At 71.0% G+C, this 56,839-nt stretch carries 55 protein-coding genes, 1 tRNA gene and 1 pseudogene (1 of these 57 cut by a window edge); 27 read left to right on the forward strand and 30 right to left on the reverse strand.

Features of this window, described 5'->3' with window-relative positions; translation table 11 throughout:
* Positions 1–123: 123 nt before the first annotated feature.
* From FH610_RS31850 to FH610_RS31860, 3 genes are read right to left on the reverse strand one after another with little or no spacing between them, the layout of a single operon-like run.
* Positions 124–531, reverse strand: a complete 408-nt coding sequence (locus FH610_RS31850) for an arsenate reductase ArsC (RefSeq protein WP_205826219.1) — start codon at positions 529–531, stop codon at positions 124–126.
* A gap of 31 nt (positions 532–562) precedes the next feature.
* On the reverse strand, positions 563–1,306 hold the full coding sequence (locus FH610_RS31855; protein WP_139578941.1) for an aquaporin: 744 nt from the start codon (positions 1,304–1,306) through the stop codon (positions 563–565).
* Complete coding sequence (locus FH610_RS31860) at positions 1,303–1,692, reverse strand: ArsR/SmtB family transcription factor (protein ID WP_139578942.1); 390 nt, start codon at positions 1,690–1,692, stop codon at positions 1,303–1,305. Before FH610_RS31860 ends, FH610_RS31855 begins: the two co-directional genes overlap by 4 nt.
* Before the next feature lie 122 nt (positions 1,693–1,814).
* Between FH610_RS31860 and FH610_RS31865 the strand changes: the two genes are divergently transcribed.
* Together FH610_RS31865 and cutA are read left to right on the forward strand one after the other, a co-directional pair.
* Positions 1,815–2,270 (forward strand): ArsI/CadI family heavy metal resistance metalloenzyme, encoded by a 456-nt coding sequence (locus FH610_RS31865; RefSeq protein ID WP_139578943.1) that lies wholly within the window; start codon positions 1,815–1,817, stop codon positions 2,268–2,270.
* Between the two features lie 99 nt (positions 2,271–2,369).
* Complete coding sequence (gene cutA, locus FH610_RS31870; RefSeq protein ID WP_139578944.1) at positions 2,370–2,726, forward strand: divalent-cation tolerance protein CutA; 357 nt, start codon at positions 2,370–2,372, stop codon at positions 2,724–2,726.
* Between the two features lie 430 nt (positions 2,727–3,156).
* Here the strand turns inward: cutA and FH610_RS31875 are convergent.
* Positions 3,157–3,241, reverse strand: a tRNA-Tyr gene (locus FH610_RS31875).
* A 149-nt stretch (positions 3,242–3,390) separates the two neighbouring features.
* Between FH610_RS31875 and FH610_RS31880 the strand changes: the two genes are divergently transcribed.
* The 9 genes from FH610_RS31880 (at position 3,391) to FH610_RS31920 (ending at position 11,672) form a co-directional block, all read left to right on the forward strand.
* Positions 3,391–3,870 (forward strand): GNAT family N-acetyltransferase, encoded by a 480-nt coding sequence (locus FH610_RS31880; protein WP_240809323.1) that lies wholly within the window; start codon positions 3,391–3,393, stop codon positions 3,868–3,870.
* A gap of 54 nt (positions 3,871–3,924) precedes the next feature.
* Positions 3,925–4,416: a YajQ family cyclic di-GMP-binding protein gene (locus tag FH610_RS31885; RefSeq protein WP_139578945.1), complete on the forward strand. Its 492-nt coding sequence runs from the start codon at positions 3,925–3,927 to the stop codon at positions 4,414–4,416.
* Between the two features lie 162 nt (positions 4,417–4,578).
* Positions 4,579–7,158: an MFS transporter gene (locus FH610_RS31890; RefSeq protein WP_161628124.1), complete on the forward strand. Its 2,580-nt coding sequence runs from the start codon at positions 4,579–4,581 to the stop codon at positions 7,156–7,158.
* Positions 7,155–7,976, forward strand: coding sequence for a YceI family protein (locus FH610_RS31895; RefSeq protein ID WP_139578946.1), 822 nt, complete (start codon positions 7,155–7,157; stop codon positions 7,974–7,976). The genes FH610_RS31890 and FH610_RS31895 overlap by 4 nt, the downstream gene beginning before the upstream one ends.
* 35 nt (positions 7,977–8,011) lie before the next feature.
* The gene (locus tag FH610_RS31900; RefSeq protein ID WP_139578947.1) at positions 8,012–8,494 is read left to right on the forward strand and encodes a MarR family winged helix-turn-helix transcriptional regulator; all 483 of its coding nucleotides are present in this window, start codon (positions 8,012–8,014) and stop codon (positions 8,492–8,494) included.
* A gap of 110 nt (positions 8,495–8,604) precedes the next feature.
* Complete coding sequence (locus tag FH610_RS31905; RefSeq protein WP_139578948.1) at positions 8,605–9,501, forward strand: ABC transporter substrate-binding protein; 897 nt, start codon at positions 8,605–8,607, stop codon at positions 9,499–9,501.
* The gene (locus FH610_RS31910) at positions 9,498–10,337 is read left to right on the forward strand and encodes an amino acid ABC transporter permease (protein WP_139578949.1); all 840 of its coding nucleotides are present in this window, start codon (positions 9,498–9,500) and stop codon (positions 10,335–10,337) included. The genes FH610_RS31905 and FH610_RS31910 overlap by 4 nt, the downstream gene beginning before the upstream one ends.
* Complete coding sequence (locus FH610_RS31915; protein ID WP_139578950.1) at positions 10,334–11,074, forward strand: amino acid ABC transporter ATP-binding protein; 741 nt, start codon at positions 10,334–10,336, stop codon at positions 11,072–11,074. Before FH610_RS31910 ends, FH610_RS31915 begins: the two co-directional genes overlap by 4 nt.
* A 58-nt stretch (positions 11,075–11,132) precedes the next feature.
* Entirely contained in the window at positions 11,133–11,672 is a 540-nt protein-coding gene (locus FH610_RS31920) for a helix-turn-helix domain-containing protein (RefSeq protein WP_161628125.1), read from the forward strand.
* Positions 11,673–11,676: 4 nt separating this feature from the next.
* Here the strand turns inward: FH610_RS31920 and FH610_RS31925 are convergent, their stop codons facing one another.
* The 12 genes from FH610_RS31925 to FH610_RS44775 form a co-directional block, all read right to left on the reverse strand.
* Complete coding sequence (locus tag FH610_RS31925) at positions 11,677–12,738, reverse strand: peptidase C39 family protein (RefSeq protein WP_139578951.1); 1,062 nt, start codon at positions 12,736–12,738, stop codon at positions 11,677–11,679.
* Between the two features lie 8 nt (positions 12,739–12,746).
* Complete coding sequence (locus FH610_RS31930) at positions 12,747–14,480, reverse strand: ABC transporter ATP-binding protein (RefSeq protein WP_240809324.1); 1,734 nt, start codon at positions 14,478–14,480, stop codon at positions 12,747–12,749.
* Positions 14,481–14,536: 56 nt separating this feature from the next.
* Positions 14,537–15,355: an ABC transporter permease gene (locus FH610_RS31935; protein ID WP_225898963.1), complete on the reverse strand. Its 819-nt coding sequence runs from the start codon at positions 15,353–15,355 to the stop codon at positions 14,537–14,539.
* 17 nt (positions 15,356–15,372) lie between these two features.
* On the reverse strand, positions 15,373–16,332 hold the full coding sequence (locus tag FH610_RS31940) for an ABC transporter permease (protein WP_167538806.1): 960 nt from the start codon (positions 16,330–16,332) through the stop codon (positions 15,373–15,375).
* Complete coding sequence (locus tag FH610_RS31945; RefSeq protein ID WP_139578954.1) at positions 16,329–17,981, reverse strand: ABC transporter substrate-binding protein; 1,653 nt, start codon at positions 17,979–17,981, stop codon at positions 16,329–16,331. Before FH610_RS31945 ends, FH610_RS31940 begins: the two co-directional genes overlap by 4 nt.
* A 386-nt stretch (positions 17,982–18,367) precedes the next feature.
* On the reverse strand, positions 18,368–19,216 hold the full coding sequence (locus FH610_RS31950) for a M48 family metalloprotease (RefSeq protein WP_139578955.1): 849 nt from the start codon (positions 19,214–19,216) through the stop codon (positions 18,368–18,370).
* 75 nt (positions 19,217–19,291) lie between these two features.
* Positions 19,292–20,875, reverse strand: coding sequence for an NADH-quinone oxidoreductase subunit N (locus FH610_RS31955; RefSeq protein ID WP_139578956.1), 1,584 nt, complete (start codon positions 20,873–20,875; stop codon positions 19,292–19,294).
* Complete coding sequence (locus tag FH610_RS31960; RefSeq protein ID WP_139578957.1) at positions 20,872–22,635, reverse strand: complex I subunit 4 family protein; 1,764 nt, start codon at positions 22,633–22,635, stop codon at positions 20,872–20,874. The genes FH610_RS31955 and FH610_RS31960 overlap by 4 nt, the downstream gene beginning before the upstream one ends.
* Positions 22,636–22,684: 49 nt before the next feature.
* Positions 22,685–24,646, reverse strand: a complete 1,962-nt coding sequence (locus tag FH610_RS31965) for an NADH-quinone oxidoreductase subunit 5 family protein (RefSeq protein ID WP_139578958.1) — start codon at positions 24,644–24,646, stop codon at positions 22,685–22,687.
* Positions 24,643–24,996: an NADH-quinone oxidoreductase subunit NuoK gene (nuoK, locus tag FH610_RS31970; RefSeq protein ID WP_079313861.1), complete on the reverse strand. Its 354-nt coding sequence runs from the start codon at positions 24,994–24,996 to the stop codon at positions 24,643–24,645. Before nuoK ends, FH610_RS31965 begins: the two co-directional genes overlap by 4 nt.
* Before the next feature lie 52 nt (positions 24,997–25,048).
* Positions 25,049–25,588 (reverse strand): NADH-quinone oxidoreductase subunit J family protein, encoded by a 540-nt coding sequence (locus FH610_RS31975; protein WP_139578959.1) that lies wholly within the window; start codon positions 25,586–25,588, stop codon positions 25,049–25,051.
* A complete protein-coding gene (locus FH610_RS44775; protein WP_240809325.1) occupies positions 25,585–26,415 on the reverse strand; it encodes a NuoI/complex I 23 kDa subunit family protein in 831 nt (276 codons plus the stop codon). Before FH610_RS44775 ends, FH610_RS31975 begins: the two co-directional genes overlap by 4 nt.
* Positions 26,416–26,778: 363 nt before the next feature.
* Between FH610_RS44775 and FH610_RS31985 the strand changes: the two genes are divergently transcribed.
* The 4 genes from FH610_RS31985 to FH610_RS43020 all read left to right on the forward strand — a co-directional run bounded on the left by FH610_RS31985 (position 26,779) and on the right by FH610_RS43020 (position 30,171).
* Positions 26,779–27,477 carry a ComEA family DNA-binding protein gene (locus FH610_RS31985; protein WP_240809326.1) on the forward strand — a complete coding sequence of 233 codons (699 nt, stop codon included), beginning with the start codon at positions 26,779–26,781 and terminating at the stop codon, positions 27,475–27,477.
* A 99-nt stretch (positions 27,478–27,576) separates the two neighbouring features.
* Positions 27,577–27,837: a hypothetical protein gene (locus FH610_RS31990; RefSeq protein WP_139578961.1), complete on the forward strand. Its 261-nt coding sequence runs from the start codon at positions 27,577–27,579 to the stop codon at positions 27,835–27,837.
* Positions 27,838–27,859: 22 nt separating this feature from the next.
* Positions 27,860–29,842: a hypothetical protein gene (locus tag FH610_RS31995; protein WP_139578962.1), complete on the forward strand. Its 1,983-nt coding sequence runs from the start codon at positions 27,860–27,862 to the stop codon at positions 29,840–29,842.
* Positions 29,843–29,994: 152 nt separating this feature from the next.
* Complete coding sequence (locus tag FH610_RS43020) at positions 29,995–30,171, forward strand: hypothetical protein (RefSeq protein ID WP_161628126.1); 177 nt, start codon at positions 29,995–29,997, stop codon at positions 30,169–30,171.
* Positions 30,172–30,177: 6 nt separating this feature from the next.
* On the opposite strand, the gene nuoH is transcribed toward FH610_RS43020, so the two are convergent.
* Genes nuoH through FH610_RS32015 form a run of 4 tightly spaced genes read right to left on the reverse strand, consistent with a single transcriptional unit; the run spans position 30,178 to position 32,635 of the window.
* Entirely contained in the window at positions 30,178–31,131 is a 954-nt protein-coding gene (nuoH, locus tag FH610_RS32000; protein WP_139578963.1) for an NADH-quinone oxidoreductase subunit NuoH, read from the reverse strand.
* 10 nt (positions 31,132–31,141) lie between these two features.
* Complete coding sequence (locus FH610_RS32005; RefSeq protein ID WP_139578964.1) at positions 31,142–31,702, reverse strand: NADH-quinone oxidoreductase subunit C; 561 nt, start codon at positions 31,700–31,702, stop codon at positions 31,142–31,144.
* Positions 31,699–32,217: an NADH-quinone oxidoreductase subunit B gene (locus tag FH610_RS32010; protein ID WP_030510086.1), complete on the reverse strand. Its 519-nt coding sequence runs from the start codon at positions 32,215–32,217 to the stop codon at positions 31,699–31,701. Before FH610_RS32010 ends, FH610_RS32005 begins: the two co-directional genes overlap by 4 nt.
* A gap of 46 nt (positions 32,218–32,263) precedes the next feature.
* Entirely contained in the window at positions 32,264–32,635 is a 372-nt protein-coding gene (locus FH610_RS32015; protein ID WP_139578965.1) for an NADH-quinone oxidoreductase subunit A, read from the reverse strand.
* Between the two features lie 368 nt (positions 32,636–33,003).
* Here FH610_RS32015 and FH610_RS32020 point away from each other — a divergent pair, with 368 nt between their 5' ends.
* The 6 genes from FH610_RS32020 to FH610_RS32045 all read left to right on the forward strand — a co-directional run bounded on the left by FH610_RS32020 (position 33,004) and on the right by FH610_RS32045 (position 40,036).
* Positions 33,004–34,848: a 2-oxoacid:acceptor oxidoreductase subunit alpha gene (locus tag FH610_RS32020; RefSeq protein WP_139578966.1), complete on the forward strand. Its 1,845-nt coding sequence runs from the start codon at positions 33,004–33,006 to the stop codon at positions 34,846–34,848.
* Positions 34,841–35,899 carry a 2-oxoacid:ferredoxin oxidoreductase subunit beta gene (locus FH610_RS32025; protein ID WP_139578967.1) on the forward strand — a complete coding sequence of 353 codons (1,059 nt, stop codon included), beginning with the start codon at positions 34,841–34,843 and terminating at the stop codon, positions 35,897–35,899. The genes FH610_RS32020 and FH610_RS32025 overlap by 8 nt, the downstream gene beginning before the upstream one ends.
* 308 nt (positions 35,900–36,207) lie before the next feature.
* A complete protein-coding gene (locus FH610_RS32030; protein ID WP_161628127.1) occupies positions 36,208–37,176 on the forward strand; it encodes an NAD-dependent epimerase/dehydratase family protein in 969 nt (322 codons plus the stop codon).
* An 81-nt stretch (positions 37,177–37,257) separates the two neighbouring features.
* Positions 37,258–37,932 carry a polysaccharide deacetylase family protein gene (locus tag FH610_RS32035; protein ID WP_139578969.1) on the forward strand — a complete coding sequence of 225 codons (675 nt, stop codon included), beginning with the start codon at positions 37,258–37,260 and terminating at the stop codon, positions 37,930–37,932.
* A 38-nt stretch (positions 37,933–37,970) separates the two neighbouring features.
* Entirely contained in the window at positions 37,971–38,918 is a 948-nt protein-coding gene (locus FH610_RS32040; RefSeq protein WP_139578970.1) for a glycosyltransferase family 2 protein, read from the forward strand.
* Positions 38,915–40,036 (forward strand): GNAT family N-acetyltransferase, encoded by a 1,122-nt coding sequence (locus FH610_RS32045; protein WP_240809327.1) that lies wholly within the window; start codon positions 38,915–38,917, stop codon positions 40,034–40,036. Before FH610_RS32040 ends, FH610_RS32045 begins: the two co-directional genes overlap by 4 nt.
* Here the strand turns inward: FH610_RS32045 and FH610_RS32050 are convergent.
* Positions 39,977–41,245 carry an acyltransferase family protein gene (locus FH610_RS32050; RefSeq protein ID WP_161628128.1) on the reverse strand — a complete coding sequence of 423 codons (1,269 nt, stop codon included), beginning with the start codon at positions 41,243–41,245 and terminating at the stop codon, positions 39,977–39,979. The two genes, FH610_RS32045 and FH610_RS32050, sit on opposite strands and share 60 nt — an antisense overlap.
* 302 nt (positions 41,246–41,547) lie before the next feature.
* Between FH610_RS32050 and FH610_RS32055 the strand changes: the two genes are divergently transcribed.
* Complete coding sequence (locus FH610_RS32055; RefSeq protein WP_139578972.1) at positions 41,548–42,864, forward strand: nucleotide sugar dehydrogenase; 1,317 nt, start codon at positions 41,548–41,550, stop codon at positions 42,862–42,864.
* Positions 42,854–44,032: a glycosyltransferase family 4 protein gene (locus tag FH610_RS32060; RefSeq protein WP_139578973.1), complete on the forward strand. Its 1,179-nt coding sequence runs from the start codon at positions 42,854–42,856 to the stop codon at positions 44,030–44,032. Before FH610_RS32055 ends, FH610_RS32060 begins: the two co-directional genes overlap by 11 nt.
* A gap of 5 nt (positions 44,033–44,037) precedes the next feature.
* Here the strand turns inward: FH610_RS32060 and FH610_RS32065 are convergent, their stop codons facing one another.
* Positions 44,038–44,877, reverse strand: coding sequence for a glycosyltransferase family 2 protein (locus tag FH610_RS32065; RefSeq protein ID WP_161628129.1), 840 nt, complete (start codon positions 44,875–44,877; stop codon positions 44,038–44,040).
* A gap of 37 nt (positions 44,878–44,914) precedes the next feature.
* On the opposite strand from FH610_RS32065, the gene FH610_RS32070 reads away from it, so the two are divergent.
* From FH610_RS32070 to FH610_RS45355, 3 genes and pseudogenes are all read left to right on the forward strand, one after another.
* A complete protein-coding gene (locus FH610_RS32070; protein ID WP_139578975.1) occupies positions 44,915–45,460 on the forward strand; it encodes a dTDP-4-dehydrorhamnose 3,5-epimerase family protein in 546 nt (181 codons plus the stop codon).
* Positions 45,461–45,472: 12 nt separating this feature from the next.
* A complete protein-coding gene (locus FH610_RS32075) occupies positions 45,473–46,381 on the forward strand; it encodes a right-handed parallel beta-helix repeat-containing protein (RefSeq protein WP_139578976.1) in 909 nt (302 codons plus the stop codon).
* Positions 46,378–46,956 (forward strand): annotated as a pseudogene (locus FH610_RS45355) (phosphatase PAP2 family protein); the annotation flags it as partial. The gene FH610_RS32075 and the pseudogene FH610_RS45355, both read left to right, overlap by 4 nt.
* A gap of 163 nt (positions 46,957–47,119) precedes the next feature.
* On the opposite strand, the gene FH610_RS32085 reads toward FH610_RS45355, so the two are convergent.
* Genes FH610_RS32085 through FH610_RS32095 form a run of 3 tightly spaced genes read right to left on the reverse strand, consistent with a single transcriptional unit; the run spans position 47,120 to position 50,395 of the window.
* Entirely contained in the window at positions 47,120–48,640 is a 1,521-nt protein-coding gene (locus FH610_RS32085) for an O-antigen ligase family protein (RefSeq protein WP_240809328.1), read from the reverse strand.
* A 1-nt stretch (position 48,641) separates the two neighbouring features.
* Complete coding sequence (locus tag FH610_RS32090; RefSeq protein WP_139578978.1) at positions 48,642–49,421, reverse strand: hypothetical protein; 780 nt, start codon at positions 49,419–49,421, stop codon at positions 48,642–48,644.
* Positions 49,422–49,435: 14 nt separating this feature from the next.
* Positions 49,436–50,395, reverse strand: coding sequence for a hypothetical protein (locus FH610_RS32095; RefSeq protein WP_139578979.1), 960 nt, complete (start codon positions 50,393–50,395; stop codon positions 49,436–49,438).
* Positions 50,396–50,551: 156 nt separating this feature from the next.
* Between FH610_RS32095 and FH610_RS32100 the strand changes: the two genes are divergently transcribed.
* Complete coding sequence (locus FH610_RS32100) at positions 50,552–51,742, forward strand: acyltransferase family protein (RefSeq protein ID WP_139578980.1); 1,191 nt, start codon at positions 50,552–50,554, stop codon at positions 51,740–51,742.
* Between the two features lie 3 nt (positions 51,743–51,745).
* Here FH610_RS32100 and FH610_RS32105 read toward each other — a convergent pair whose 3' ends face one another.
* The 5 genes in view from FH610_RS32105 to FH610_RS32125 are tightly spaced (at most 38 nt apart) and all read right to left on the reverse strand, a layout consistent with a single transcriptional unit that may run on beyond the window.
* Positions 51,746–52,642, reverse strand: coding sequence for a glycosyltransferase family 2 protein (locus FH610_RS32105; protein ID WP_139578981.1), 897 nt, complete (start codon positions 52,640–52,642; stop codon positions 51,746–51,748).
* A 38-nt stretch (positions 52,643–52,680) separates the two neighbouring features.
* Entirely contained in the window at positions 52,681–54,168 is a 1,488-nt protein-coding gene (locus FH610_RS32110) for an oligosaccharide flippase family protein (RefSeq protein WP_139578982.1), read from the reverse strand.
* Positions 54,165–55,181, reverse strand: a complete 1,017-nt coding sequence (locus FH610_RS32115) for a hypothetical protein (protein WP_139578983.1) — start codon at positions 55,179–55,181, stop codon at positions 54,165–54,167. Before FH610_RS32115 ends, FH610_RS32110 begins: the two co-directional genes overlap by 4 nt.
* A gap of 5 nt (positions 55,182–55,186) precedes the next feature.
* On the reverse strand, positions 55,187–56,461 hold the full coding sequence (locus tag FH610_RS32120) for a DUF4910 domain-containing protein (protein WP_240809329.1): 1,275 nt from the start codon (positions 56,459–56,461) through the stop codon (positions 55,187–55,189).
* On the reverse strand, positions 56,458–56,839 hold the final stretch of the coding sequence (locus FH610_RS32125; RefSeq protein WP_139578984.1) for an NAD-dependent epimerase/dehydratase family protein. 647 nt of this gene lie beyond the right edge of the window; 382 of the gene's 1,029 nt are visible here — the last part of the coding sequence; the start codon falls outside the window, past its right edge — the gene reads right to left on this strand; it ends in the stop codon at positions 56,458–56,460. The genes FH610_RS32120 and FH610_RS32125 overlap by 4 nt, the downstream gene beginning before the upstream one ends.

Consider the following 56,839-nt stretch of genomic DNA (forward strand, 5'->3'; position numbering starts at 1 on the left):
GAATCGCCACCCGCTACGACAAGACTCCTGCGAGCTACCTCGCCGGCCTCCACCTCCGCGCTGCGATGATCTGGATCAAAGACCTCACCCGGACCACCCCTTGATCACAACCCGATACGCGCCCTAGTGGGCGGGGACGAGTTCGGCGAGCAGGTCGCGTACGCGGCGGTCGATATCGTCGCGGATCGGGCGGACCTGGTCGATGGGTTTGCCTGCGGGGTCGTCGAGTTGCCAGTCGAGGTAGCGCTTGCCGGGGAAGATCGGGCAGGCGTCGCCGCAGCCCATGGTGATGACGACGTCGGCGGCCTGGACGGCCTCGGTCGTCAGCGGCTTGGGGAACTCCTTGGACAGGTCGAGACCGAGTTCGTCCATGACCGCGATGACGGCGGGGTTGATGGTGTCGGCGGGAGCCGATCCGGCGGACCGGACCCGCACCCGGCCGGCGGCGTGGCGGTCGAGCAGTGCGGCGGCCATCTGGGAGCGTCCGGCGTTGTGCACGCAGACGAACAGCACCTCGGGGATGTCGGACACGTGGGCTCCTTGACGGGCTCAGCGGCAGGGGTCAGTGCGAGTGCGGTACGACGACGTCATGGTCCCCGTCGTCCTGGCGGGCGTCGGCTCCGGCCGGGCCTGATGCGGGATACAGGGCGACGGCGATGACTGCTCCGACGAGGGCTCCGAGCAGTTGGGCGGCGACGAACGCGGGGATGGAGGCGGGGGCGATCCCGGCGAAGGTGTCGGAGAAGCCCCGGGCGATGGTCACGGCGGGGTTGGCGAAGCTGGTCGAGCTGGTGAACCAGTACGCGGCCCCGATGTAGGCCCCCACCAGCGGCGGGGCCAGATGTGCGCGGCCCTGCCGGGCCAGGGCGACAATCAGCGCGACCAGGCCGGCGGTCGCGACGACCTCGCCGAGCCACAGAGGCAGGCCAGCCCGCACATGGGTGGAGGCGGTCACCGGCGGCAGGGCGAACATGAGGTTGGCCAGCACCGCCCCGGCGATGCCTCCGGCGACCTGGGCGGGCAGGTAGGCGACCACCTCGCGGGCGGTCAGCCCGGTCCGCTCCTGGCGTCCGAGCAGCCAGTCGACCAGGGAGACGACCGGGTTGAGGTGCGCGCCGGAGACCGGCCCGACCAGGGTGATGATGACCGGCAGAGCAGCCGCGGTGGCCGCGCTGTTGGCCAGCAGTTGTATCCCGACGTCCTGCGACAGGCGTACGGCCATGACGCCTGACCCGACCACCACGGCGACGAGCAGGCCGCTACCCAGGAACTCGGCGAACACCCGCCGTCCGATGCCTCTGGTCACGCCGTACCGGCGAGGACGGGCGACGCCGGGCCGATCAGGGCCGACATGCGGGCCAGGACGGCGGGGTTGATCCAGTAGTACACCCACGTGCCCCGGCGTTCGGAGTCGATGAGCCCGGCCTGCTTGAGGACCTTGAGGTGGTGGCTGATCGTCGGCGGGGTGAGGTCGAAAGCCGCCGTCAGGTCACACACACAGGTCTCGCCGCCCTCGTGGCAGGCGATCAGGGACAGCAGGCGCAGCCGTACGGGGTCGGCGATCGCCTTGAACAACGGGGCCAGCTCGGCGGCCTCGCTCTCCGACAACGGCTCGCATGCCAGCGGCGCGCAGCATGCCGCGCCGGAGACGTCCACGGCTGCGTCGATGATCGGCAGCTCTTGCTTCGACATGCCTCTAATTTGACACAGGTCTAGGCAAGGGCACAAACTCCGGGTATCTGTTGATTAGAAGTTCATCGAAACAGCCGTGCGGCTTCGGCCGCCCGCCACTTCACAGCCAAAGGAGGACACCCATGTCCCGTGTTCAACTCGCTCTGCGCGTCGCCGACCTCGAAGGTTCGATCGCGTTCTACTCCAAGCTGTTCGGCGTCGAGCCCGCCAAGCGGCGGCCCGGTTACGCCAACTTCGCCATAGCCGAGCCGCCGCTCAAGCTCGTCCTGCTGGAGGGTGAGGCGGGTGAGCCGACGCGGATGGACCACCTCGGCGTCGAGGTCGAGGACAGCGATCAGGTCAACGCGGCGACCGAACGCCTGAAGGAGGCCGGGCTGGCGACCTTCGAGGAGAACGACACCACCTGCTGTTACGCCCTTCAGGACAAGGTGTGGGTCCATGGCCCCGGGAACGAGCCCTGGGAGGTCTACGTGGTCAAGGCCGACGCCGACACCCTCACCAAGGAGGCTGACTCCGTCTGCTGCACCACCGACGACGCCGAAAAGGAGACGGTGAGCGCGGGTAAGTCCTGCTGCTAGGCAGGACGGAAGGCGCCCGGCGATCATCACTTGGGTGATCGCCGGGCGTTCCGCATTCGGCGTTATCAGCGATCAATCAGAAGAGATTTTGAGGTTCTGATGAGTAACGAGGTCGAAGTTCACGTCACTGCGGACACTCGGCGAGAGGCTGACCGGATCGCTTCGGCGGTAGTCACTCGCCGACTGGCAGCGTGCGCCCAGGTGACGGGCCCCATTGCTTCTACCTACTGGTGGGAGGGGGATGTTCAACGGGCACAAGAGTGGTTGTTGCTCATGAAGACGACCGCTGATCGCTTCGAGGACCTCACCGCGTGTGTGCGTGAGCTGCACTCGTACGAGATGCTCGAGATCGTCGCGGTGCCGATTGTGCAGGGGACGCCGGACTACTTGGAGTGGATCAGGCGCGAGACGGCCCCAGAGCGCGGCGACTCCCTCGGTCACGTCGCCGATCTGTAGTTGTTTGTGCCTGTGCGATGTCGATGTAGACGACGGACACGCGCTTTTGGTCCTGTCCTGGCCGAGAACGGTAAGGGCGGCTTGGCCGGCCTCTGTCACGTTGCTGATCGTCGCCGGGCCGTACGTAGGTGGAGAGCTGGAAGGCGTCCCCAGGGGTCCGCGATGGAGACCGCGGTTTCAGCGGTCATTCCGGCCGCGAGTAGCAGCACCGTTCGTCGGTACATCCGGGGCATGGATATCGCCGACGGAGGATTGATGACGCCCTGGCGGCGTGAGTCGAGATCGGCACAGACAGGGTCCCGTAGGCCGGCCGGGGCGCTTCGCCGTTTCATAGGTGGACCGGCGACAGACGGGGGCTCAGGGTGGCACACGGCTGCATAGGCCAGAAAAACAGAAGAGGCCCCGGAGGGCCTCTGAGCTGCTGTTCTGCTGGTGGCAGGTCCAGGGTTCGAACCTGGGTAGCATGACGCGACGGTTTTACAGACCGCTCCCTTTGGCCACTCGGGCAACCTGCCTTGTCTTCCGCTCGCTGCGGCGACAGGTAGAAGAATAGCGGACTTCCCGGGTGCACGTGACATGGGTTCCGGCTCGCCCCTCACATGATCGGCGGAGGGTCCCGAAAACTCGGAAGCGGGCGCGGCAGAGCACCGGCCATAGTGGGACGGTGATCAGACAGGCCGAGCCGGCGGATCTCGCGGCCCTTGCGGAGATCGAGAGAGCGGCGGACGGGATGTTCGTGCCGCTCGGCATCGTCTTCCCGCCGGGCACCACGGTCATCGAAGAGTGCGACGACCCCAGGCGTGTCATCGTGGCCGGTCGGCCGCCGGTGGGGTTCGCCCTGCTCGGGGTGGTCGACGGCCTTACCCACCTCGAACAGATCGCCGTACACCCCGATCACGGCAACCAGGGGATCGGAACCCGGCTTCTCGATGCCGTCTCCAAGGCAGCCGCGCAGGCCGATACTGCCGCGGTGACGCTGACGACGTTCCGGGACGTGCCGTGGAACGCCCCCTGGTACGTCCGGCGCGGCTTCCGGGTCGTACAACCCCACGACTGGGGGCCGGAACTCACCACACTGGTCGAGCACGAGCGGGCCCTCGGCATAGAGGTGGCGCCCCGCGTCGTCATGAGGAAAGACCTCTGATCACATCGGGGCCCACTAATCTCGAAGGGCAACGGAGAGAGGACACGGACACCGATGGCCGACAGCAGTTTCGACGTGGTGAGCAAGATCGACCGGCAGGAGGTCGACAACGCCCTGAACCAGACGGTCAAGGAGGTCGGGCACCGCTTCGACTTCAAGGGTACGGGCGCGAGCATCTCCTGGTCGGGGCAGAAGGACATCGAGATCAAGGCGAACAGCGAGGAGCGGGCCAACGCGGTTCTCGACGTCTTCAAGGAGAAGATCGTCAAGCGCAACCTGTCCCTCAAGATCCTGGAGGCGGGCGAGCCGAAGCTGTCCGGCAAGGAGTACCGCCTGGTGGTGTCCCTCAAGGAGGGCATCGACCAGGAGAACGCCAAGAAGATCTCCAAGCTCATCCGGGACGAGGGCCCGAAGGGCGTGAAGGCGCAGATCCAGGGCGAGGAGCTCCGGGTCAGCTCCAAGAAGAAGGACGACCTCCAGGAGGTGATCTCCCTGCTCAAGGGCAAGGACCTCGACATCGCCCTTCAGTTCGTCAACTATCGGTGATACGCGTCACAGCGCGACACTGACGGAAAGGCCCTGACCTGCGAGTTCAGGGCCTTCGTCATTTCCGGAACCCCGGGACCATGACCATTTGGTTGCCCGAAGCAACGATAGGCATATGATTGCTTAGGGAAACTAAGTGTGATCACACGGGGAAGGACTTCGATGGCGAATGCGATGACGCGGGAGACGCCGCCAGGCACGGCGACCCCCGCGATGACGCACCGGGAGATCCTGGAGGCGCTCTCGGGCCTGATGCTGGGGATGTTCGTCGCGATCCTGTCGTCGACCGTCGTGTCGAACGCGCTCCCCACGATCACGGCCGAACTGCACGCGGACGAGACGACCTACACCTGGGTGATCACCGCGACCCTGCTCGCGGCGACGGTCTCGACGCCGATCTGGGGCAAGCTGTCCGACCTGTTCAGCAAGAAGCTGCTGATCCAGCTCGGGCTGATCGTTTACGTGATCGGCTCCGCCATCGCCGGCCTGTCGCAGAACCCGTCGATGCTGATCACGGCACGGGTCGTCCAGGGCCTCGGCGTCGGCGGCCTCACCGCCCTCGCGCAGGTCATCATGGCGGCGATGATCTCGCCGCGGGAACGCGGCCGCTACTCCGGCTACCTGGGCGCGGTGTTCGCCGTCGCCACGATCGGCGGCCCGCTCATCGGCGGGCTGATCGTCGACACCTCGTGGCTCGGCTGGCGCTGGTGCTTCTACGTCGGCGTGCCGTTCGCGATCCTCTCGCTGATCGTGCTGCAGAAGACCCTGCACCTGCCGGTCGTCAAGCGCGACGTACGCATCGACTGGGGCGGCGCGGTCCTCATCGCCGCCGCGGTCTCGCTGCTGCTGATCTGGGTCTCCTTCGCCGGCAACAAGTACGACTGGCTGTCGTGGCAGACCGGCGCGATGGTCGGCGGCGCGGTCGTGCTCGCGGTGCTCTTCCTCGTGGTCGAGTCCAAGGTGAGCGAGCCCATCGTCCCGCTGCGCCTGTTCAGGATCCGGACGGTCAGCCTCAGCGTGGTCGCCAGCGTGCTGGTCGGCGTCGCGATGTTCGGCGGCACGACCTTCCTCAGCCAGTACTTCCAGCTCGCCCGGGGCGAGACGCCCACGGTGGCCGGCCTGATGACGCTGCCGATGATCCTCGGCCTGGCGATCTCCTCCACGGTCTCCGGGCAGATCATCACCCGCACCGGCCACTGGAAGGTCTTCCTGGTCTCCGGAACCTTCTTCCTCACCGCCGGGTTCGCCCTGATGGGCACGCTGCGGTACGACACCGACTACTGGCTCGTCGCGATATTCATGTTCTGCGTCGGCGTCGGCATCGGCATGAGCCAGCAGAACCTCGTTCTCGCCGTGCAGAACCAGGTCCGCGCGGAGGACCTGGGCGCGGGCAGCTCGGTGGTCTCGTTCTTCCGCTCCCTCGGCGGCGCGATCGGCGTCTCGGCCCTCGGCGCCCTGATGGGCGACCGCGTCAAGCGCTACCTGGCGGACGCCCTGGCCGCGCTGGGCGTCCACGGCACCGGCCAGGAGAGCGGCGCGATCCCGAAGCTCTCGGCGCTGCCCGCCCCGATCCGCACGGCGGTGGAGAGCGCGTACGGCCACGGCATCGGCGACCTGTTCCTCTACGCGGCGCCGCTCACCCTCCTCGCGCTGATCGCGGTGCTGTTCATCAAGGAGGTCCCGCTGCGGACCAGCGCGATCACGGTCAGCGCCGACACGCAGGAGACCGACGAGACCCTCGACCCCGAGATCGCCCGCCAGCGGAACGGCGCCGTGACCGGACGCCACGCCCAGCGCGACAGGCAACAGCGCGACGGGCAGCGGCCGATCATGGCCGAGGCCGAGTTCGCCTCGCCGAACGGCCACTCCGCCACGCAGCCCCTGAACGCACAGCCCCTGAACCCGCAGCCCCTGAACGCACAGGTCCTCACCGCCACGCAGGCCCAGCCGTACGCCGCGCTCGCCATGGAGACGCACGAGCCGGGCGGCGTGAGCATCAGCGGGTTCGTCAAGGGTCAGGACGGCGCGCCCGTGGGCCGCGCCACGCTCACGCTGATCGACGTGCGCGGCCACCAGCTCGGCCGTACGGTCACCCGGGACGACGGGGGCTACGCGCTCCAGACGCCGGGCGGCGGGACGTACGTGCTGATCGCGTCGGCGGGCGACCGGGAGCCGCAGGTCGCGACGCTGGTCGTGGGCGACCAACCGGTCGACTTCGACATGGTGCTCGCGGCCTCGGGCCGGCTCGTCGGCACCGTGCGCGGCATCGACGGGACGCCGGTCGCCGAGGCGGTGGTCGTCGTGACCGACGTGCGCGGCGAGGTCGTGGCCACGAGCTCGACCGACACCGAGGGCGGCTTCTCCTTCTCCGGCATCGTTGCCGGCACCTACACGCTCACGGTCAGCGGCGCGGCCTACCGTCCGGCCGCCGTTCCGATCGAGGTGCTGGGCACCGGCCAGACCCGGCATGACGTCGTGCTGCTGCCCGGCGCGCGGGTGCGGGGCACGGTCCGCGTCAAGGACGGCGTGCCGCTGGCCGACGCGAGGGTCACGCTGCTCGACGCCGCAGGCAACGTGGTGGGCGTGGCGACCACCGGCGAGGACGGCGAGTACGCCTTCACCGACCTGACCGGCGGGCAGTACACCATCGTCGCGAGCGGCTACCCACCCGTGGCGAGCACGCTGAACCTGGGCGGCCAGGGCGACGAGCCTTACGACGTGTGGCTGGGACACGAGCGATGAGCGTCTCCCAGACGGTCCCCAGGGGATTGCACGCCCTGGTCAGGAGCAAGGACGGCTGGGCCGTGCAGCACGCGGTCGTCACGGTGACGGACACGACCGGCCATCAGGTGGCGCGGGCGGAGGCGGACGCCGACGGGCAGGTCGTCACCGCCCCGCTGCCGCCGGGGGTCTACACCGTGGTCGCGACCGCGATCGGGTACGCGCCCGCCGCGTCCACCGCGATCGCGACCGCCTCGGGCGCCGCCGAGGCCGGCACTCTGGTGCTGGCCCGGCAGGGCGGCACCGAGCTTCCGCCGCCCGGCCTGTGGACGATCGACCCGGAACACTCGAAGATCTCGGCCACGGCCCGGCACCTCGGCCTCAGCAGCGTGCAGGGGCGGTTCACCGAGTTCTCCGGCCGGATCGAGATGGGCGCCACGCCGGAGGAGTCGTCCGTGGTCGCCGAGATCGTCGCCGAGTCCATCGACACGGGCAGCCGGATGCGCGATGATCACCTGCGTTCCGCGGACTTCCTCGACGTCCCGGTGCACCCGGTGATCTCCTACCGGAGCACCGGGCTGTCGCCGGCGGGCCCGGACCGGTGGACGGTGCACGGCGTGCTGACGCTGAGCGGCGTCAGCCGCCCGGTCGATCTCGACATGACCTACCTCGGCACGGGCCCGGACCTGTGGGGCGGGCTGCGGGCGGCGTTCCGCGCGGTCACGGAGTTGCGCCGCGAGGACTTCGCGATGACCTACAACCAGGTCGTCCAGGCGGGAATCTCGCTGATCGGCGCGACACTGAAAGTAGAGCTGGACATCCAGGCGGTGCGCGGGTAGACCCCCTGCCACACGCAGTCAGGAGGAGGCAGGCCATGACGGAGGCGGACATCGCTCCCCGACCGCCCACGGCCGGCGAACGCGAGGCGTACTGCGCGGTCGAGCGGCAGCTCGCCATCCTGCTCCGGCGCGCCAAGGCGTTCTCCGCGGGGATGGGGCGCAAGGTGCATCCCGAGCTGGACCCCGGCGCGTACGGCCTGCTGGTCCGCATCGACCAGAGCTCGCCGATGCGGTCCAGTGACCTGGCCGCCTACCTGCGGGTCGGCCGGGCGACGATCAGCCGCCAGCTCAAGGTGCTGGAGGAGCTGGGGCTGATCAGCCGCAGCCCCGACCCCGAGGACGGCCGGGCCCACCTGCTGGCCCTCACTCCCGAGGGCCGCAGGCGGCTCGACGACGCGCGGGTCGCGCGTGAGGGCCAGCTGCGCACGCTGCTGGCCGCCTGGCCGGAGGAGGACGTACGGCTGCTCGCGCGCATGCTCGAACGGTTCAACATGCTCACCGAGGGCATGCAACCCTGACACCAAAGGTCACAGGCGTTACTCCCTCCGTTCCATGCGGTGGCCAAACCGTCATAAGGGACGCTTAAACTGCGCCTCAGACGTTTTCGCACCACAGCAAGGAGGCCCGTGTGGCTCCCTGGTCCACCTATCGGAAAGCGGCGAGCATCGGGGCGGTGGCGCTGGCGGCGACGCTGACCGTCACCGCCTGCGGGAGCGACTCCGCCGGCTCGGGCACGGCGACGGCCTCGGCCGCCCCCGGCGGTATCGCCCTCGTGAACGCCGGAAAGATCACGACCTGCACGAACATTCCGTACGAGCCGTTCCAGTTCAACCAGGGCGACAAGGTCGTCGGGTTCGACGTGGACATCGTCGACCTGGTCGCGAAGAAGCTGGGCGTGACCCAGGACATCGTGGACATCGACTTCGCGGCGATCAAGAGTGGTGCCGCCCTGAACGCCCGCAAGTGCGACGTGGCCGCCGCCGGCATGACGATCACTCCCGAGCGGCAGCAGAACCTGCTCTTCTCCGAGCCGTACTTCGACGCCACCCAGGCGCTGATGGCCAAGAAGGGCAGCGGGATCACCTCGCTCGACGACGTCAAGGCCAAGAACCTCAAGCTGGGCGCGCAGGCGTCCACGACGGGCCTCGACTACGTCAAGAGCAAGGGGTTCGAGCCGACCGAGTTCGCCGACTCCCCCAAGGAGCTGCTCGGCCTGCAGACCGGCCAGGCGGACGTGATCGTGCAGGACCTCCCGGTCGTGCTGACCTGGCTGAAGAAGTCCGACATCGGCGCCAAGTTCGAGCAGGTCGCCAGCCTCGACACCGGTGAGCAGTACGGCATCGGCATGAAGAAGGACAACACGGCGCTCAAGAAGGTCGTCGACGAGGTCCTCGCCGCCGCCAAGTCCGACGGCACCTACAACGCGATCTACAAGAAGTGGTTCGGCACCGAGCCCGGTGGCGCCTCGGGTGGCGCTTCGGACGGCGCTTCGACCGGAACCGAGTCGCCCGCCGCCGGATCATGAGTGCTGTGAGCGAGCAGGAGGACACCTCCCACGCTGAGCCCCGCAAGGGGCTCAGCCCGCGCAAGAAGCAGCGCATCAGCCGGAGCGTCCAGTACGCCGTGCTGGTGGCGGTCCTCGTCGTCCTGGTGGCCCTGGCCGACTGGAAGGCGATCGGCGAGTCGTTCCTCAACCTCGACGTCGCCCGCAAGGGCCTGCCCGACCTGTTCACGGTGGCGCTGCGCAACACCGTGATCTACACGCTGTCGGGCTTCGCCCTCGGTTTCGTCCTGGGACTCGTGCTTGCCCTGATGCGGCTGTCCACGGTCGCGCCCTACCGGTGGCTGTCGACGATCTACATCGAGATCTTCCGTGGCCTGCCGATCCTGCTCATCTTCCTGATGATCGGCAGCCTCCCGCTGGCGTTCCCCGGCTTCGAACTGCCCGGCGGCGTGTACGGCAGCGCCGCGCTGGGGCTCGGCGTCGTCTCGGCGGCGTACATGGCGGAGAACTTCCGGGCGGGCATCCAGGCGGTGCCGAAGGGGCAGATGGAGGCGGCGCGGTCGCTCGGCATGCCGCACATGCGGGCGATGGTCTCGATCGTCATCCCGCAGGCGATCAGGATCGTGCTGCCGCCGCTCACCAACCAGCTCGTCATGCTGCTGAAGGACTCCTCGCTGGTGCTGATCCTCGGCGTCACGGCCGCCCAGGTGGAGCTGGCGAAGTTCGGCAACGACCAGTCCTCCACGTACGCCAACCCCACGCCGATCCTCGCGACCGGCCTGACCTACCTGCTGATCACGATCCCCCTCGGGTACGTCGCGAGGCGGCTCGAAGCGCGTCAGGGAGCGGGCCGATGAGCACCGTCGAGATCAGGAACCTGCACAAGTCGTTCGGGAAGCTCGAAGTGCTCAAGGGCATCGACTTCACGGTCGAGAGCGGCCAGGTCGTCTGCGTGATCGGGCCGTCCGGCTCGGGCAAGTCCACGCTGCTGCGCTGCGTCAACCTGCTGGAGCAGCCGACCTCCGGCACGGTGGTCGTGGACGGCGTCGATCTGACCGACCCCGACGCCGACATCGACGCCGCCCGGCGGCACATCGGCATGGTGTTCCAGCAGTTCAACCTGTTCCCCCACCTGACCGTGCGGCGCAACGTCACGATCGCCCAGGAGCGGGTGCTCAAGCGGAGCAAGGGCGAGTGCGACCGCGTCGCCCGGGAGAACCTGGAGAAGGTCGGCCTCATCGACAAGATCGACGCCTACCCGCCCCAGCTGTCCGGCGGCCAGCAGCAGCGCGTGGCGATCGCCCGCGCGCTCGCCATGAACCCCTCGCTGATGCTGTTCGACGAGCCGACCTCCGCCCTCGACCCCGAGCTGGTCGGCGACGTGCTGTCGGTCATGCGGAAGCTCGCGGAGGACGGCATGACCATGCTCGTCGTCACCCACGAGATGGGATTCGCCCGCGAGGTGGCCGACCGCGTGGTGTTCATGGACGGCGGCGTGATCGTCGAGGACGGGCCGCCCGAGCAGGTCATCGCCGACCCGCAGCACGAGCGGACCCGCGAGTTCCTGAGCCGCGTGCTGCACCCCGGCGTCTGACGCCCGGAGCGCCCCCTTCGTGGAACAATGGCGTACTTCGACAAGGGGGATGGGCGGGGTGGGCGCGCTCTCGGAGCAGGTGCGGGCGGCGATCGCGAGCAACGTGCGGCACGCGCGGCACACGCGCGGGCTCAGCATCCGCGACCTGGCGGACCGCTCCGGCTTCAGCAAGGCGTTGCTGTCGCAGATCGAGCGCGGGCTGGCCAACCCCACGGTCGAGGTGCTGGCGGGGCTGGCCGAGGCGCTCGACCTGTCCTTCGCCGACCTCACCCGCACGCCGCTGTACGAACCGCAGGTGATGCGCCGCGCCGGCGACGACGCGGCGCGCACCCTGCTCAGCTCCCTCGACCGGCGGCGCTTCGACCTGTACGAGACGCCGCTGCCGCCGGAGCACGCCCACGAGAGCGCGCCGCACGGGCGGGGGTCGGAGGAGTTCGCCTACGTCCTGTCCGGCTCGGTGACCCTGGAGGTCGCCACGTACGAGGTCAGGCTCGAGGCGGGGGACGCCGTGCGATTCTCGGCCGAGGCCGAGCACGGCTACCGGACCGGCGCGGAGCCGGCCCGGCTGCTGACGCTCGTCTCGATGCCCTCCGACTGACCGATCAGCCGAGGACGATCATGCTCCGGTAGCTCGGCCGGCCATACCACGCGAGCCGGTCCAGCGTCGCGGCGGGCAGCGGCAGGTCGAGCGCGTCGAGGTAGGTCTCGCCCAGATGGGCGTCCGTCCAGGGGTCGTTGACGTGGAAGACGTCGCCGTCCACCCCGTGGACGGCAATCCAGTGCGGGCTGCTCTCGTCGTGCATGCCGAGTTGCTCGATCAGCACGAGCGCCACCCCGCCGCCCTCGACCACCGCGCGGAGCCGGTCGAGGCCGAAGGCGACGGTCTCCACGTCGATGCCCCTGCGGGACAGCTCGGCACGGAACCCCGTCTGGATGAAGCCCCTCAGCTCGCGCTCCTCGTCCGTACGGCACAACTCCAGCAGGGTCGGGGCCTCGGTGGACAGCAGCACCTCCGGCCTGACGCCCCGGCCGACGGCGGCGAGCGCGAGGCCCAGGGGGTCGCAGCCGGCCACCGTGGTCGCTTCGCGCCACAGCCGCAGCTCCTCCTCGCGGGAGGGCTCACCCCGCAGCCCCAGCCCGCCCAGGGCCATCTGCAGCGCCGCGGGCCCGCAGGTGAAGTCGGTGGTCTGGCGCATGTACGGCAGCGCACGCGCGGGGGACCGTTCACGCCAGCGCACCTGGCCATGGCCGGTCTCGGTGACGCCGACGACCGGGCCCGCCCAGGTGGGCACCGGCACCTCCCGGTAGCCCCGGCCCAGCGAGCGTTCCCACGCGGCGTCCCGTACCGCGAACCACCGCTTGACCGCCACCGCGCCCTCCCGCCAGGCGCGCTCCTCGATGGTGCGCACGAGCGTGTCGGCGACCGCGTCGTCGGACGCCCACACGTCCACGATCTTCCGGTAGGCGGTGAGCGGCCTGTGCACCTCGAAGGCGGCCCCGGCGAGCGTCCCGTCCTCCGTGCGGGCCGTGACGAGCGTGCGCACCTGCACGCCGCCCGCGAGCCGCCAGCGGCGCATCAGGTCGGCGGGCACGGCGTCGAGTCCGTCGGCGACGGAGGCCACGTCCCCCGTCACGGGCAGCACGTCGACGCGTAGTTCGGTCATCAGGATCTTCACTCCGCTCGGGTCGCCGCCGGCACGGACGCCAGCAGCCGTTGGGTGTACTCGTGGGCAGGGGCGCCCAGCACGCCGCCGACCGGCCCGGTCTCGACGACCCGGCCGCGGTGCATCACGTACACGCGGTCGGCGACCTGCCGCGCGACGGCCAGGTCGTGGGTGATGAACAGCAGGGTCAGCCCCAGGTCGCGGCGCAGGTTCGACAGCAGGTTGAGCACCTGCGCCTGGACCGAGACGTCGAGCGCCGAGACGGGCTCGTCGCAGACCAGCACCTCCGCGCCGGGAGCGAGCGCCCGCGCGATCGCCACGCGCTGACGCTCGCCGCCCGACAGCGCGCGGGGCCTGCGCCGGGCGTACGCCGCGGGCAGGCCGACCAGGTCGAGCAGGCCGGACACCTCCGACCGGGGACGGCCCGCCGCCTTGAGCGCCTCGGCCAGCGAGGCGCCGACGGTGAGGCCGGGGTTCAGCGCGGAGTACGGGTCCTGGAACACGTACTGCACCCGTCTCGGGCCGGTGGCCCCGCCGCCGAACTCGACGCTTCCTCCGTCGGCCCGTTCGAGGCCGACCACACACCGCGCGAGCGTGGTCTTGCCGGAGCCGGACTCGCCGACCACCGCGACCGCCTCCCCCGCCGCGACCTCCAGGTCGACCCCGTCGAGCGCCGGCGCGGCAGAGCCGGGGAACCGCTTGGTCAGCCCGCGTACGGTCAGCAGCGCGGGCGACAGGCCCGCCTCCGGAGGAACGGCCGCGGCAGGGGGAACAGCGAGAAGGGGCGCGGCGACCGGGCGGACATCCGAGGGCCGCACGCACGCCGCCCGGTGCCCGCTGTTTCCTGGGCGATGGGCCACCTCCGCCAGGACCGGTTCGGCCGTACGGCACGCCTCGACCGCCAGATCGCACCGGTCCGCGAAGGCGCAGGCGTCGCTCACCGCGTACGGCCGGGGCACCGAGCCGGGGATCGTCGGCAGCGCCGGCAGGCGGTGGGTGACGGGCGGGTCGCAGGCCGCCAGCCGCGCCGTGTAGGGGTGCGCGGGCCGGTCCATCACCTCGGCCGCCGGGCCCTCCTCGACGAGCCGCCCGGCGTACATCACCATGATCCGGTCGGCCCTGGCCCGGGCGAGCCGCAGATCGTGCGTGATCAGGATGAGGCCCATCCGACGCGCCCGCTGCAGCCCGGCGACGAGTTCGAGGACCTCGTGCTGGGTGGTCACGTCCAGCGCGGTCGTCGGCTCGTCCGCGATCAGTAGGCCCGGACCGGCGGCCAGCGCGGCCGCGATCGCCACCCGCTGGCGCATGCCGCCGGAGAGCTGGAAGGGGTACCGCCCTGCGACCTCCGAGGGCAGTCCCACCTCGGCCAGCAGGCGGGCGACCCCGGCGGCGCGGCCGGCGCGCGGCAGCGCCCAGCCGATCTGCTCGCCGCAGCGGTGCACCGGCGACAGCGAGGTGAACGGGTCCTGGAGCAGCAGCGCGATCTGCGAACCCCGGATGCGCTGCCAGGGCGTGCGCGCGGCCAGGTCGTACGCCTGCCCGGACAGCTCCAGCCGTCCGGTGGCGTGCACGCCCTCGGGCAGCAGGCCGGTCAGCGCCCTGGCGGTCATCGACTTGCCCGAACCGGACTCGCCGACGATCGCCACGGTCTCCCCCGGCGCCACCGTCAGGTCGATTCCCGCGACGAGGACGCCCGCCGCCGAGGTCACCCGTACGTCGCGGGCGTCAAGCAGCGGGGTCACCGGGCCTTCTGTCACCGGGCCTTCTGTCACCGGGCCTTCTGTCACCGGGCCTTCTGTCATCGGGCCACCACCCTGCGGTCGAGCAGTTCCGACAGCCAGTCGCCGAGCAGGTTCACCGCGGTGGCGGTGAGGATGATCAGCACGCCGGGCACGACGGCCGCCAGCGGGTTGTCGCCCAGCAGCGCGCGCCCGTCGGCGAGCTGGCGTCCCCAGTCGGGCGCCCCGGGCGGCACGCCGAGCCCGAGGTACGACAGCGAGGACAGCGCGACCAGCGCGAACGCCACGTTGAGCAGGAGGTTGGCGACCACGATCGGCACGATGTTGGGCGCGATGTGCCGGAACATGATCCGCGTCGGCCGGATGCCGAGGATCCTGGCCGACTCGATGTAGGGCCGGGGTGTCTGCTCCATCACCGCTCCCCGCACGAGCCGCACGTCGGACGGCGAGAACAGCACGATCAGCACGGCGACCGTGACCCAGTAGCCACGCCCCACGAGCCCGGCGACCACGATGGCCAGCAGCACGGACGGCAGCGCCAGCAGCAGGTCGGCGTAGCGACCGGCCAGCATGTCCACGATCCCGCCCCGGTAGCCCGCGAAGGTCCCGAGCAGGACCCCGATCACCATCGACCCCACGGCGACCACGATCGGACCGGCCAGCGCCGAGCGGGCGCCCGCGAGCGAGAGCTGCAGGATGTCGCGGCCGAGCTGGTCGGTGCCGAGCAGGTGGCCCTCGACACCCGCGCCGACCACGCCCAGGTAGACGTCTTGGTCGAGGGCGTGCGGCGCGAGCAGTTCCCGGCCCGCCGCGCACACCGCGACGGCCGCGAGCACGACGGCGGACAGGATCGCCACGACCGGCGGCCGCCTCTTCATCCTCCGCTTCACCGGCTTCATCGGCGCACCGCCCTGGCCCGCACGCGCGGGTCGATCGCGAGGTACGACAGGTCCACGGCGAGCGCGGTCACCGACACGACCAGCGCGACGACGAGCGTCAGCGCCTGCACCACCGGGATGTCCTTGAACAGCACCGACTCCTCCATGAGCGAGCCGAGGCCGGGCAGCGCGAAGGTGACCTCGATCAGCACGGTGCCACCGAACAGGTAGGCCACCATCAGGCCGAGGCTGGTCACGATGGGGATGGCCGCGTTGCGCAGCACGAGGCGCAGCACCCGCCGCTCGGAAAGGCCGCGTCCGCGGGCGAACGTCACGTAGTCCTGGTCCAGCTCCCGGATGACCGCCGCCCTGGTCAGCTTCACGACGAAGGCGCCGAGCCCGAACGCCAATGCCACCGCCGGGAGGACGAGATGCCAGAGGGCGTCGAGGAACCCCTCGCCGGTGCCGTAGACGGGGAACCAGCCCAACCCCAGGGCGAAGACGTACAGCAGGATCAGGCCCACCGCGAAGCCGGGCGCGCTGACGCCGACGACCGAGGCCGCCACGATCACGCGGTCGAGCGGCCGGCCGCGCCGTACGGCGGTGGCGATCCCGGCCGGGACGCCGGCCAGGACCGACAGCAGGAACGCCAGCCCGGCCGTGGCCGCCGTGACGCCGGTCCGGTCGAGCAGCAGCGGCCCGACCTGCCCGCCCGTGCGAATCGACGTGCCGAAGTCACCGGTGACCGCGTGGGACAGCCACCACCAGTACTGCGCGAGGAACGGCTCGTCCAGGTGATGCAGCTCGCGGATCCGGGCCAGGGCCTCCGGCGTGACGTTGCGGGTGCCCAGCAGGTTGCGGGCGACGTCGCCGGGGGCGAGATACAGCAGCGCGAAGACCAGCAACGACAGCGCGAGCAGCAGCGCGAGCGTGGCGGCGGCCCGGCGCAGCGCGAAGGCGAGGACGGCGCCGTTCACTTCGCCGCGTAGACCTGGCCCGGCCAGTCGGCCAGCAGGGTGTAGGAGGTGTAGTCCTTGACGCCGATCGCGCTGCCGAACGCGGTCGCCGCCTGGCCCCACCACAGCGGCAGGTACGCGAGGTCGGCGGCCTGTGCGGTCTGGGCCTCGATCAGCAGTCCGGCCCTCTTCTCCGGGTCGGCCTCCGCGGTGGCCTTCGCCATCGTGGCGGCGATCGTGTCGTTGGCGTACTTGGCGGGGTTGCCCTCGCCGAGGAACCAGGTCGCCAGCTCGCCGGGGTCGCCGGTGGTGTTGAAGTACCACATGTAGCTCAGCGGCGGGAACTCGTTCAGCTCCGCCAGCCACTGCTCGATCGGCAGTTCCTTCACCTCGAGCGTGATGCCGATCTTCTTCAGGTCGGCGGCGAACGCCTGCGCGGCCGTCCCCAGGTGCGGGCCGGTGTTCGGGTAGGACAGGCTCGCGCTGAACCCGTTCGGCACCTTCGACTGCGCCAGCTCCTGCTTCGCCTTCTCCAGGTCGTACGCGTACTGGGGGACGGCGGCGAGCCGCTGCGCCGCCTCCTGCGGCGTCCAGAGCCCGCCGAACTGCTCGGGCGTGGACAGCGCGGTGGCGACCTGGCCCCGGCCGCGCAGGATCTTGTCGACGATCGCCTGGCGGTTCACCGCGTGGGCGACCGCCCTGCGGACGTGCACGTCGTCGAACGGCGCGGCCTTCGTGTTGAAGGTCAGCCCGGCGTAGGAGCGGTCGGGCGCGTAGACCACCCGGGTGCCGGAGGCGCCCTCCCACTGGCGCGACTGGGCAAGCGGCACGTTGAGCGCCATGTCGGCCTTGCCGGCCTTCCACGCCAGCAGGCGGGTGTTCTCGTCGGGCACGAACTCGAACCGGATCTTCGCGATCCTCGGCCGGCTGCCGTGCCAGGTGTCCACCCGGGAGAACTCGACGTAGGAGTCGGGGACGAACCCCGTGACCTTGTACGGCCCGGTCCCGACGGGGAGCGACTGCGGGCTGCCGAATCCGCTCTTCGCGTTCTGCCACGCGGCCTTGGGGGCGATCCACAGGGCGTCGGCGTTCGACGGGAGCCAGGCGAACGCCACGTCGGCGGCCTTGGCGGTGAGGGTGATCTCGGCGTCCCCGGTCTTCTCGGCCTTCTTCAGGTTGGCCCAGTAGGCGGCCGTGGCGGGCGAGACCTTCGCGTCCCGCGCCATCTCGATCGAGTGCAGCACGTCGTCGGCGGTCACCGGGGTGCCGTCGTGGAACCGGGCGTCGGGGCGGAGCCGGTAGACGTAGGTGGTCGGCGACGTGCGCTCGAAGCTCGACGCCAGGGCGGGGACGATCTTCCCCGTGGTGTCGACGCCGACGAGCCCCTCCATGCAGATCCCGGCGACGTAGTAGTTGAGGATGCCCGACTCCTGCCCGGGATACAGGTTCGACAGCGATCCGGGCAGCGACACCCGGAGCACCTCGATCTCCTTGCCGGTGTCCGTGCCGGCGGCGGCGCTTCCGCTCGACGCCTTCGAGCCGGCCGGTGACGACGGCGCCGCACCGCAGGCCTCCAGCAGCGCCGCGGCCGACAGCACCGTCATGCCGGTGACCGCCGTCCTGAGGAATCCCCGGCGGGTGTGGAGGCCGCGCTCGTCCGTTTCTGCCATGCCACGCCTTCCCTGTGACCTGGCCTGTCTACCAAGTCGCCCCAAATGGATAGAAGCAGTAAACACCACAAGAGGCCGGATCTTCCATCCCTTTCCCGACCGAATGTGTAGAGATCTTGGCGTGGCCCATCCGTGACAGAACCGTCCGCCGTCGCACCGCACCTATCCAGGCGAGACGAAAGGAAGTTCGATGAGAAAACCCGCGATCCTCGCCCTCTCGGCGGCGGCCACCATGACGCCGACCGCCCTCGCCGGCACCGCGCAGGCGGAGGCGCATACGGGGGGAGCCGATGCTCGTGGCACCTCGCGCTCGGCAACGGCCGCGACAGCGTGCTCGGGGACGCCCAGGTGTTCTCCGGGTGCGCGAGAAGCTCACCGACCCGGCGTCACCGCCGGTAGCCGGCCATCCGCTCCAGACGGGCGATCCGCGCGGCGACCGGCGGGTGGGTCGCGAACAGCCTGCCGATCCGGGTGCCCCGGAACGGATTGACGATCATCATGTGACCGGCGGAGGCGAGCCTGCCGTTCTCCGGGAGCGGCAGCCTGCGAACCTCCATCTCGATCTTGCGCAGCGCGGAGGCGAGGGCCAGCGGGTCGCCGGTCAGCCGGACGCCCGCGTCGTCGGCCGCGAACTCCCGCGAGCGCGCGATCGCCATCTGGATCATCGTGGCCGCGACCGGGCCGAGGATCATCACGAGGACGGCGCCGAGGAACCCCGGACCCTCGTCGTCGTCGGAGCCGAAGAACAGGCCGGCGTACCCGAAGTACGTGATCATCGTCGCGAGCGCGCCCGCGACCGAGGAGATCAGGATGTCCCGGTTGTGGATGTGCGACAGCTCGTGGCCGAGCACGCCCTTGAGTTCGCGCTCGTCCAGCAGCCCGAGGAGGCCGTGCGTGACGCACACCACCCCGTCACGCGGGTTGCGCCCGGTCGCGAACGCGTTGGGCTGCATCGTCGGGGACACGTACAGGCGGGGCATCGGCGCGCGGGCCTCGGTGCAGAGCTCGCGGACGACGCGGTAGAGGACCGGCTGTTCCACCTCCGCCACGGGCCTGGCCCGCATGGCCGACAGCGCGATCCTGTCGGCGCAGAAGTAGGCGACGCCGCTGACCGCGAGGGCGGCCACGACCGCGATCCGGGCACCCGTGCCACCCCCCAGCCAGGCACCGGCCACCAGGAGCAGCGAGGACAGCGCCCCCAGCAGGACCGCGGTGCGCAGGCGGTTGTGGTGCACGCCTCCTCCTCACGGTTGGGTGCGTCCAGCCCTACCAACGCATATGGCCTGGACGAACGTTCCCCGTGACGCGCCTCACCCTGTGACGGACAGCACCACCTGCGGGGCGACGGAGAAGACCACGGTGACGGCGACCGCGATGGCGACGGCGACCCCGGCCGCCGTCCTCGTCGAGACCGTACGGCTCTCGCCCGCCGCGGGCGGCGCGAACAGCCGGGCGGTCCAGGCGATGTAGTAGTACAGTCCGGCCACCGTGTTGGCCGCCATGACCAGGGCCAGCCAGCCGAGCCCGCCGTCCACGACGGCCCGGAAGACGACGATCTTCGCGAACAGGCCGGCGAGCCCGGGCGGCAGCCCGGCCAGGCAGACGAGGGCGAAGGCGAGGGACAGCCCGGCGGCCGGGCTCCGCAGCGCCAGCCCCCGGTACGCCTCCAGGTCCTGGCCTTCCGGCAGCCGCGCCACCAGCAGGACCACCGCGAAGGCGATCAGGTTCATCGCGGCGTAGAAGACGAGGTAAGCGACCGACGCACCGACGGCAGCGCGGGGTGCGACGGCGTAGACGGCCAGCGGCGCGAGGATGTAGCCCGACTGCGCGACCGACGACCAGGCCAGCAGCCGGACGGCCGCGCGCTGCCGCATCGCGAGGACGTTGCCCGCCGTCATCGTCAGTGCGGCGACGACCGCCACTCCGGGCGCCCACAGCGCCGCCCTCCCCGGCAGCGCGGACGTCAGCAGCAGGATCAGCCCGGCGAAGCCCGACGCCTTGGACACCACCGACAGCAGCGCCGCGACCGGGACCGGTGCGCCTCGGTAGACGTCTCCCGCCCAGAAATGGAACGGCACCGCGGCGATCTTGAACGCGAAGCCCGCCGCCACCAGCACGATGGCCACCGCCGTGACCTGGGCCATGTCCCCCGTCATGCCCCCCGTCATGTCCCCGGCCATGCCTCTGGCCGTGTCTCCGGTCGCCCGCAGGGCGGCGTCGATCCGGTCGAGGTGGACCGAGCCGGTCACCCCGTAGAGCAGCGAGACGCCGAACAGCGTGATCGCGGTGGAGACGACCGAGACCAGGAAGAGCTTGAGGGCCGCCTCGGAGGCGCGGCCGTCATGACGCTTGAGCGCGGTCAGCGCGAAGACCGGCAGCGACACCAGTTCCAGCGACACGACCAGCATGATGAGATCACGGGAGGCGGGCAGCAGGACCGCCCCGGTCAGCGCGGCCAGCAGCAGGAAATACCACTCCCCCGCCGGAATCCGGCCGCGCTCTCCTGCCCCGGCGTCGCCTCCTGCGGCGATCTCCGTCATCGACAGCAACACGACGACCACCCCGGCGGCCAGCACGACCGCCGCGATGACCAGGGAGAAGCGGTCCGCGACGAACGAGCACGACGCCGGGGCTGCCCGGCCCGGGGCAGGTTCGCCGCCGAGCGAGGCGGGGACGCAGAACGTGCGCCGGGTCCCGCCGCCGGCGGCCTGGACGGCCACCACGGCCAGGGCGGCGACCAGGCCGCCGAGCGTGACGAGACCGAGCACCCGCGCCCCGCCGGGGCGGGCGGGCAGGAACGCGTCGAGCAGCAGCACGAGCCCGGCGACCAGCGCGAGGACCAGCGGCGCCGCCACAGCGGCGTAGTCGATGGACTGGATGACCCCGCCCGTCACGGCGCCACCCCCGAACCGAGGAGCGACTGCACGGCGGGCGTGGTCACGGCGAGCAGAGCCTTCGGCCACAGGCCGAACAGCACGATCAGCGCCACCAGCGGGAGCCACGCCGCAAGCTCGTGGGCCGTGACGTCCCGGAAAGGCCGCCGCGCCCGGCCCATCTCTCCGGCGTCGGCGGCGCCCACCCCGGCGGCCCCGGCACCCGTCGCGCTGGCCCGTCCGTCGTCGACCACGGCGCTCGCGCGGGCGGTCTCCTGCCCCGCGCCCTCCCGGTCCAGCGCGGCCACGGCGGCTCCGGTCGCCACGGGCTCGACCGGTTCCGCACCCTCCCCCGCCTCGCTCAGCACCTCGCGTACGCCTTCGGCGGTGGCGAGTGGCGGCCCCGGCGGCTCAAGGGACCCGGGGGGCGGGATGGTCTCGACCGCCCGGCCATGCGTCACCCGCGAGAGCATGACCAGGAAGTAGGCCGCCGTGAGCACCGTGCCGAGCCCGCCGACGGCCATGAACACGAGGAACAGCGGCCGGGAGAGCCCGGCGGCCGGGCGGAACGCGCCGAGCAGCGCGAGCATCTCCCCCCAGAAGCCGGCGAGGCCGGGCAGGCCCAGCGAGGCGACGCAGGCGAAGGTCAGCAACGAGCCGACGTACGGCAGGCGGCGCAGCATGCCGCCGCCCAGCCGCACCATGTCGGTCGTGCCGTACCGCTCCTTGACGGCTCCGGCGAGGAAGAACAGCAGGCCCGTGATCAGCCCGTGGGCGACGTTGGCGAACAGGGCGCCGTTCAGGCCCACCGGCGTGAGCGAGGCGAACCCGAGCAGCACGAACCCCATGTGGCCGACGGAGGAGTAGGCGATCATCCGTTTAAGATCGCGCTGGGCGAGGCAGGCGAGCGATCCGTAGGCGATGCCGACCACGGCGAACGCGCCGAGCCAGGGGGCCAGGGCCGCCGCGCCCTCGGGGAGCACCGGGATCGCGATCCTGGCGAAGCCGTAGGAGCCCATCTTGAGCAGCACGCCTGCGAGCAGGACCGAGCCGACGGTCGGCGCCTCGGTGTGCGCGTCGGGCAGCCAGGTGTGCAGCGGCCACATGGGCGTCTTCACCGCCAGGCCGAGACCGATGGCGAGGAACGCGAGGATCTGCGCCGACCGGGCCATGCCCGAACCGTGGCGCCCGGCCAGCGCGACCATGTCGAGCGTGCCGGCCTGGGTCCAGACGACGAGCAGGCCGATGAGGAGGACGGCCGAGCCGAGCAGCGTGTAGAGGATGAACTTCACGGCCGCCGCCCGCCTGCCCGCGCCACCCCACAGGGCGATCACGAAATACATCGGGACGAGCACGACCTCGAAGAACACGAAGAACAGCAGCAGGTCGAGGGCGAGGAACGTGCCGATCATGCCGACTTCGAGCACGAGCAGCGTGACGACCAGCGCGCCGGGTCTGCCGCCCGCGGGCGGGTGCCCGGCGAGGTGGACGAAGCACAGGAACGTCAGCAGCGCGGTCAGCACGACGAGCGGCAGCGAGACGCCGTCAACACCCAGGTGGAACCGCAGGCCGAGGCCGGGGATCCACGGCCGGTCGGTCTGCAGTTGCATGTCGGCGGGGCGCGCGTGGTCAAAGGCCGCGGCGAGCGCGACGGCGAGGACCAGCACCACGGCCGAGACCACGATCCCCCAGGCCACCGCCCTGTCCCGTACGGCCGGGACGGCGGCGACGACGACCCCCAGCAGCGGGACGCCCACGAGCGCGATCGGCAGCCAGCTCACGTCGTCACCACCGCGCGAAGCCGCGTGCCACCGCTGCGAGCCCGCCGCGTCATGTCAGCACCACCGCCGCGACCGCGATCAGCACGAGCCCGGCCAGCAGACCGGTGACGTAGAGCTGCGCGTTGCCGTTCTGGGCGAGCCGCACCAGGCCGGAAAGGCCGAGCGTCGCCCGGCCGGAACCGCGGACCGCGCCGTCCACCACCCGCGTGTCCGCGCGGACCACTCCCCTGGCCAGGCGCAGGACGGGCCGGGCGATCAGCGCCGCGTACGCGGCGTCGACGTAGAAGGCCCGCTCGCACGGCACCCGGAACGGGCCGAGCAGCCGGGCGGGGTCCTGCTCCGGCGCGGCGCGCCACAGGGCGTACACGATCCCGGCGCCGAGCAGTGCGACGGCGAGGCTGACGGCCGCCGGCCCCCACTCGACCTCCACGCCGGCCGCCGATCCGGCGAGGCCGAGCAGCAGGGCGGGCACGGCCAGCACGCCGGCCGGCCACAGCATCGACGGGGGCGCCTCCCGGCCGTCGAAGACGTGGGCGACACCCGGCGGCGGCTCCGCGAGCGGCTCGATCCGGGCGGGACCGAAGAACGTGCGCAGCCAGGCGCGGGCGGCGTACGCCCCGGTCACCCCCACGGTCAGCAGCGCCGACGCGTACACGAACGGCTGGGCCGGTCCCGTCCCGTGCTCGACGGCCGAGATCACCGCGTCCTTGCTGAAGAAGCCGCTCGCGGGCGGCAGCCCGGCCAGCGCGGCGAAACCGATGGTCATCGTCCAGAACGTCACGGGAAGGGCGGTGCGCAACCCGCCCATGTGGCTGATCAGGTTCGACCCGACGTGGTGGATCACCAGGCCCGCGCAGAGGAACAGCAGGGCCTTGAACGCGCCGTGCGACACCAGGTGGAACATCGCCGCCCGGTCGGACCCGGCGGCCAGTGCCGCGGCCATGTAGGCGAGCTGGCTGATCGTCGAGTAGGCCAGCACTCGCTTGAGGTCGTCCTGCGCGAGCGCGGCGAGCGCGGCGCCCAGCATGCCGACGGCCGCGACCACGCCCAGCACGTCGAGCGTGGGCGGCGCCGCGAGGAAGGCGGGGTAGAGCCGGGCGACGACGAAGATCCCGGCCGCCACCATCGTGGCCGCGTGGATGAGCGCGCTGATCGGGGTGGGGCCGGCCATCGCGTCGGGCAGCCAGGTCTGCAGCGGCACCTGCGCGCTCTTGCCCGCGACCCCGGCGAGCAGCAGAAGCGTCGCGGCGACCAGCGCGCCCCGGGGAATGTCGGCGCGCAGCACGGCGTCGATCCGGAAATCGCCCGCCGCCGTGCCGAGGACGAAGATCCCGAACAGGAAGCCGACGTCACCGAGCCGGGTGACCAGGAACGCCTTGACCGCCGCCCGGGAGTTGGCCCGGTCCTCCCACCAGTGCCCGATGAGCAGGTAGGAGCACAGGCCCATGATCTCCCAGCCGACGTAGAGGACGATCAGGTCCCCCGCGTAGACCACCAGCAGCATCGCGCTGGTGAACAGGCTGACGAACGCGCTGTAGGACGGGTAGCGGGGTTCGTCCCGCATGTACCCGACCGAGTAGACCTGCACCGCCAGCGCGACCACGACGACCAGGATGCCCGCGAGCACTGACAATCCGTCGGCCCGCAGAGTCAGGGAGATCGGCACCGACCCCGTCTCGACCACCGTCAGCGTGCCCTCGGCCCGCCCGGGGAGCAGCCCCGACCAGAACCGCCCTTCTGATATGCCCGCTCCCCGCGCGAGGGCGGCGGCGAGCCACACCGTGAGCGCCGCCGACACCGCGCCCGGGGCGATCGCGAACCACGCCGCCCGCCGGTACACCGCCCGTTCCGTACGGGCGCCCACATCTCGGGTGCGCAGATCTCCGGTGCGCAGATCTCCGGTGCGCAGATCTCGGGTGCGCAGATCTCGGGTGCCCAGGCGGGTCGCGAGCAGCCCGGCCGCCGCGCCGGCGAACGGCAGCAGGACGATCAGAGCCACCACGGCGGTCACGAGGCGCCCTCCCCGTCCGGGCGCCCCGAGTCGGGTGCGCGTACGACTTCGGCGAGCGCCCGCAACCGGTCGACGTCGACGGTCCGGCGCGTGCGGAAGACGGCCAGCACGATCGCCAGCCCCAGGCCCACCTCGGCCGCGGCGATCACGATGACGAACAGCGTCAGCACCTGGCCGCCGTGCAGGCGGTCCCTGAGCCAGACGTCGAAGGCCACCAGGTTGAGGTTGACCGCGTTGAGCATCAGCTCGACCGACATCAGCACGAGGATCGCGTTGCGCCGGGCCAGCACGCCGTACACACCGATGGAGAACAGCAGGGCGGAGACCACCACCGGGTAGACGACGTGCACCTCGCTCACCGCCTCCGGGCCGTCGGTCTGGTCGATAAGGTCGATAACCGGGTCATTCCCGCCCCCTGATGTCCGTACGGGACAGGACGATCGCGCCGATCAGCGCGGCGAGCAGGAGCACCGACAGCGCCTCGAACGGCAGCACCCAGGTGCGGAAGATGCTCGCCCCCAGGGGTTCGGCCGCCCCCTGCCCGGGACGGAGCGGCGCGTACGCCGTGCGGAAACCGGTGACGACCACGGTGACGAGCACGGCGGCGGTCGCGACGGCGACCAGCGCGGCGGCCCACCGGTTGCCGGAGTCGAGGCCGGCCGAGGGCCCGATGGGCGCGCGGGTCAGCATGATCCCGAACAGCAGCAGCACCACGACCGCGCCCACGTAGATCAGCACCTGCACCCAGGCGACGAACTCGGCGGTCAGCACCAGGTAGCCGCCCGCGAGCGCGCCGAAGCAGACGACCAGCCACAGCGCCGCGTGGACGAGTTGCCTGGTCGTGACGACCAGCAGGGCCGAGCCGACGGCGACGGCGCCGAGCAGCAGGAAGACGACCTCAGGCCCCGAGGGCGGCCACAACCCCGGCGCCTGGGAGGTCATCGCTCCCCCTCGGGCCCGTCCTTCTTCTGCGGCGGTGACCCGGCGTTCCTGGGCAGCGAGCCCGGCGGCCGGATGGAGCGGATGTCCCGCATGGCTCTCGGCGGCTCACGACGCGGGCGGCTCTCCGGCCCCTTCACGGGTTCCGCCGCCGGTCGCCGCGCCTCCCGCCCGGCGTCCTGCGCGGTGTCCTGCGCCGTTTCCCGCGCGGTGTCCTGTGTCGTCTTCTGCGCGGTGTCCTGCGCGGTGTCCTGCGCGGTCTCCTGTGCCGCGGACGCGCCCTCGGCCGGTCCCTTCACCGGTGGGGGCGGCGCCGTACGGCGGGCCGGTGCCGGGCGGGAACCGGCCGACAGTTCCTTCGGCGACTCGGCGCCGACCTCGTGGGCCGGTGGCGGTGGCACGGTGGCCGCCCACTCGCCCAGCCTGTCCTTCTCGTGCAGAAGATCGCGAATGTCGTACTCGGCGTACTCGAATTCGGGCGACCAGAACAGCGCGTCGAAGGGACACACCTCGATGCAGATGCCGCAGTACATGCACAGCGAGAAGTCGATCGCGAAGCGGTCGAGCACGTTGCGGGCGCGCGGCCGTCCTCCCTCGGGCGCCGGCAGGGTCTCCTTGTGGGAGTCGATGTAGATGCACCAGTCGGGGCATTCGCGGGCGCAGAGCATGCAGACGGTGCAGTTCTCCTCCACCAGGGCGATCACGCCCCGGCTGCGCGCGGGCAGGTCGGGGTGGACCTCCGGGTACTGCTGCGTCTCCGACTTCCGCAGCATGTGCCGCATGGTCACGGCCAGGCCCTTGGCCAGCCCCTCTCCTGGAATGCGCGCCACAGGCTCATCATCGCGCACTATCGGCGGCGAGTGAACGTGTGACTCCATCCCAGCTGTTTTCCACACCGTCCACACCGTCATCCCCAAGGTTGTCCACAGGATGTGGGGAGAAGAGGGACGCGCAAACACCGACAAATACGTATCGTCTGGACCATGAACGGCTATGGGGGGCCGGGAGGTTACCCGCCCGGACCGCAGGGACCACCGCAGGGACCATGGGGTCCACAGGGACAACCGCAGGGACGTGGGGGTTCTCGGGGACCCCACGGACCGCAGGATCCGTACCGACACCGGGGACCGTACGGGCAGCAGGGGCAGCCGGGGCCCTACGGCGTCTATCCGCCGCCGCCCGCACAGCCACCTGTGCCGCCACCTCCGCCGCCACCAACTCCGCCGACGCCACCGCCCGCGCGGCGGCCTTCCAGCGCCCCCAGCTACCTGTGGGCGCTCGCCCCGCTGTACACCTGCGGCTTCGGCGCTCCCTTCAGCATGATGTACGCGGCCATCCGCCGCCGTAGCGTGGGGTACGGGCTCGCCTCCGCCGGGTACGCCACGGCCACCGGCGTGTGGATCTACCTCGCCGAACTGTACGACGAAACGGAGGCGCCGGTTCTGGCGTCCGTCGCCATGGTCCTCTGCATGCTCGGCCCCTGGCTCTTCGGCACCGTGCACTCCCTCGCGGTCAGGAGACAGGTGTTCGGCGACGCCTCGCCGTACGAGACCGGGAACGAGCAGGCGATCGCGCTCGCGCAGCACCGCCGCGCCCTGCGGCAGCAGGCCAGGGAACTGGCGGAGCGCGATCCGGTCATGGCGCGCGAGGTGCGGATCGGGCGGCCCGACCTGCCCCGGCAGTACGACGACGGCGGCCTGATCGACGTCAACCACGCCCCCGCTTCGGTGATCGCGAACCTGCCCGGCCTGACGTCCGCGCTCGCCGAGCAGATCGTGCGCGTACGCGACCAGGTCGGCGGCTTCGTCTCGGCCGAGGACGTCTCGGCCGCCGCCTCCTTGCCCCCGCACCTCACCGCCGACCTCGCCGAATACGGCATTTTCCTCCCATAGTCAGTCGATAATCCCGATTGTCGTCGCACATATCCCTGGCTGGGCCATCGGCGTTTCCTTAGGCTTTAGGGTGCGTCAGCCGTGACAGCGGGAGGGCCAGTGACGTCATCCGAGATCGCCGAATGCAGGGCGGACATGGCCGCGGCCGCCACCGCCGTACGGGAGGTTCTCCACGCGCTCACCGCCGTCCCCGCGATGTTCGGAAACCACACCTGGCAGGGCCCGGCGGCCGACCGCTGGGCCGCCGGTTGGAACGCCCGCAGGATCCAGCTCACCAGGCTGCTTGACGCCGTGCTGGCCGAGCAGCCGCACCTGATCGCCCGTGTGGAGGAGGCGGAGCGCCGGAAAGCCGCCTCGTAGACCCCGCAACGGAAGGAATGCCGTGGGCGAATTCGTCGGAGTCGATCCCGCGAATCTCAAGGAGCTGACCAAACGGCTCGAACAGCTCCACGATCTGCTGGCCCGGCACAGTCCGCTAATACAGCAAAAAATGCAGAAATGGGGGAGCGAAGTCGGAACCGCGTCGTTGCCCGGCCTGATCGCCGCCGCGCTCGACGACGTCCGCGACATGGACGCCCGCACGACCAGGGCGTACGAGCTGGCGAGGGAGCAGGGCTGGAGCGCGCTGACTCGCGCGCCCGGCGCTCTCGGCCTCACCTTCGACCGCCCTCCGGACGTACGGCTGGACTGGGAGGCGACCGGGCAGAGCGGCTACCAGGGCAAGCGCGACGCCGAGGCGCTGGCCGCCGTCGTCGCGGACAAAAACCCCGAGGACACCCGCATCGCCCTTTCAGGGCTGTCGGAGCGCCTGCAGCGGCACCTCGCCGACAAGGACTACCAGGCGGCCTTCTGGGCTGGCGCGGGACCGCTCGCGCTGCGGGCGGCCCGTGCGCTCTACGAACGGGCCGGAGCCGCCCTGTTCAGCGCGGAGAGCGAGAGCGTACTACGGGCGCTCGGGGCGTCCCTGGCCGCCGCGAGCCAGATGCGGGTCGGCACGGGCGAGGATCGCCGGCCCCTCCTGCCCGCCGAGACCCGTGCCGCCCTCACCCGGGACTCCGACCCCTGGTCGGTCGGGATGCTCGTGAAGTACGGCCCCGACGGCAGGTCGTGGGACTCCCGCCTGCTCGCCGACCTCACCCGCGCCATGCTCGACGCCCGCGCCGCCGGCAAGACGATCTGGCCGCCTGCCCGCGGCAGGCTGGAGACCGACGGCGACGCCTCACGCCACCAGCGGCTCATGGCGGAGTACGACGCCGTGGGGGCCGTCCTCCAGCGGGCCGCCGAGAACGGCCTGGCCGCCCGGCACGTGCTTGGCGATCCCGCCACCGGCCTCACGTACGCCCGCATGCTCGTCAGCGACTCCTGGCACACCCCCGGCTACGACCCCGGGCCTTTCCTGAGCTCGTATGTGCATCCGGGCGGCACGCTTCCCCCCACCGGCCAGGTGGACCTGTCCGCCCCCGCCGGAGCCTTCCTCAAGGCCGCCGTCTCAGCCGAGCGCGGTACCTCGGTGGACGCCAAGGAGTCCGCCTGGTCCGTCGTCCACATCGTCCAAGCCACCGCCGAATTCGCCACCGCGAATGCCGAACGAGGTCTTCCCGGCACCATCCGCGCCTCGCTCACCTACATGGCGGCCCGCTACTTGCCCGACTTCGCGATGAGCGCGGGAAGACCTTACGGGTCAGGAGTGATCACACTCGGTAATCATGACGGCAACCCATGGGTAGCCGTCGCCGATGGCTCTCAGCTGGAGTTGTTCTTCCCACAAGCTTTGCAGGGATCGAAGGAGTATGTCGCGTTCAAGGCACTGATGGACACCAGGGTGTCGGCGGCCGTTGCCGCGACCGTCAAGGACCCGTCAGATGCCGACTACCTGAGCGAGATGGCCGGCCTTTATGGCCTCGTGGAGCGCACTCAGGCGGACCAGAACTTCGCCGAACACAATCAGCAGGACGAGCAAGCGGAACGAAACCAGATGCTCCTCGCGATGTTCACCGGTGGTTTCGGCGCTCTGAGCTTCGAGAAGACGTGGGGCCCGGGTGTGATGGCGCAGTTCCTCACCGGAGCCGGGGCGCCGATAGCGGACAACGCTATGGACACCGACCACAAGTGGAAGGCCCTGCAGGACAACGCCGCCGGCTTCAGAAAGCAGGTCCTTCATGTGGAGCTGCCGGTCGTGCAGGGATTGATCGACGCTGGCGTGCTGCACCCTCCCGAGGACGCGACATGGTTCGCCGACGGCCGCCTGCGGCCTGACCCCTCGTTCACGAGCTGGCTCAGCAGACATGCCGAAACCCGGTACGGGGGCAGGAGACTTGAGGACTGGATCAAGGAGGCCCAGCTGGCGATGAGGTTGCAGCAATGACCAGACGCCTGCGGCGCTCTGCAGTAGCAGCGGCGCTCCTCCTCGTTCTCGTGGGCTGCGATCAGGACGGCAGGCAGAAGCACGAGAGTGATATCTCGCGCCGAGGACCTGCACTTGTGGCGGTCGCACAGTGCCTTATCGACCATGGGCAGGTGTCGCGAGAAGAGGTCAAAGGCCGCTCCTGGTACAAGAACGGCCAGGTTGTCCCGGATGCGGCCTTCACCGTCTGGGTGAGCGGCCATCGCGACACCGTCTATGAGGGCAAGGCCCTGCAGGCGTGGGAGGACGAGGCGACGGCGGGGTGGCCGGGGTGGAGGTGCCCGTTGTGATCGCGCTCAGGCCATGAGGACCCTGACGACTCCGGTGAGGGCGAGCTGGAGGAGGGCGAGGGGCACCAGGACGGTCCAGGCGAACTTCTGCAGCTGGTCCTCGCGCAGCCGGGGATAGCTGACGCGCACCCAGATGACGACGAAGGCCAGGGCGAAGACCTTGAGGAGCGTCCACACCGGGCCGGGCAGGAGTGGCCCCTGCCAGCCGCCGAGGAACAACACGGTCGTGAGGGCGGACAGCACCACGATCCCGGCGTACTCGGCCAGCATGAACAGGGCGAAGCGGAACCCGGCGTACTCGGTCATCGGGCCCATGATGAGCTCGGATTCCGCGATCGGCATGTCGAACGGCGGCCGGCGCAGTTCGGCCAGGCCGGCGACGAAGAACACGAAGGCCCCGATCGCCTGCCAGGGCAGCCACCACCAGCGCCACTGCTCGGCGATGCCCTGCAGGGACAGCGTGCCCGCGGCCATCGCCACGCCGGCGGCGGCGAGCACCAGCGGCAGCTCGTACGACATGAGCTGGGCGGCGGCCCGGATGCCGCCGAGCACGCTGTACTTGTTGGCCGACGCCCACCCCGCCATGATCGCGCCGAGCACGCCGACGCCCATCACTGCCAGTACGAAGAACAGCCCGGCGTCGAGGTCCACGGCCGCCAGCCCGGGGCCGACCGGGATGACGACCATCACGACGAGGTACGGCACGAGCGCCACGGCCGGGGCGATCGCGAAGATCCGCCGGTCGGCCGCGGCCGGGATGACGTCCTCCTTCTGGGCGAACTTGACGCCGTCCGCGAGGAGCTGCGCCCACCCGTGGAAACCGCCGGCGTACATCGGCCCGAGGCGGGACTGCATGTGAGCCATGGCCTTGTGCTCCATCTGCCCGACGATCAGTGGCAGCAGCAGGAACGCCGCCACCACGACGACCAGCCGGACCGCTATGTCGAGCACCTCGGCCATGGAACCCCTCTCACCCGGAGGCCCAGTCGGGTGGCACGCCCGGGGGCAGCATCCTGCGGCGGCTCGGCGAGCCGTGGTCGGACTCCCCCGGTTCCTTGGCCCCGGGCCAGGCCTTGGCGACCCGGGCGGCGAGCACGAAGTCCTTGCGCAGCGGGTGGCCCTCGAAGCCGTCCGGCAGCAGCAACGGGCGCAGGTCCGGATGACCGTCGAAGACCACGCCGAACATCTCGTACGTCTCCCGCTCGTGCCAGTTCGCCCCGCGGAAGACGCCGGTGGCGGTCGGCAGGCGGGGGTCCGCGCGCGGCACCCGGGTGCGCACGAGCAGGTGCGCGAACGCGACCGGGTCGAACACGTGGGCCACGACGGCGAACGCCTCGGGCGGCTCGTCCACGGCGGTCAGCCAGTCGAAGAACTCGAATCCGGCCGAGCGCGCGAACGCCAGCGCGTCGGTCCACTCGCCGGGGTCCACGTCGAGCACGTCCTGGCCGAAGGAGTCGGTGACGCGTGAGCCGTACCGCTCGCGCACGGCCTCGGCACTGCGCTCACCGGTTCGCTCGCTCCGCTCGCTCATGCGTCCGCCTCCGGGAGGTAGCGGTCCTCCAGCGTCTCGCCCGCGATCTTCTCCTGGAGCTTCATGATCCCGTGGAGCAGCGCCTCGGGGCGGGGCGGGCACCCGGGGACGTACACGTCCACCGGGATGATCTGGTCCACGCCCTTGGTGACGCAGTACGAGTCCCAGTAGGGCCCGCCCGAGTTGGAGCAGGCGCCGAACGAGATGACGTATTTGGGGTCGGGCATCTGCTCGTACAGCCGCCGTACGGCGGGAGCCATCTTGTCGGTCACCGTGCCCGACACGATCATCAGATCGGCCTGCCGGGGGCCGTTGGCGAACGGGATCACCCCGAAGCGGATGAAGTCGTGCCTGCTCATCGACGTGGCGATGAACTCGATGGCGCAGCAGGCCAGCCCGAAGTTGAAGACCCACAGCGAGTAGCGCCGGCCCCAGTTCAACACGAACTTCATCGGCTTGGGCGCCAGCCGGGACACCGGCCCCACCGTGGGCATCGGGAGATCGTTCACGGGCATGCGGTCACCGCCATGCCGTCCATTGTCCTCCCCCGAGCCGGTCGGGTCACGTCCAGCCCAGCACCCTCTTGCGCCAGGCGTACAGGATGCCGAGCGCGATGAACGCGAGGAAGACGAACATCTCCACCAGCGTCGTCATGCCGTACCCGGGGGCGGCGAAGACGGTGGCCCAGGGGAAGAGGAACACGGCGTCGACGGCGAAGACCACGTAGAGGTACGTGAAGACGTAGTAGCGGATCTGCGACTGCGCCCAGCCCTCGCCGACGGGATCGACCCCGCACTCGTACGTCGTGAGCTTCTCGGGCGTCGGCCGGCTGGGACGTAACATGCGGTTCACGAACAATCCGCCCGCGAAGATCGCCACGCCGATGAGGAAGAGGACGACGACCACGGCATATGAGCCGAAGTATCCACTCATACTGCCTCCCAGATCTCGAGAATAACCCCGGCACGATCTCAAGGGCTGAACACCTGACGGTCACATCCGAGTCCCCCGCATATAGTTGAGGATCGTGACCCGAATCAAGCTCGTCGCCCGCTTGCACCTGGACCTGTGCCGGCTCGCGTCGGGCCTGTGTCGCCCGGATGGTTCGCGAAGCTGACGGTGCGCCGCCCCCGGCGGCCGAGGCACCAGCGGGAACGCGCCACAGGCGCGGAAAGTCCCGGTAGAGCGCACCTCAAGTGCGCATCTGCGAAAAACCAGCGTGACCCCGATGGATCTAGCATGGACATGACAACGTGCCACCAGCAGGCAGACCTGGGCGCGTCAAGGAGGACTGAGGAGCTGTGACCAAGCAGGTTCAGCAACTCGACCGCGTGATCATCCGGTTCGCGGGTGACTCCGGCGACGGAATGCAGCTCACCGGTGATCGGTTCACGGCGGAGACGGCCCAGTTCGGCAACGACCTGTCGACGCTCCCCAACTTCCCGGCGGAGATCCGCGCTCCCGCCGGCACCCTCCCCGGGGTGTCGAGCTTCCAGTTGCACTTCGCCGACCACGACATCCTGACCCCCGGCGACGCGCCCAACGTGCTCGTCGCCATGAATCCCGCCGCGTTGAAGGCGAACCTCGGGGACCTGCCCAAGGGCGCCGACATCATCGCGAACACCGACGAGTTCACCAAGCGCAACCTGGCCAAGGTGGGCTACGACGGCAACCCGCTCGAGGACGACTCGCTGGCCGAGTGGCGCCTGCACGCGGTGCCGCTGACCTCGCTGACGGTCAAGTCGCTCGAGGGCTACGACATCTCCAAGAAGGACGCCGAGCGGGCCAAGAACATGTTCGCGCTCGGGCTGCTGTCCTGGCTGTACCACCGGCCGACCGAGGGGACGATCCAGTTCCTGGAGGCCAAGTTCGCGAAGAAGCCGGAGATCGCCAAGGCGAACATCGCGGCCTTCCAGGCGGGCTGGAACTACGGCGAGACGACCGAGTCCTTCTCGGTCTCCTACGAGATCAAGCCGGCCACGCTCCGCCCGGGCACCTACCGGAACATCTCCGGCAACCAGGCCCTGGCCTACGGGCTGATCGCGGCGTCGGTGCAGTCGAAGCTGCCGCTGTTCCTCGGGTCCTACCCGATCACCCCGGCCTCCGACATCCTGCACGAGCTGTCCAAGCACAAGCGGTTCGGGATCAGGACGTTCCAGGCCGAGGACGAGATCGCCGGCGTGGGCGCCGCGCTGGGCGCCGCCTTCGGCGGGTCGCTCGGTGTGACCACGACCTCCGGCCCGGGCGTCGCGCTCAAGGCCGAGACCGTGGGCCTCGCGGTGACCACGGAGCTTCCGCTGATCGTCGTGGACGTGCAGCGGGCCGGGCCCTCGACCGGCATGCCGACCAAGACCGAGCAGACCGACCTGCTGATGGCGATGTACGGCCGCAACGGCGAGTCGCCGGTGCCGGTGCTGGCGGCGGCCACGCCGTCGGACTGCTTCACCATGGCGATCGAGGCGGCGCGGATCGCGCTGCAGTACCGCACGCCGGTCATGCTCCTGTCGGACGGCTACCTGGCCAACGGCTCGGAGCCGTGGCGCATCCCGGACATCGACGAGCTGCCGGACATCTCGGTGCTGTTCACCACCGAGCCCAACGGCGACGACGGCACATACCTGCCGTTCAAGCGTGACCCGGAGACGCTGGCCCGCCCGTGGGCCGTGCCGGGCACGGCGGGTCTGGAGCACCGGATCGGCGGCATCGAGAAGGCCGACGGCACCGGCAACATCTCCTACGACCCCGACAACCACGACAAGATGGTGCGGCTGCGCCAGGCCAAGATCGACGGCATCGACGTGCCCGATCTGACGGTCGACGACCCGGACGGCGACGCCCGGGTGCTCGTGCTCGGCTGGGGCTCGACGTACGGGCCGATCGCGGCGGCGGCCCGCCGCGTGCGCGCGGCCGGGCACAAGGTGGCCCAGGCGCACCTGCGGCACCTCAACCCGCTGCCCGCCAACACCGGCGAGGTGCTGCGTTCGTACGACAAGGTGCTGCTGCCCGAGATCAACCTCGGCCAGCTCGCCATGCTGTTGCGGGCCCGCTTCCTGGTCGACGTGATCAGCTACAACCGGGTGCGCGGGCTCCCGTTCAAGGCCGCCGAACTCGCCGCCGTCATTCAGGACGTGATCGAAAGTGACTGACACCCTCAATGGCAAGGGCCTGGCCCTGATCCCCCGTACGGACGCCAAGCAGACGCTGAAGGACTTCAAGTCCGACCAGGAGGTGCGCTGGTGCCCGGGCTGCGGTGACTACGCGATCCTGGCGGCGGTGCAGAGCTTCCTGCCCGAGCTGGGGCTCAAGCGCGAGAACATCGTGTTCGTCTCCGGCATCGGCTGCTCCTCGCGGTTCCCGTACTACCTCAACACCTACGGCTTCCACTCGATCCACGGGCGGGCGCCGGCCATCGCGACGGGTCTCGCCGCCTCCCGGCCGGACCTGTCGGTGTGGGTCATCACCGGTGACGGCGACGCGCTGTCGATCGGCGGCAACCACCTGATCCACGCGCTGCGCCGCAACGTCAACCTGAACATCCTGCTGTTCAACAACAGGATCTACGGCCTGACCAAGGGGCAGTACTCCCCCACGAGCGAGATCGGCAAGATCACCAAGTCGACGCCGATGGGCTCGCTGGACAAGCCGTTCAACCCGATCTCGCTGGCGCTCGGCGCGGAGGCCGGGTTCGTCGCCCGGACCATCGACAGCGACCGCAAGCACCTGCAGGGCGTGCTGCGCCAGGCCGCCGAGCACCGCGGGGCCTCGCTGGTGGAGATCTACCAGAACTGCAACATCTTCAACGACGGCGCCTTCGACACGCTGAAGGACCCGGGCACCCGCGACGAGATCACCGTCCGGCTCGAACACGGGCAGCCGATCGTCTTCGGCACCGGCGACAACGAGCGCGCCGTACGGCTGTCGCCCACGGGCGGCGTCGAGGTCGTGCGCCGCGCCGAGGTCTCCGACGGCGAGATCCTCGTGCACGACGCGCACAACCCCGACCCGTCGCTGGCGTTCGCGCTGTCGCGGCTGGACGAGCCGGCGTTCGAGCACGTGCCGATCGGCGTCTTCCGCTCGATCGACCGGCCCTCCTACGACCAGCTCCTCAACGAGCAGGTCCAGGCGGCCACGACCGACAAGGGCACGGGCAGCCTCGCCGACCTGCTCCACGGCGGGGACACCTGGACCATCGGCTGAACAGGACCACCAGGGAAGGGACCGGTCTTCGGACGGGTCCCTTTCCTTATTACCGGGCTTGAACAAGTTCGGCCTCGTCAACCCCGGTAGCCCCCAGGCCGTCCCAGGGAGTGCCGCGTAGATCTTCGCCGTAGCGAGGATCGGCCAGATGGATGCATCGCAAGGCCGAGGAGGAGCCCATAGCGGAGCTATGGGCGACGACGAGAACGCAGCGAGGCGCCATCTGGCCGACCGCAGTAGGCAAGAAGATCCACGCGGCACGACCTTGCCCGAGACGCACCATGATCGAGCATACGAGGAGAGCGCCCATGCCCCCGGTCCGCGCGATCGATCCCCGGCCGTTGTCACGGTCCTCCACTCGGGAGGAGGGCCTTTCCTACGCCGGGACGCGCGCCCTGGTGACGGGTGCGGCGGGCTTCATCGGTGCCCGCCTGGTCAAGCGGCTGGTCTCCCTCGGCGCCGAGGTCCACGCCGTCAGCCGCAAGCCGCCCACGGTGACACACGTCGGCGAGGTCTGGCACCGGGCCGATCTCCGCGTCGCCGCGGCGACCGGCGAACTCCTCGGCGCCGTACGTCCCGACGTGGTGTTCCACCTGGCCAGCGAGGTGAACGGGGGCAGGGACACCGGGCTCGTGCTGCCCACCCTCGAGAACAACCTCCTCGGCACAGTCAACCTGCTGACCGCGGCGGCGGGCCGCACGGGCACGCGGGTGGTGCTCTGCGGCTCGTGCGAGGAGCCGCGGCCGGCGAACGACCACGCGCCACCGCCGTCCCCCTATGCGATGGCCAAGTGGGCCGCGACCGGCTACGCCCAGCTGTTCCAGCGGTTGTGGGACCTGCCGGCCACGGTCCTGCGGCCCACGATGGTCTACGGCCCAGGCCAGCGGGACCTCACCAAGCTCGTGCCGTACGTGGCTCTGTCGCTGCTGCGCGGCGAGGAGCCGAGCCTCACCAGCGGCGCCAAGATGGCCGACTGGGTGTACGTGGACGACGTGGCCGAGGCGTTCGTGGCGGCGGGGCGGAGCGACCGGGCGGCCGGTCACGTCATGGACATCGGGACCGGCGTCCTGACATCGGTGAGGGACACGGTGGAGCTGCTGTATCGGGTCATGGGAAGCCCACTGCGTCCGAGGTTCGGCGAGGTCGCCGACCGCCCCCTGGACAACGCCCAGACCGTCGACATCGGCCTCGCCGCCGAGGTGCTCGGCTGGCGGCCGGCCGTGGGCCTGGAGGAAGGGCTGCGGCGGACCCTGGCCTGGTATCGCGAGCACAGGTAACGGAAGCTTCCCGAACGGCGATAGCGCTACCGTGACCCGTAACTTCTCAGGTCCCCATCCGGCGTACGAAGGCGAGGGCTGATGGCCGCGGCGAGGAGTGTGGTCAACCTGACCGTGCACGGCATCGGCCCCTACCCGAGGACGCTCGACCCTGGGGAGGACGGCACCTGGGTCACCGTCGGCCAGTTCGAGCAGGTGCTCGACGCCGTCATGGGCCGCCCGGACGTCCGGATCACCTTCGACGACGGCAACGCCTCCGACGTCGAGATCGCCCTGCCGCGCCTGCGGGAGCGCGGCCTCACGGCGGAGTTCTTCGTGCTGGCCGGGCTCCTGGGGCAGCCCGGCAGGCTGGACGCGGACGGCGTGCGCGAGCTCGTCCGGGCCGGTATGCGGGTCGGCTCGCACGGCTGGGCCCACCGCGACTGGCGCCGGATCGGCCGGCAGGAGGCCGACGAGGAGATCGCCCGGGCCAACGCCCTGCTGAGCGACCTGACGGGGCAGCCGGTGACGCGGGTCGCGATCCCGTTCGGTTCTTACGACAGGCACGTGCTGCACCGGCTGCGCCGCGCGGGGCTCTCCCGCGCGTACACCAGCGACGGCGGGCGGGCCCGTCCCGACGCCTGGCTGCAGGCGCGCACCAGCCTGACCTGCGACCTGGACGACGCCTGGACGAGGGCGGTCCTCGACGGCCGCCCCTCTCTCCGTACGCGCGCCCGCAGGGTCGCCGCCCGCGCGTTCAAGCGCCTGCGCGGCTGACCGACGAACCTCCCCATCGGGAAGAAGAGTCTCCACATATGTCTAATGGAACGGATGAGAACCGGCTGCGAACAGCCGTCGTGATCGTCACGTACAACAGCGCGGACGTGCTCGGCGACTGCCTGCGCTCCCTCACGGAGGGAGCACGGGGGGTCGTCCTCGCCGACGTCGTGGTCGCCGACAACGCCTCCCGGGACGACTCCGTGGGCGTCGCGGAACGCGCGGAGGCTCTGCCGATCACGGTCGTGCAGACCGGCAGGAACGCCGGATACGCCGCCGCGATCAATGCCGGGGTCGCCGCCCTGGACCTCGACGCCCTCGACGCCGTCCTCGTGCTGAACCCCGACTGCCGGCTGCGTCCCGGCTCGCTGGCCGTCCTGGCGGAGGCCCTGCGGCCGCCCGGCCGCGGCATCGCCGTCCCCCGGCTCGTCAACCCGGACGGCACGCTGCAGCCGTCGCTGCGCCGGCAGCCCACCGTGCGGCGGGCCCTGGTCGAGGCCGTGATCGGCGGCACGCTCGCCGGGCGTATCGGCACGCTCGGGGAGCTGGTGACCGACCCGGTGAGGTACGAGGCGGCCTGTACGGCGGCCTGGGCCACGGGCGCGGCCATGCTGATCTCGGCAGCGGCCTGGCGGGAGATCGGCCCCTGGGACGAGTCGTTCTTCCTCTACAGCGAGGAGACGGAGTACGCCCTGCGGGCCGCGGACCGGGGGTGGTCGCTGTGGTATGAGCCCTCGGCCGTGTTCGAGCACATCGGCGGCGACTCCGCCGTCAACCCGACGCTCGCCGCGCTCATCGTCGTGAACAAGGTGCGGCTGTTCAGGCGGCGCAGGGGACGGATCGCGGCGGCCGCCTACTTCCTGGCCGTGGCCCTGGGAGAGGGGGTCCGCGCGCTCTCCGGCCGGCCGACCTCGCGGGCGGCGGTGGCCGCGCTGCTGCGGCCCTCCCGGCGGCTGCGCCTGATCGCGCCCCCTCCGGCCTCATGACCGGCACGCCGATCAGGACGATCCGCCTGACCTCGTTCGACGCGCTGGGCGAGGAGGAGTTGGACACGTGGCACCGGCTGCGGGAGGGCAACCCGCTGCTCGACAGCCCGTACTTCCATCCCGGCTTCGCGCAGGCCGTCCACGTGAGCGGCCGGCCCGTGGAGGTGGCCGTCGGCCGCGACGCGGACGGCCGGGTCCTCGCGCTGCTGCCCTGCCACCGCGAGCGTTCGCTGCTGCGTCCGGCCGGCTGGCCCGGCGCCGACTTCCAGGGACCGGTGCTCGCCCCGGGCACGTCCTTTTCGCCGCTGCTCCTGCTGTCGAGAGGAGTGCGCGGCTTCGCGTTCGACCATCTGCTCGACGGCCACGCGGACGATCACACAGATGATCACGAGGACGGCCACGAGGACGGTGAAGCGGGCTTCGGCCCCTGGATCGAGTCGCGCCGCCCCTCTCCCTACATCGACGTGAGCGGCGGTCTCGACGCCTATCTCGGCAGGGCCTCCCGCAGCGGCAAGGACAACATGGGGCAGGCCCGCCGGCGGGCGGCCAAGGCCGAGCGCGAGCTCGGGCCGGTGCGGTTCGAGGCGGACGCCGTCGACCCGAAGGCGCTCGACCGGGTCGTCGAGCTCAAACGGGCGCAGTACGCGGCGACGGGCGCCCCCGACTACTTCGCCACGCCCGACCGCATCGACCTCGTCAACCGTCTCCTGCACACCCGGAGCCCCGGGTTCTCCGGCATGCTGTCGACGCTGCACGCCGGTCCCCATCTGCTCGCCGCGCACTTCGGCCTGCGATCCGGCGGCGTGCTGCACTGGTGGTTCCCGGTGTACGACCCGTCGTTCGCCCATCTCGCGCCCGGCTGGATGCTGCTGCGCGAGCTGGTGTCGGCAGCCCCGGCGCTCGGGATCGGCCGCATCGACCTCGGCCGGGGCGAGGACGAGTACAAGCGGCGGGCCAAAACCGGGGAGGTCATGGTCGCGCAGGGCCTGGTGACGAGAAGCGCGGCCAAGCGGACCATGCGCAGAGCCCGCGACTCGATGGTCGAGGCGGCGAAGGTGTCACCCCTGGGCCCCGGCCTGCGCCGGATCGTCCGGTCTGTCCGCTCTCTCCTGCGTTGAACTCTCCTGTACGGAGGGACGGCGCAGCGGGCGGCGGCCGGCGAGCAGCCGCTCCAGCGGGCGCTCGGCGAGCCGGTGCAGCAGCCAGGCCGCGACGGTGGCGGCGAGCAGCATGCCGACCGCCGGCAGGACCGGCGCCTGCGGGACGACTCGCGCCCCGAACCTGAGAACCGGCTGGTGGACGAGGTAGAAGGCGAACGACACCTCGCCCAGGGCGACGAGCCAGGCCGCGCGCAGCGGCGAGCGGCGCCCCCGCAGGTCCGCCGTAGCCGCCGCCGCGACGAGCAGCGCCAGTGGGCCGGACATCCACGCGACCCACCCCCAGCGGTCCCACACGAGCGGCTGGGTCAGGTACGCCCCGAGCGCCAGGGCCGAGGACGCGAGCAGCCCGGGGCCGTGCCACCGGCCGGCCCGGATCATCAGGGCCAGCGTCATCCCCAGCAGGAACTCCAGAGCCCGGGTGACCGGGAGGATCCAGACGAACCAGTAACCGAGATCGAGCGGCATCGGCAGCGAGGCGAGCGGGACGAGCCAGATCAGCGCGTACGCCGCCGCCGCGACCGTCCACAGGCGGTGGGCGGGCACCCGGCGCAGCGCCCGCAGCAGGAGCGGGAAGGCGGCGTAGAAGGCGATCTCACACGACAGCGACCACGCGGGGGTGTTGACCGCGAAGTAGTAGGCCGGGTCGGGCACCCACGACTGCAACAGGACCAGCCCGGCCAGCACCGGCCCGGGCCTCTCGGGACGCGCCGTCACGACGAGGACGGCCAGCACCCCGATCCACACGAGGACATGCGAGGGCACGACACGGGCCGCCCGCCGCCGCCAGAACGCCGCCGCGCGGTCGCCGGGCCGAGCCGACCAGGTCAGCACCAGCCCGGACAGGACGAAGAAGAACGGCACGCCGGTGGCGCCCGCCCCGAACAGCACCTCCAGCACGGCCCGGCCGGCGCCGTCCCCGGCCAGTCGCGGCGTGTGGAGGACGTGGAATCCGAAGACGGCGAAGGCCGCGATCCAGCGCAGCCCGGTGAGCGACGGCAGACGGGCGGGCACCGCGCTGTCCCTGTCTGCCTGCGGGCTCCCCTGCGTCGTCCCCTGCTGCCCGCCGCCCTGATTCCGGCTCCCGCCCTGCTGCCCGATTCGCCGGCCGGCCCCGTTTCGCCCCTCCTCCTCGTCCCGCTTCGCGGACGCCCCGGTTCCCTCGCGCATCCAGCACCGTCCATTTCCCGGGCGTGGCCGTTCCCCGGCCGTTCCTGCCGCGAGAATACACATCCGCGAAATTCCGCATGTCCGGTCCGTAGCCGAAACAGACCGATTCTGAGATTTCGTATTAGGCCGTAACGAGGGGAGAGGGATGTGCGATCATATCGATGTGACCGCGGCGACCATAACGACATTACGCACCGTTTTTCCCCGGAGTCGCCCGGCCGCGACTGACGGCCGACGCGGTCGTCGCCTGTGACCTGGAACGATCCACGCCCGCCACGCGATTCGACGGAGGACGGCGCATTGTGAAGATCAGCGTGTTCGGGCTCGGGTACGTCGGCTGCGTCTCGGCCGCGTGCCTGGCGACCCAGGGGCACGAGGTCGTCGGGGTCGACGTGAACCCGGTGAAGGTCGACCTCATCAACGCCGGCACCGCGCCGGTGGTCGAGGAGCGGATCGGCGAGCTGACCGAGCAGGCCGTCGCCACGGGCCGGCTGCGGGCCACCCACGACGTGCACGCGGCCGTCGAGGCGAGCGACGTCTCCCTGGTCTGCGTCGGCACGCCGTCCGCGCCGAACGGCAGCCTCTCGACCGCCTACCTGGAGCGGGTCGCCGAGGAGATCGGCGAGGCCCTGGCGGGCCGGGAGCGATGGCACACGGTCGTCTTCCGCAGCACGATGCTGCCGGGCACATGCGAGGGCCTGCTCGTCCCGATCCTCGAGAAGGCCTCCGGCCGCACAGCGGGGGTGGACTTCGGGGTGGCGGTCAACCCGGAGTTCCTCCGCGAGGGCACGAGCGTGCGCGACTTCTTCGATCCGCCGAAGACCGTCATCGGCGAGCTCGACGGCACGAGCGGCGACATGGTGGCAGCGCTGTACGAGGGGCTGCCCGGGGAGGTATTCCGGGTGCCGGTCGCGGTGGCCGAGATGACGAAGTACGCGGACAACGCCTTCCACGGGCTCAAGATCAGCTTCGCCAACGAGCTGGGCGCGATCTGCCGGGCGCTCGGCCTGGACAGCCATCGGGTCATGGACGCCTTCCTGGCCGACCGCAAGCTCAACATCAGCCCCGCCTACCTTCGGCCCGGCTTCGCCTTCGGCGGCTCCTGCCTGCCCAAGGACCTGCGCGGCCTCGTCTACGCGGCGCGACAGGCCGACGTGTCCGTCCCCCTGCTGTCGCACATCCTGCCGTCGAACGAGGAGCACCTGCGCCGGGCCTTCGACCTGGTCGCCGCGACCGGCAGGCGCCGCGTCGGCCTGTTCGGCCTGTCGTTCAAGCCGGGCACCGACGACCTGCGCGAGAGCCCTCTGGTCGAACTCGCGGAACGCCTCCTCGGCAAGGGCTACGACCTGCGCATCTACGACGCGAACGTCACGATGTCGCGCCTGATCGGGGCGAATCGCGACTACATCGAGGGCCGGCTGCCGCACCTGGGCCAGCTGCTGACCAACTCGGCAGACGACGTCCTCGCGCACGCCGAGGTCTGCGTCGTCGGCTGCAAGGACCCCGCGGTGCTGACCGCGCTGGATCGCGCGGGCGACCGCACGATCATCGACCTCGTCCGACTTCCCGACGCGGAGGCGCGCCGGGCACAACCGGAATACGTGGGCCTTGGCTGGTAGAGCGCTCATCCTCGTCGAGAACCTGTCCGTACCCTTCGATCGCCGTGTCTGGCAGGAGAGCACGGCGCTGCGGGACGCCGGGTGGGAGGTGCACGTCATCTGCCCCATGGGGGCCAACCGCGACACCGAGCCGGAGGCCGTGATCGACGGGGTGCGGATCCACCGCTATCCCCTGCGGCCCGCGACCGGTGGCCCCGTCGGTTACCTCCGGGAGTACGGCCTGGCGCTGCTGCACACCTACCGGCTGGCGCGCAAGGTCGGCCCGGTCGAGGTCGTCCACGCCTGCAACCCGCCCGACCTGCTGTTCCTCGTGGCGCGGATGCTCAAGCGGCGCGGCGCCCGCTTCGTCTTCGACCAGCACGACCTGGTTCCCGAGCTCTACCTGTCCCGGTTCGGCCGGGGAGAGGACTTCCTCTACCGGCTCGTCCTGCGGCTCGAACGGCTCACCTACCGGGCGGCGGACGTCGTGATCGCGACCAACGAGAGCTACCGCCGCGCGGCGCTCACCCGGGGCGGCAAGAAGCCGGACGAGGTCTTCGTCGTGCGTAGCGCGCCCGTGGTGGAACGCTTCCATCAGGTCCCGCCGGAGGAGGCACTGAAGCAGGGCAAACCCCACCTGCTGTGCTACCTGGGCGTGATGGGTCCTCAGGACGGGGTCGACTACGCCCTCCGCTCCCTGGCCCTGCTCCGCGACGAGATCGGGCGCTCGGACTGGCACGCGGTGTTCGTGGGAGCGGGCGACACCTTCGACGCCATGGTGGCCCTGTCACACGAGCTCGGCCTGTCCGACATGGTGGAGTTCACCGGTCGCATTCCGGACGAGGACCTGCTGCGCTACCTGTCCACGGCGGACGTCTGCCTCGCCCCCGACCCGTACAACCCGCTGAACGACGTGTCCACGATGAACAAGATCATGGAGTACATGGCCATGTCCAGGCCCATCGTGTCGTTCGACCTCAGGGAGGCACGGGTGTCCGCGGGGGACGCCGCGGTGTACGCGCCCCCGAACGACGAGTCCGAGTTCGCCAAGCTGATCGCCCTCCTGCTCGACGACCCCGAGGAGCGGCGGCGCATGGGCGAGATCGGCCAGGCCCGGGTCAGCGGACCGCTGTCGTGGGAGAACTCCCGTGCGGCGCTGCTGGCCGCCTACGACGCGGCCGTCTCCTGAGCGCACTACGCCTGAACGCGACTGCCGGTGTCGGTGCCCCAATGACGGCGACTCGAGCCTCCCGACAGGGCCCGCAGCCGGGTGAGCGCGCGGTCGAGGGCGAGGACGGCCAGATAACAGGCCGCGTCGAGCCGGGTGACCGCGCGCCTCGCCATCAGGGCCCGCAGCGCTCCGAGCTCCAGCCGCCCTTCCGCCAGCGGCAGGCCCAGCGCGTCGAGCTCACGGTTGCCCTGCCGTACGCGCACGCGGCGGCGCAGGTGCGCGCGGACCGTCCGGGCGGGGCGGACGAGGGACCAGGCGCCGGCCACCACGGCCCGCTCCTCGGCCGCGAACGTCCGGTGGACGAGGCCGTCGTCGGAGATCACGTCCGGCATGGGGAAGACCCGGGCGTGCCCTTCCTCGGTCAGCACGTACACGCCGACGCCGGACAGCGCGCGGGACGGGGCGATGAGCAGATCATGGACCTTGTGCACCCGCCGGGAGATCGCGCTCGCGCCGTCCAGGTCCCACCGGGGGACCGGCGCGCAGGCGAGCACCCCCGGCCGGGCCGCCGCCGCCACGAGCGCGCGCACCGATTCCGCCGTGAGCACGACGTCGGCGTCCATATAGACGCGAGGGAACGTCCGGCACGCCTCGTCGCCGATCCGCAACGCGTTGGCCTTGCCGGGCGTCGCCGTCTCCAGGACCCGTACGCCTGCTCTCCTGGCCGCCTCGGCCGTGCCGTCGGTGCACGCGTTGGCGACCACCACGACGTCGAATTCACCGGGCGCCGTCCCGTCCAGCAGACGGGCGAGGTTGCCGGCGAGAACGCCCTCCTCGTTGTGCGCGGGCACGACGACGCTCACGATCGGACGGTTCACAGATCGGAGAGGGGTCACAGCATTGAGAGTAGAGCGAACGGCCATCGACGGGGCGCTGCTGTTCGTACCGACACCGCACCGTGACGAGCGGGGACTGTTCACCCGCACGTTCGACGCGCACGTCGCGGCGAAGGCCGGGCTGGACCCGGCCGCCTTCGTCCAGGACAGCCAGTCACGCTCCCGCAGGGGGACGATCCGCGGCATGCACGGCCGGTCCGGGCGCGGCGAGGCCAAGCTGGTGCGGTGCGCCCGCGGAGCCGTGTACGACGTGATCGTGGACGCCCGGCCGGACTCGCCGACGTTCGGCGTGCGGACGTCGGTCCTGCTCGACGACGAGACGTTCGTGACCCTGTACGTCCCCCCCGGGCTGCTGCACGGGTTCCAGGCCCTGACGGACGCCGACGTCTGCTACCGGATCGACAGGGAGCACGACCCGTCCGAGGACCTGTCGGTGCGCTACGACGATCCGGACCTGCGAATCCCGTGGCCCCAACCGGCCTCTCTCATCAGTGAGCGCGACCTGGCCGCGGGAAGTTGGGCACAATTGCGGGACCGGCTACGCACCTGAAAGCGAGCGTCCATGCGACGGCGAGGGGTCTCCCTGGCACCTGTGGCGGCGGCCCTCGCCGCCGTGCTGATGCTGCTCGGCTGCTCTCCCTCGGCGGAGGACCCCTCCGAGGCGTCCGTGTCCCCCACCAGGCCGCCCGGCACGTCGCCCGCCGCACGGTGCCCCGGATATCCGGCGCCGGCCTGCACAGGGGTTCCGCCCGGAACACGGCTGACGACCCTGCCCCTCACGGAGAAGGGCGCCTACCGCGTCACGGCCCCGGGTACCGTCCTCGACCGCGTGCACATCGCCGGCGACCTGCTGATCACCGCCCGCGACGTGCGGATCAGCAACAGTCAGATCGACGGCATCGTGCTGGACAGCTACGCCGGCAAGACCTACTCGTTCACCATCACCGACTCCACCGTGGGCACGGCCGACAGGTGCCAGTCGATGCCCGCCGTCGGGGACACCGACTACACGGCCGTGCGGGTGCTCGTGCGGGGCCACGGAGACGGCTTCCGCGACTCGGGGAACAACGTCACCATCCGGGACTCCTACATCCACCTGTGTTCCAACCCGGGCGACCACTCCGACGGCATCCAGACGTACGTCGGCGGCAAGGGGCTGGTCTTCCAGCACAACACGGTGGACCAGCGTGACGCCAGGGACATCACCGCACCGATCTTCATCACCGACCCCCGCATGTCGGACGTGACGGTGACCGACAACCTCGTCATGGGCGGCACCTACAGCATCCAGGTCAGGAAGGTCCGCGACCGTGCCGTGGTCCGCGACAACAAGCTGGTCGACAAGTCGTGGGTGTACGGGCCGGTCGACGCCGACTGCGACAGGATCGACTGGTCGGGCAACACGCTGGTGACGATCGACAAGGACTACCGGATCGTCTCGACCGTCGGTCCCCTCCCCTGCGTGGGATGACGACGTCCCGGCGGGCCGCCATCACCGCGTGCTGCTGCCTCGTCCTGCTGGTGGTCGTCTACCTGCTGGCGGTGTGGACGGTGCCGGGACAGCGGTTCGAGGACGCGGTGCTGGAGGGAGCGCAGCGCGTGGCCGGCGGCCGGCAGGAGGAGGCCGCCCTCGCCGCTCTCGGCACGATCTCGCGTTACTCCCTGGCCGGCGCGGTGCTGCTGGTGTGCGCGGTCGCACTAGTCCGGCGCCGTCCCCTGCTCGCGGTCGCCGGCACGGCGGTCATCGCCGGATCGGTCGTCACGACCGAGGTCCTGCGTCACCTGGTCCTGCTGCGGCCGATCCTGCTGCCGTCCGGCGTGCGGCGGGATGACCAGAGCTTCCCCAGCGGCCACACGGCGGTCGCGATGTCGGTCATGTGCGCGCTCGTCCTCGTGATCCCCCACCGGTTCCGCTGGGTCGTGGTGCTCCCCACCTCGGCCTGGGCCACCGCCGTCGGCGCCTCCACCGTCACCGCCAACTGGCACCGGCCGAGCGACACGATCGGCAGCGATCTGATCGTGCTCGCCTACGCGTGCGCAGCGGTCGCGTTCCTCGCACGCGTGGGGGCGACGCGGGAGGCGGAGCCTCTCGGCCCGCTGGGACGCGTCGCGATGCGCCTGCTCATCGGGCTGCACGTGATCGGGGCCGTGGCAGGGCTCGCGGTCGCGGTCCTCGCGGCTCTCGGCGGAGACGGCGATCCGGCCGCGCTCAGGGCCGGCCGGGCGATCGCCCTGGCAGGGGGAGCCACGGTAGCCGCGACCATGCTCGGTCTGCTGCGCCGTACCGGCCTGGGGCCCGCTCCGCGTGGTCGTCCTCCCACGCCCGCACCGCCGCCTCCCTCTGGGCGGAGCGCAGCAACGCACCCGACGCCCCGATGAGCAGGAAGGCGACACCGGTGACGGTGGCGAACGACAGCAGGTCGAAGGTCGCGGAGCCGACCAGCGGCACGACCAGACAGGCGGCGAGCGTCAGGCCGAGGTCGCGCGGGGCCGGGTCCACACTCAACCGGCGGGCCCGCACGGCCGAGTAGATCCCGCAGAAGAACAGCGCCACGAAGACGGCGACGCCGACGGCTCCGCTCTCCACCGCGGTCAGGATGTACTGGTTGTCGAAGACCTGGTACTTCGGTGCGTACCAGGTGCCGATGCCCCGGCCGAGCCACAGGTGCCTGGCGACCTCGGTAGCCGCGACATCGTAGTCGTGGGTGCGGTACTGGACGCTGCTGTCCGTCCCGGCGTTGGCGAACAGCCCGTACAGGGTGTTGAGCAGGCCGGGGAACGTCAGCTTCGCCACGGCCAGGAAGACCGCCGTGACGATCAGGGCCTGGACCTTGCGCCGCACGGGCCACCCGAGGACCAAGATGATTCCGACGACTCCGACACCCAGGACCGCCGACCGCGACACGGAGAACAGCAGGCCCATGCCGATGAGCGCCGCGCACAACCACCAGCGCAGGGCGCCACGGCCGCCGCGGAAACCGTAGTGGACGGCGAGGGGCAGCAGCATGGAGCACAGCACGCCGAACTCGATCGGATGCCCGGTGGTGGCGGCCACCCGCCGCATGGAGTCACGCATGTCGACCGCCCCGCCTTCCGAGGCGAAGCGCAAACCGGGCAGCGCGAGATACTGAGTGAGGTCGAAGTCGGCCATGAACTGCAGCGCGCCGATGACCGCGATCACCGCCCCGCCCGTCACCATCGTCTTCAGCAGGAAGTCGAGGCGCTCCGGAGTGCGGACCCCGTCGCAGACGGCCAGCGCGATGCCGACGCTCGCCATGACGAGGACCAGGGCGTGATCGGACAGCTTCAGCTCGTCACTCGGCAGGTAGCCGTAACTGGCCACGCCGTAGGTGGCGGTGAGCGCGACGGCGTAGCAGAACAGGGCGGTGCGAACGGGGGTGCGGCCCTTGGCCACTCCCAGGGTGGTGGTGAACTGCGCGCACAGCCAGCACATTCCGGCGAGCAGGCTGAGGATGTTCGCGGGCGTCAGCGACAGCGGCAGGCCCCTCAGGACCAGCCGGGCCGGGATGATGAGCAGCGACAACGCGAACAGGGCCGCAAGCGTCGCACCGTCGGCACGACGGCGCGCCCCGGGGAGGAGCGGATCGGCGAGGACCGGATCGCCGCGGAGCGGGGCGCCGCGCATCGGCGCCGTGCCGAGCGCCGGCAGGGTCAGAGTGCGGCGGGCGTCCTGGTCGTCGACCCCGCGGGCCGGCCGGTCTGCGGGCATCTCAGCCGCTCACCGCCGGCTGACGTCCCTCGGATGGACGCGGTCGCGTCCGGTCCGTCACTGAGACGGTGGACGGCCCGTACGGCTCGGCATCGGCGGCTCCGCCGGCCCTGCGCACCTTTCTGCCCTTCCGCACGCGCATCGCCTGGGCGATGCTCTCGGCGGCGAAGGCCGCCACGAGGGTGGCGGCGGCGCCCAGGGCCAGGGCCACGGCGGCCGACCGCATCTTGCGGCCCTTCTGCGGCTCCGGCATGGTCGCCGGCACGGCCCGGTCGATCCTGATGAACGTGGCGCGCGGCGCCTTGAGCGCCTCCTGCCGCTCGGCCAGGATCTTCCTCGCACGGGCCTCCACCCGCATGACGATGTCGCGGGCCGCCGCCGGGGACGCGCTCTCACCGGTGATGAAGACGAACGGTGTCTGGGCCAGCAGCTCCGGGTTGGTGCTGCCGTTGTTGACCTCGTAGCTCGGGTCGCCCTCGGGCGACGCCCCGAGCGCCGCCGCGGTCTCCGGCGTGGCGAGGGCCCCGATGAGAATGGAGGCCGTCATGCTGAGCCCCCGGTCGAAGTTGAGCAGAGGGTTCGTCAGCCCGTTCGGGTACTTGGGATTGCTCGGCAGGCTGCCGCCCGTCGTCGGCGTCGTCAGCACCAGAACCGTCGTGGACGTGTAGGTGACCGGGATCGACAGATAGACCGCGATGGTCACGCCCACCGCCAGCGCGAAGGCGGGCAGCGTCACGAACCAGCGCCGGAAGACGACGAGGACGGTCCCCCAGAAGTCCATCGACCGCTCCTCACTCAGCCGGCGCGCGAAGCGGGGCGGGACATGTCCTCACCGGACCCGTCGCCGATCGCGTCGCCGTCGGGGTCGGGCGCGAGCCGCAGCCCCCCGGAGCGGTCGCCGCCCTGTGGCTCGTCGGACACCACGACGATGACGGCGGTCGCGTCGTCGTCCCAGTTCTGGGATGGTCTCGGCGCGGGCGGAGCCGTGGTGGCCGGCGCGGCGTCGACGTCCGGCGGCGGGACGTCCGGCTCGTACGCCGACGGCGTGATGGCCGGACGCTGCGGCTGAGCCACCCAGGGGGCGTGGACGACGTACGACGCGCGGCGGTTGCCACGCTGCCGGTCCACGAGGTAGGCCAGGCCGAATCCGACGACCATGACGGCCAGCAGCCCACCGGCGGCCGCGCCCCACTTGACCGTCCGCTTCGCCTCTGGCGTCCCGGGTGGCATCACGTCGGTGATGGCGATGTACGTGGACGGCGGCGCCTTCAGCGCCCGCTGCCGGGCGGCGAGTTCCGCGCGAATGAGCTGCCCGGCCTTCCGTACGGTCGCGTCGGCCACGGCCGGGGACCTGCTGTCCACCTCGACGTAGACGAACGGGCCGTTGGTGCTGATGCCGAGCAGGTCGGGATTGGTGCGGCCGTCGTTGATCGTGATCTCGGTGGGGCCGCCGGGCCTGACGCCGAGGCGGGTCATCATCTCCGGAGTGTTCATGGACAGGATGAGGATGCCCGCCGTGGTCCGCAAACCGTCGTTGAACTGCAGGAGCGGGTTGGTGAGCCCGGCCGCCTCCTTGGGGTCGGGCGAAAGGGTGCCGCCGCTCGTCGGCGTGGTCAGGACCATGGCCGTGCTGGAAACATACGTGGTGGGCAGCATGAGATAAGCGACCACGGCCACGAGAATTGCGAGCGCGAATATCGGCGGGCCCACGGACCGGCGGCGAGCGAGCGTGAAGATGCTCTTCCAGAAGTCCATGCTTCCCCGCCCTCCGTGACCATATACGTCCGGCCACCCGAGAATGTACTTTACCAATCATGGGTTGGCGCGGCCCGGTTCAAACGGTCCAACAAACCGTTACATCTGGCAACCCTCACGCAGCGTTACCGGCCTTCCCGAGCGGAGCGGAACGAATTGGACGAATCGTCCACACAACGGGTCGTAAGCAGGGATGTCACCGCGCCTACGGCGCGTCGCCGGCTGGAGGGCCTGGACGGTATCCGGGGGCTGGCCGCTCTGTTCGTCGTCCTGCATCACTGCTGGCTGATGGCGTTCCCCGGGTTTCCCGGCAACGGCGGACCGTGGTGGCTCGGCTGGCTCCTCTACGGCCACTTCGCCGTGGTGGTCTTCATCGTGCTGTCCGGGTTCTCGCTCGCGGTCTCCCCTGCCCGGTCACAGTGGCGGCTCGGCGGGGCGGGCCGTTTCGCGCGTAGGCGCGCCTGGCGGATCCTCCCGCCCTACTGGGCCGCGCTGGCATTCAGCCTCGTCGTCGCCTGGACCCTGGCTCCCCAGCCGGGCGAGGGCCCGCCCACGGCCAAATCCGTCCTCCTGTACGGCCTGCTGCTGCAGGACGTGGCCGGCTCCCCCAGCCCCAACGGCGCCTTCTGGTCCATCGCGGTGGAAGCCCACCTCTACATCCTCTTCCCCCTGATGCTGCTGATGCTGCGGCGTGCGGGAACCACGGTCATGCTCGCCGCGGTCACCGTGCCCGTCGCGGCCATCGGACTGCTCGCCCCCTCGGTGCCGCTGGTGGACAAGCTCCTGCGGTTCACCCCGCAGTTCGCGGTGTTGTTCGCGCTCGGGATCGTCGGCGCGGGTATCGCGGCCAAGGCCGGGACGGAGGCCGCCGGGACACCGTCGAAGGCCGCCGCCCTCCGGCCGTGGTGGGCCCTGGCGACGGCCCTGCCCGTGGTCGCGGTCATCGTGGCCTTGGGGCCGGTCTGGACGGTCGAGCACTACTTCTGGGTGGACATCGCGATGGGCCCGGCGGTGACCCTGCTGCTCGTGTCCGTGGCGTCGGGCCGGCCGGCCCCGCTGGTCCGGCTGCTCGACAGCCGCCCCATCCTCGGCCTCGGCCACTTCTCCTACAGTCTCTATCTGATCCACGCGCCGATCGTCGTGGCGCTGAGCACGCTCGTGGTGAGCCCGGCGGCCGGGCACGGCCTCACCGCGTTCCTCCTCACCACGGTCCTGGCCGTGCCGCTGAGCCTGCTGGTGGCGCGGCTGTTCGCCGCGGTGTTCGAGCTGCCCTTCCTTCGTCACCGGTCCTGGCCGGCGCTGCGGGCGGCCGCCTCCGCCCGCTTCGCTCGAAGGACCGCGCCGTAGGCGTCAGCCCCGTCCGGCGCCCACCAGTCCGGTCACGAGCCGAGCCGCCTTGCGGCCCCGCCGGACGGCCACCCGTCGCTGCCTCCGGGCGTACATCCGGTAGACGGCCGCCCGCGCCCGGGCCCGCTGCTCGGGGGTGAGCGGCGCCTGCTTCAGCCAGCGGAGCATCTCACGGCACTGCAGGGTGGTCGCGAAGTGCGCCTGCCAGGACGGCACGCCGAGGCGGCGGGCCAGCACCGGCATCGTCTCGTGCTTCCAGTTCCGATGCCCGAGCACCTCCGCCACGTGCCCCCACGGCCCGGCGAGCGCGAGCTTCGCGGCGAAGACCTCGTCCTCCCGCAGCATGTTGCGGCGGGGGATCGGCAGCACGGCCTCCCGTCTCATCAGCCCGTAGAGCGGGTCGATCATCAGGTGGCTCTCGTTCAGCATGCGCAGCATCTCGGCGAACCGCTCGACCGGGTCGCCGGAACCCAGCGCGGCCCCCTCGTAGGCGGCGGTCTCGGTTCTGCCGTCCGGCCCCTTGTAGGCGATCTGCGTGGTCACCAGGATGAGCCGCTCGTCCTCGGCGAACAGGTCGAGCGAGCGCGAGACGCACCGGGGGTCGAGCCGGTCGTCGTCGCCCACCCACCGGAAGTACGGCCCCTCGGCCAGGCGTATCACCGCCTTGAAGTTGTTGAGGAGCCCGATGTTCTCCGCCTGCCGCCGATAGCGGATCCGGCCGTCCGAGCGGGCCAGCTCACGGCAGACCTCCTCGGTCCCGTCCGTGGAGGCGTTGTCGGAGATGATCAGTTCGAGGTTCTCGTGGTCCTGCGCGAGCACGGATTCCACCACCTCGCGCAGCCGCCCCGCCGCGTTGCGCACGGGCAGTCCGACGGACACCAGGGTGTCGTGAGAGGACATGGCATTCCTTCCAGCCGCCGAACCGACTCGGCGCGTCTTCACGAACGGGCGGGGACGAGCCGCGCAAGACGGCCGCCGAGCCCCTTGAGCTGGGCCGCGGGCACGACGATCAGCACGTAGACGATCAGGCCCGCCCCTCCGGCGGCGACGAGTTCGAGCAGGAGGATGTGCCCGGTCACCTGGCTCACCAGGAGGATGACGCCTGCCGCCGCGGCGGCCCCGGCCAGCGGGCGCACCAGCGCGGGCAGGACGGGCCGCAGGTTCACCCCGGACCGCTGCAGGGCCCAGACCGCCAGCGGCAACGCGACGAACAGGCCGACGACGGCGTGCGCGATCGCGGCGCCGCGGATCCCGTCCAGGCCGATGCCGACCAGCAGCGCGGCGACCAGGGCCGCGGCCCAGCCGGCGTTCAGCCACACGGTCGCGCGGGTGGCGCCGACCGAGGTGAGGATGTCGAAGGCGAGTCCGGTGAGCATCCGCACGACCATGAGGACCGCCAGGAACCGCAGCACGCCGGCCGACATGTTCCACTGGGCGCCGTACAGGGTGATGATGATCGCGTGGGCGAGTGTGGCCATCACCACCGCCACCGGCAGCACGAACGCGATCAGGAGCGGCACCGAGCGCCGCACGCCCTCGGCGAGCGACTCCTGGTCGCCCTCCGCGAGGCGGGAGAAACCGGCGATGGAGACGTAGCGAATGGCCGTGCCGATCAGGCCGGGCACCCAGCTGGACACGTTGAACGCGAGCAGGTAGAACCCGAGCATCGTCATACCGAGCCGGTCACCGACGATGACGTAGTCGGCGTTCATCAGCACCGACTCCAGGCCGAGGCTGGCCGCCAGCGGCAGGCCGAACCGGAGGAGCCGTACGGCGATCGCCCGGTCGACGGCGATGCGGACGGGCACCCTGGCGAACACGAACACCAGCACGCCCGTCACCACGGAGGCGCCGAACTGACCGGCCGCGAAGCTGTAGGCGCCGGCGCCCATGACGGCGAGCGTTACGGCGATCGCCGCGTTCGCCAGCACTCCGGCCAGGTTCGCCTTGGTCAGCTTGTCCTGCTCGAAGTGGCGCATCAGCGCGCCCGCGCGGACGGCCGTGACGCCGTCGACGAGGATGACGGCCGTGAGCAGGCGGACGACGCCGGTCGCCTGCTCACTGCCCGCCAGCGTGGAGAAGTACGGCGCGCCGACCCAGAAGATCCCGTAGACCCCGGTGCTGAAGACCACGGCCAGCACGCTCGCCGTGGGCGCCATCTCCTCGAGTTTGCCCCGCCACTGCACCGTGGCGGCGATGAGACCGGCGTCGTTGACGTGCATGACGAACTGCGTGGCCGCGAGCGCGATCGCGTAAAGGCCGAAGTCGGCGGGGGCCAGCAGGCGGGCCAGGACCAGCCCCATGGCGAACGAGCCCATGCGCGTGAGCAACGTGCCGAACAGGCTCCAGCGAAGGCCACGACCGGCCTGGCGGCCGATCGTGCCCACGGTACCGGCGTCGTTGCCGGGTTCCTCTTGTGCGGTCATACGTGACGGGGCTCCTCGATGCGCTCCAGCCAGATCTCTCGCCAGAAGGGGACGAACTCACGCGGGCAGTTGGAGTTGTAGACGCCGGCGCAGACGACGTCGTCGAGGATGATGCAGGGATTCTTCATCCGTAGCATCCGTCCGCTCTTCTCGTCGATGCACCTGTCCACCCGGGCACGGACCCGCGCGCTGCGACCGCAGTAGCGGGCCATCTCCTCCTCGAACCCCATTCCCCGGTTGAGGAGGTCGTCGTTGAGCGTGCGGAGGATCTCCGCCTTGGACTTGATTCTGACCAGCTCGCCGGGCTGGAGGCCGAGCTCCGCGGTCGGGGTGCGCTCGCCGGCCATCCCCCTGAGCCCTCCCCAGCGCCGGCCGCCCCTGATCCACCACGCCTGGGGAAGGACCTTCTTGCTGATGTCCTGGTAGCGGTTGAACAACGCGATCAGGAAGGCGCGCACCACCGGCAGCAGCCCGGCGTTGCCCGTGCGCACGTCCTCGACGTACTGCCGGACGTCCCTGAACGGCAGGCAGACGGGGGCCGCGCGCAGCAGCTCGGTGGCCTGGCACGAGTAGCGCTCCTCGCCGTCCTCCGCGGGCGGCCTGCGGCTGTTCACCTCCAGGAGCGGCAGCAGGGCGCGGGCCGGCCGGGGCGCCTGCGCGGGCGCGTCGTCCGGATCCACCCGCTTGAGCCAGGCCTCCTTCCAGTACAGGGAACAGGCCGTCTGACAGCCGCCGTGCGCCGAGCCGTCGCACCGCGCCCCGGTCAGATGCACGGCGTTGTCCATGCGCCGCATGCCGCTGCGGCTGATCGTGTCGCACAGCTTGTGCGCCACCTTGTGCACCCTCATCCGCTGCCCGCAGAAGCGCAGCATCTCCGGCATGAAGGGGAGGTTGTCCAGCTCGCCGTTCTCGTCGAGGGTGGCGAGGATCTCCTCCTCGCTCCGGACCTCCACCAGGTCGCCGACGCGCAGCTTGAGCGTGCCGGGCCTGCTGCCGGTGTCCAATTGGGTCATCCCTGTTACTCCTTGAGCAATCCGGCGCTCTGCAGCGCCAGCGCGGCGTCCGCCACGAGGGGAAAGGGCAGTGCGGAGCGTTCCGCGATGTCGAGCAGGCTGTGGTCGCCGTCCGAGAGGTTGAGCACCCACAACATCGCCATCTGGTCGCGCTTGGTGTCGCTCCGGCCGCCGAGTGAGCCGTACAGGCCGCGCCGCCCGAGTTGCGGCTCGCCGTAGGGGCTGAGGTTGAGATAGCGGCGGTCGCGCTCGAGCACGTCCACCGCTTCCCAGAGGGTCTCCAGCGTCTCGGTCATCGCCTCGGGAGAGACGAAACCGGGGTTGTCCGCCGAGGTGTGGTACTCGGGGTAGGCGCCGTACGGGGTCCGGGTGAGCGAGCCGACCCCGAGGTCGAACCCGGGCGAGCAGTACTGCCGCTCGTCGTAGCCGTACGGCGAGAAGTCGACGACGGTGTGCGGACGGCCCGAGGCGCGCAGGACGTGCTCCATCACCCGGTCGATCTCGGCGTTCCCCCGCCTGCTGCGCTTGTAGGTGAGCGATCCCCTGTCGCCGGCGCAGGCGAGCACGAGCCCGGCCCCGATCCGGCCGACCCGGTCGCGGTTGAACGCCAGCCAGGTGATCGCCCCGATCGTGCCCGGGGCGAAGACGAACCGGTAGGTGTGGCGAGGCCGCCGTTCCGCCAGCCGCAGGGCGAGCTCCACGGCCACCGCGACGCCGGCGAGGTTGTCGTTGGCCAGCGACGGATGGCAGACGTGGCACGACACCAGGACCTCGTCGGCCGACTCGCCGGGCACGACGTGCTCGGCGTAGGTGAGGTGCCCGTCGGCGAGCGTCGAGTCGATCACCACCTCGTACGGCCCCGGGGGCAGGGCCGCCAGCGTCTCGTGGCGCAGGCAGAAGCCCCATGTCTCGGCGTAGTAGCTGGTGCGGTAGGGGATCAGGTCCGGCTGCTCGGGCAGCGTGTGCAGGTGTGGGCGCAACTCGTCCAGTGTGAGAGTGGCCGACACCGGCGTGCTGTAGCCGACGACGTGCAGCGACGACTCCGTGAAGTCGATCACCTTGCGGCCGGAGGGGTCCTTGACGTACGCGTCGCGGAGGTTCCACTCCTTCGGCACCGTCCAGTCGAGCACCTCCGTGCCGGTCGGCACCTCGTGGACCTCGAGCGGCAGGGACTCCCCGACGATCTCCAGCGTGCGCCGGACCCCGTCGCCCGTGATGCTCCGGCACAGCGGGTAGAGCCGCTCCACCAGTGCGTGCATCCGGCGGCCGACATCGCTCACTCGGCCACCGGCCGCAGGTCGTCGCCGATGGTGCCCGCCCCGCGGCGGTCCGACAGGCGGGCGAGCCGGGTGAATCGCCGGTCGAAGTCCCCCTGCCGCAGACCGAACCGCCGGTAGGCGTCGATCAGCTCGACCGCCCCCTCCTTGACCGTCCACCTGGCCTGGTAGCCCGGGAGCGCCGCGCGCACACGGGAGAAGTCCACCCGGTACGACCGGGGGTCGTTCCCCGCCTCACCGGTGATGACCAGGTCCGACCCCGGCACCGCCTCGGCCACGTGGGACGCGATCTCCGCGACCGTGACGTTGTTGAGCTCGGTCCCGACATTGAAGGCCCGGTCGTGGACGGCCTCCCTGGGCGCGACCAGCGCCTGGGCGAAC

Source organism: Microbispora catharanthi (assembly GCF_006334915.2).
GTDB lineage: Bacteria > Actinomycetota > Actinomycetes > Streptosporangiales > Streptosporangiaceae > Microbispora > Microbispora catharanthi.

Excerpts from the sequence above, each read along its gene's own strand:
- FH610_RS31860 (WP_139578942.1), bottom strand. The coding sequence starts at position 1,692 with ATGTCGAAGCAAGAGCTGCCGATCATCGACGCAGCCGTGGACGTCTCC.
- FH610_RS31865 (WP_139578943.1), top strand. The coding sequence starts at position 1,815 with ATGTCCCGTGTTCAACTCGCTCTGCGCGTCGCCGACCTCGAAGGTTCG.
- cutA (WP_139578944.1), top strand. The coding sequence starts at position 2,370 with ATGAGTAACGAGGTCGAAGTTCACGTCACTGCGGACACTCGGCGAGAG.
- FH610_RS31885 (WP_139578945.1), top strand. The coding sequence starts at position 3,925 with ATGGCCGACAGCAGTTTCGACGTGGTGAGCAAGATCGACCGGCAGGAG.
- FH610_RS31890 (WP_161628124.1), top strand. The coding sequence starts at position 4,579 with ATGGCGAATGCGATGACGCGGGAGACGCCGCCAGGCACGGCGACCCCC.
- FH610_RS31895 (WP_139578946.1), top strand. The coding sequence starts at position 7,155 with ATGAGCGTCTCCCAGACGGTCCCCAGGGGATTGCACGCCCTGGTCAGG.
- FH610_RS31900 (WP_139578947.1), top strand. The coding sequence starts at position 8,012 with ATGACGGAGGCGGACATCGCTCCCCGACCGCCCACGGCCGGCGAACGC.
- FH610_RS31910 (WP_139578949.1), top strand. The coding sequence starts at position 9,498 with ATGAGTGCTGTGAGCGAGCAGGAGGACACCTCCCACGCTGAGCCCCGC.
- FH610_RS31915 (WP_139578950.1), top strand. The coding sequence starts at position 10,334 with ATGAGCACCGTCGAGATCAGGAACCTGCACAAGTCGTTCGGGAAGCTC.
- FH610_RS31925 (WP_139578951.1), bottom strand. The coding sequence starts at position 12,738 with ATGACCGAACTACGCGTCGACGTGCTGCCCGTGACGGGGGACGTGGCC.
- FH610_RS31935 (WP_225898963.1), bottom strand. The coding sequence starts at position 15,355 with ATGAAGAGGCGGCCGCCGGTCGTGGCGATCCTGTCCGCCGTCGTGCTC.
- FH610_RS31945 (WP_139578954.1), bottom strand. The coding sequence starts at position 17,981 with ATGGCAGAAACGGACGAGCGCGGCCTCCACACCCGCCGGGGATTCCTC.
- FH610_RS31975 (WP_139578959.1), bottom strand. The coding sequence starts at position 25,588 with ATGACCTCCCAGGCGCCGGGGTTGTGGCCGCCCTCGGGGCCTGAGGTC.
- nuoH (WP_139578963.1), bottom strand. The coding sequence starts at position 31,131 with ATGGCCGAGGTGCTCGACATAGCGGTCCGGCTGGTCGTCGTGGTGGCG.
- FH610_RS32005 (WP_139578964.1), bottom strand. The coding sequence starts at position 31,702 with ATGAGCGAGCGGAGCGAGCGAACCGGTGAGCGCAGTGCCGAGGCCGTG.
- FH610_RS32010 (WP_030510086.1), bottom strand. The coding sequence starts at position 32,217 with ATGCCCGTGAACGATCTCCCGATGCCCACGGTGGGGCCGGTGTCCCGG.
- FH610_RS32015 (WP_139578965.1), bottom strand. The coding sequence starts at position 32,635 with ATGAGTGGATACTTCGGCTCATATGCCGTGGTCGTCGTCCTCTTCCTC.
- FH610_RS32030 (WP_161628127.1), top strand. The coding sequence starts at position 36,208 with ATGCCCCCGGTCCGCGCGATCGATCCCCGGCCGTTGTCACGGTCCTCC.
- FH610_RS32035 (WP_139578969.1), top strand. The coding sequence starts at position 37,258 with ATGGCCGCGGCGAGGAGTGTGGTCAACCTGACCGTGCACGGCATCGGC.
- FH610_RS32040 (WP_139578970.1), top strand. The coding sequence starts at position 37,971 with ATGTCTAATGGAACGGATGAGAACCGGCTGCGAACAGCCGTCGTGATC.
- FH610_RS32045 (WP_240809327.1), top strand. The coding sequence starts at position 38,915 with ATGACCGGCACGCCGATCAGGACGATCCGCCTGACCTCGTTCGACGCG.
- FH610_RS32050 (WP_161628128.1), bottom strand. The coding sequence starts at position 41,245 with ATGCGCGAGGGAACCGGGGCGTCCGCGAAGCGGGACGAGGAGGAGGGG.
- FH610_RS32075 (WP_139578976.1), top strand. The coding sequence starts at position 45,473 with ATGCGACGGCGAGGGGTCTCCCTGGCACCTGTGGCGGCGGCCCTCGCC.
- FH610_RS32085 (WP_240809328.1), bottom strand. The coding sequence starts at position 48,640 with ATGCCCGCAGACCGGCCGGCCCGCGGGGTCGACGACCAGGACGCCCGC.
- FH610_RS32090 (WP_139578978.1), bottom strand. The coding sequence starts at position 49,421 with ATGGACTTCTGGGGGACCGTCCTCGTCGTCTTCCGGCGCTGGTTCGTG.
- FH610_RS32095 (WP_139578979.1), bottom strand. The coding sequence starts at position 50,395 with ATGGACTTCTGGAAGAGCATCTTCACGCTCGCTCGCCGCCGGTCCGTG.
- FH610_RS32105 (WP_139578981.1), bottom strand. The coding sequence starts at position 52,642 with ATGTCCTCTCACGACACCCTGGTGTCCGTCGGACTGCCCGTGCGCAAC.
- FH610_RS32110 (WP_139578982.1), bottom strand. The coding sequence starts at position 54,168 with ATGACCGCACAAGAGGAACCCGGCAACGACGCCGGTACCGTGGGCACG.
- FH610_RS32115 (WP_139578983.1), bottom strand. The coding sequence starts at position 55,181 with ATGACCCAATTGGACACCGGCAGCAGGCCCGGCACGCTCAAGCTGCGC.